A 57,671-nucleotide genomic window follows, 5' to 3' on the forward strand; every position below is an offset into this window, starting at 1 on the left:
GCCCGCCCGCGCGCCAGGCGTTGCCGCCGATGGCTCCGACGAGGACGAAGGTCCGCGCCAGGTTCGGCGCGGCCCCGGCGGCGCCATGCGCCCCGCAGCGGCTCCCAAGACCACCCACAAGCCCGGGCCGCAAAAGGAACGCGGCCGCCTGACGGTGGTCACCGCGCTCAATGACGATGTGCGCGAGCGCTCGATCGCCTCGTTCCGCCGCCGTACCCAGCGCCTGAAGGGCCACGCCTCCAACGAGCCGAAGGAAAAGCTGATCCGCGAGGTCACGATTCCGGAAGCCATCACCATCCAGGAACTCGCCAACCGCATGTCGGAACGCGCGGTCGACGTCATCCGCCTGCTGATGAAGCAGGGCGCGATGCACAAGATCACCGACGTGATCGATGCCGACACCGCACAACTGATCGCCGAGGAATTGGGCCATACCGTCAAGCGCGTCGCCGCGTCCGACGTGGAAGAGGGCCTGTTCGACATCGTCGACGACACCACCGATACCGAGCCGCGCTCGCCTGTCGTCACCGTGATGGGCCATGTCGACCACGGCAAGACGTCGCTGCTCGACGCGCTCCGCCACGCCAACGTAGTGTCGGGCGAAGCCGGCGGCATCACCCAGCATATCGGCGCCTATCAGGTGACCTCGCCGGAAAGCGGCAAGAAGATCACCTTCATCGACACGCCCGGCCACGCCGCGTTCACCGCGATGCGCGCGCGCGGCGCCAAGGTCACCGACATCGTGATCCTGGTGGTTGCGGCCGATGACGGCGTCATGCCGCAGACGATCGAGGCGATCAACCACGCCAAGGCGGCGAAGGTGCCGATGATCGTGGCGATCAACAAGATCGACAAGCCCGACGCCAAGCCGGAGCGCGTGCGCACCGAACTGCTGCAGCACGAGGTTCAGGTCGAATCGTTCGGCGGTGAAGTCGTCGACGTCGAGGTCTCCGCCAAGAACAAGACCAATCTCGACAAGCTGCTCGAAATGATCGCGCTGCAGGCCGAACTGCTCGACCTCAAGACCAATTCGGAACGGCCCGCCGAAGGCACCGTGATCGAAGCCAAGCTCGATCGCGGCCGCGGCCCGGTCGCCACCGTGCTGGTCCAGCGCGGCACGCTTCGGGTCGGCGACATCATCGTGGCCGGCGCCGAGATGGGCCGCGTCCGCGCGCTGATCTCGGACCAGGGCGAGAACATCGACGAGGCCGGACCTTCGGTGCCGGTCGAGGTGCTCGGCTTCAACGGCCCGCCGGAAGCCGGCGACCGCCTTGCCGTCGTCGAGAACGAAGCCCGCGCCCGCCAGGTCACGAGCTACCGTGCCCACCAGAAGCGCGAGAACGCCGCAGCGTCGATTTCCGGCATGCGCGGCTCGCTCGAGCAGATGATGTCGCAGCTCAAGACCGCGGGCCGCAAGGAATTCCCGCTGATCGTGAAGGCCGACGTGCAGGGCTCGCTCGAAGCGATCTTGGGATCGCTGGAAAAGCTCGGTACCGAGGAAGTTGCCGCGCGCATCCTGCATGCGGGCGTCGGCGGCATCTCCGAATCCGACGTCACGCTGGCGGAAGGCTTCAATGCGGCGATCATCGGCTTCTCGGTGCGAGCCAACAAGGAAGCCGCCGCGGCCGCCAAGCGCAACGGCATCGAGATCCGCTACTACAACATCATTTACGATCTCGTCGACGACATCAAAAAGGCGATGTCCGGCCTGCTCGCGCCGACGCTGCGCGAAACCATGCTGGGCAATGCCCAGATCCTGGAAGTGTTCAACATTTCCAAGGTCGGCAAGGTGGCCGGCTGCCGCGTCACCGACGGCACCGTGGAGCGTGGCGCCAATGTTCGCCTGATCCGCGACAACGTCGTGGTGCACGAGGGCAAGCTGTCGACGCTGAAGCGCTTCAAGGACGAAGTGAAGGAAGTGCAATCCGGCCAGGAATGCGGCATGGCGTTCGAGAATTACGGCGACATGCGTGTCGGCGACATTATCGAATGTTATCGCGTGGAGACGATCCAGCGCTCTCTGTAAGTCCAAATCTTGCGAAGAGCTTCGGATTTTATTGACTGAGAATGTGGCGTCATGGCCGGACTTGTTCCGGGCATCCACGTCCTGATCCTGATTTAACAAGCAAGACGTGATGCCCGCGAGACGCGCGGGCTTGACGGCTATGAGAGACTCTAATGCCCCGTCACCACAACAAGGGTTCCGCTCCCGGCGGCTCGCAGCGACAATTGCGCGTCGGCGAGACCGTGCGCCATGCCCTCGCCGACATTCTGTCGCAGGGTAACGTTCACGACCCCGACCTCGAAGGCCACATCATCACCGTTCCCGAGGTGAGGATGTCACCCGACCTGAAGCTTGCGACGATTTACGTAATGCCGCTCGGCGGTCGCGACACCGACATCGTGCTCGCGGCGCTCGATCGCAACAAGAAATTCCTGCGCGGCGAGATCGCTCATCGCGTTAACTTAAAATTTTCCCCTGACCTCCGCTTTCGCGTCGACGAACGATTCGACGAAGCGGAACGGATCGAGAAATTACTGAGAACCCCTGCGGTGCAACGCGACCTCGCACCCGATTCGGACGACAAGTGATGACGATGCCCTCCGCCAACCGCGCGATCGCGCAGCAAGCTGCCGATTCGCACGCCGGTGAAGAAAAAAAATTTTCAGGTGAGCCGCGCGACGAGCGCCGCGCTGACGACGACGAACGTCGCGCCGGCGATGGCGAGCGCCGCACCAATAACGATCCGCGCCAGAAGCAGCCGCACCAGAACAATCAGCCCCGACGCGACAAGCGCGACGTCCATGGCTGGGTCATTCTCGACAAGCCGATCGGCATGACCTCGACGCATGCGGTCGCGGTTCTCAAGCGCCTGTTCCAGGCCAAGCGCGCCGGCCATGCCGGCACGCTCGATCCGCTGGCCTCGGGCGGCCTGCCGATCGCGCTCGGCGAAGCCACCAAGACTGTTCCCTTCGTAATGGACGGCCGCAAGCGCTACCGCTTTACGGTCGCCTGGGGCGAGGAGCGCGATACCGACGATACCGAGGGGCGGGTTGTCAGGACCTCCGACCTCCGGCCGTCGGCGGAGGCGATCCGGGCCCTGCTGCCGCAGTTCACCGGCCTGATCGAGCAGATCCCGCCGCAATATTCGGCGATCAAGGTCCAGGGCGAGCGGGCTTACGATCTGGCGCGGGACGGCGAAACTGTCGAATTAAAGCCCCGGCCGGTCGAGATTCACGAATTAACCCTTGTGGAACATGGCGATAACGGCCAGTCCGTGTTCGAGGCCGAGTGCGGCAAAGGTACCTATGTAAGGGCATTGGCCCGCGATATCGGCCGGATTCTGGGCTGTTTCGGCCATATCTGCGCGTTGCGGCGGACCTTGGTCGGCCCATTCCGCGAGACGGACATGATTCCGCTGGAAGAGTTGGAGGCTTTATGCAATAGAGCCGCGTCTGGCGAGGGAAGCCTCGCCGACGCGCTTTTGCCCGTTGAGACCGCGCTGGACGACATCCCGGCACTGGCCGTCACACGGGCTGATGCGGCAAGGCTCCACCGGGGCCAGGCCGTTTTGTTGCGCGGACGGGATGCGCCCAATAGTAGCGGCACAGTCTATGTCACGGTGGCAGGCCGGCTTCTGGCCCTCGCCGAAATTGGCAATGGCGAACTCATCCCCAAGCGCGTGTTCAACCTGACCGGGCTGACTGCCAGCCCCGGTCGCAGCAATGAGAGAGTTTGACGATGTCGATTACCGCCGAACGCAAAGCGGAAGTCATCAAGACGAATGCCACCAAAGCCGGCGACACCGGCTCGCCCGAGGTTCAGGTTGCGATCCTGTCGGAACGCATCAACAATCTCACGGGCCACTTCAAGACCCACGTGAAGGACAATCATTCACGCCGCGGCCTCCTGAAGCTCGTGTCGACGCGACGCTCCCTTCTCGACTACATCAAGAAGAAGGACGAGGCGCGTTACAAGGCGTTGCTCGAAAAGCATAACATTCGTCGTTGATTTGAGAGTACGCGCGCGCAACTTGCGCGCGTTTTCGCATGATTTCCCGAAGAAAACGGACTCCGATTGTTGGAGACGATCATGCGCAAGGAGCATCGTCCGATGAGGATCATGCTCGACAAACGTCCAGCAGCAATCCGGCCGCTGGGCAGGGCAAGGTGCCCGTGACTGCCGAGAGGATGGACGCCATCCGAAAGATGAAGACCATGGCAGGATCGCCAGATGCTGATCTCGCAAAAGCGACCAGCATCTCGCCGTCTTGCGCATGGTCTTTGTGTTTTTGGGCTCCGAGCTCTCGGGAACCCATGAAAGAAGACCACTATGTTCAATAAGCATTCCGTCGAGATCGACTGGGGTGGACGTCCCCTCAAGCTGGAAACCGGCAAGATCGCCCGTCAGGCCGACGGCGCCGTTGTCGCCACCTATGGCGAGACCGTCGTGCTCGCCACCGTCGTCGCCGCGAAAGCGCCGCGTGAAGGCGTCGACTTCCTGCCGCTGACCGTCGACTACCAGGAAAAGACCTATGCCGCGGGCCGCATTCCCGGCGGCTATTTCAAGCGCGAGGGCCGTCCGACCGAAAAGGAGACGCTGGTCTCCCGCCTGATCGACCGCCCGATCCGTCCGCTGTTCGCCGACGGCTGGCGCAATGAAACCCAGGTCATCGTCACCGTGCTCTCGCACGACATGGAAAACGATCCCGACGTGCTGTCGATGGTCGCCGCCTCCGCGGCGCTGACGCTGTCGGGCGCCCCGTTCAAGGGACCGATCGGCGCCGCACGCGTCGCCTTCAGCAACGACGAATACATTCTCAACCCGACGCTCGACGAGATGACCGACACGCAGCTCGAGCTCGTCGTCGCCGGCACGACCGACGCGGTGCTGATGGTCGAATCCGAAGCCAAGGAGCTTTCGGAAGAGATCATGCTCGGCGCGGTCATGTTCGGCCATCGCCACTTCCAGCCGGTGATCAAGGCGATCATCGAACTGGCCGAGAAGGCCGCCAAGGATCCGCGCGAGGTCACCACCATCGACAACAGCGCGATCGAGAAGGAAATGCTCGGCCTGATCGAGCAGGAGCTGCGCACGGCCTATGCTATTCCGATCAAGCAGGATCGCTATGCCGCCGTCGGCAAGGCCAAGGAAAAGGTGATCGCGCACTACTTCCCGGAAGGGCAGGAGCCGAAATACGACAAGCTGCGCATCGCCGGCGTGTTCAAGGAGCTCGAAGCCAAGATCGTTCGCTGGAACATCCTCGACACCGGCAAGCGCATCGACGGCCGCGACGTCAAGACGGTGCGCAACATCGTCGCCGAAGTCGGCGTCTTGCCCCGCGCTCACGGTTCGGCGCTGTTCACCCGCGGTGAGACCCAGGCGATGGTCGTGACCACGCTCGGCACCGGCGAAGACGAGCAGTATATCGACGCGCTGTCGGGAACGTACAAAGAGACGTTCCTGCTGCACTACAACTTCCCGCCCTACTCGGTCGGTGAAACCGGACGCCTCGGCGGCACCAAGCGCCGCGAAGTCGGCCACGGCAAGCTCGCCTGGCGCGCGATCCACCCGGTCCTGCCGCCGCACCACGAATTCCCCTACACGGTGCGCGTGGTCTCCGAGATCACCGAATCCAACGGCTCGTCGTCGATGGCCTCGGTGTGCGGCGCCTCGCTGGCGCTGATGGATGCGGGCGTTCCGTTGAAGCGGCCGACCGCGGGTATCGCGATGGGCCTCATCCTCGAAGGTTCGCGCTTTGCGGTGCTGTCCGACATTCTCGGCGACGAGGATCATCTCGGCGACATGGACTTCAAGGTGGCCGGCACCGACCAGGGCATCACCTCGCTGCAGATGGACATCAAGATCGAGGGCATCACCGAGGAGATCATGAAGGTCGCCCTCGGCCAGGCCAGGGAAGGACGCATCCACATCCTCGGCGAAATGGCCAAGGCGCTCACCAACGCCCGCGCCGAGCTCGGCGAATACGCGCCGCGCATCGAGACCTTCAAGATCGCGACCGACAAGATCCGTGAAGTGATCGGCACCGGCGGCAAGGTGATCCGCGAGATCGTCGAGAAGACCGGCGCCAAGGTCAACATCGAGGACGACGGCACCGTGAAGGTCGCCTCCAACGACGGCGAGGCGATGAAGGCCGCGATCAAGTGGATCAAGTCGATCGCCTCCGATCCGGAGATCGGCCAGATCTACGAAGGCACCGTGGTCAAGGTGATGGAGTTCGGCGCGTTCGTGAACTTCTTCGGCGCCAAGGACGGCCTCGTCCACATCAGCCAGCTCGCTTCGGCGCGCGTGCAGAAGACCTCCGACGTCGTCAAGGAAGGCGACAAGGTCAAGGTCAAGCTGCTCGGCTTCGACGACCGTGGCAAGACCCGGCTGTCGATGAAGGTAGTCGACCAGACAACCGGCGAGGACCTCGAGGCCAAGCAGAAGGCGGAAGCGCCGCAGCGCGAAGCCGCCGGCGAGTAAGGCATCGCTGGAATGTGAACAAAGGGCGGCCGAAAGGCCGCCCTTTTTTGTTATCTGCCTGCGCGGTATACTGGGAGTATTGAGGCACCTGTGCAATTCCGCCGCAGGATCGTAAGAACAAAAAAACGGAACCCGATCCCTGCGGTCGCCCGTAGCTTGTCGCGCGCAGCGCGCCTAGCGGCGTCCCGTTACAGATACCTACCTGTTCATTCACAGATAAGGAGAAAACCAATGTTATCCATGTCCCGGCGCCATTTGATGCTGGCTGCAACCGGACTAGCCGCCGCGGCAGCGGCGCCGCGTATCGTCTTTGCGCAGGCCGCGGCACCAGCCCCGGCGCCCGCCGCCGCAACCGGCCCCTTCACGCTGCCGCCGCTGACCTATCCGACCAATGCATTCGAACCGCATATCGACGCCAAGACGATGGAAATCCATCACGACCGTCATCACGCGGCCTATGTCGCCAACATGAACAACGCCGCCAAGACCAATCCGCAACTGGGAACGGCGAAGATCGAGAACGTCCTCGGCAATCTGAATGCGCTGGACGACAGCATCAAGTTCACTGTCCGCAACAATCTCGGCGGCCATGCCAACCACACCATGTTCTGGCAGATCATGGGTCCGAACGGTGGCAAGCCGGAAGGCGAGGTGCTGGCCGCGATCGATCGCGATCTCGGCGGCCTGGAAAAATTCCAGAACGATTTTAACGCCGCCGGCGGACGCCAGTTCGGTTCGGGCTGGGTGTTCGTGACCGTCACCAAGGACGGCAAGCTCGCGATCGAGACCCGCCCGAACCAGGACAGTCCGATCATGGACGGCAAGCGCGCGCTGATGGGCAACGATGTCTGGGAGCACGCCTATTATCTGAACTACCAGAACCGCCGCGCCGATTATCTCAAGGCGTGGTGGAATACGGTGAACTGGGCCAAGATCGCCGAACGTTATGCCGCAGCGAAGGCCGGTACGCTCGGCGTGTAAGCGCATCGTATCTGAGCGACTTATGTGAAAAGGGCGGCCTCTCGGCCGCCCTTTTTTGTTTTTCCAGATCGCTTTCGTAATGATCAGGCGATGTCGAACCGATCGAGGTTCATCACCTTGGTCCACGCCGCCACGAAGTCTTTTGCGAACTTCGCCTTCGCGTCCGCGGAGGCGTAGACTTCCGCAAACGCGCGGAGCTGCGCGTGCGAGCCGAAGATCAGGTCGATGCGGGTGCCGGTCCACTTGACCGCATTGGTCTTGCGGTCGCGGCCTTCATAGGTGCCATCAGAGCCGGCGGGCTGCCATTGCGTGCTCATGTCGAGCAGGTTGACGAAGAAGTCGTTCGTCAGCGTGCCCGGCTTTTTGGTGAACACGCCGTGCTTGGAGTTGCCGGCGTTGGCGCCGAGAACGCGCAGACCGCCGACCAGAACCGTCAGCTCCGGACCCGTCAACCGCAGCAACTGCGCCCGGTCCACCAACGCCCCCTCGGGCGACATGAACTGATGCTTCTTGCTGTTGACGTAGTTGCGGAAGCCGTCGGCACGCGGCTCGAGCGGCGCAAAGGACTCGACGTCGGTCTGATCCTGCGATGCGTCCGCGCGACCCGGCGTGAACGGCACCTTCACGTCAACGCCGGCGTCCTTGGCGGCTTTTTCCACCGCCGCAACACCGCCGAGAACGATCAGGTCGGCCAGCGAAACCTTCTTGCCGAACTCCTTCTGGATCGCTTCGAGCTTTCCGAGCACGGTCTTGAGCTCGGCCGGCTGGTTGACCTCCCAGTCCTTCTGCGGGCTGAGGCGGATGCGCGCGCCGTTGGCGCCGCCGCGCTTGTCGGAGCCGCGGAACGTCGACGCCGACGCCCATGCCGCCGAGACGAGCTGGGGCACCGACAGGCCGGAGCCGAGAATCTTCGTCTTCAGCGCAGCGATGTCCTGCTCGCCGATGACGGGATGATCCACCGCCGGGATCGGGTCCTGCCAGATCAGCGTTTCCTTCGGCACCAGCGGGCCGAGGTAACGCGCGATCGGACCCATGTCGCGGTGCGTGAGCTTGAACCAGGCCCGCGCGAACGCGTCGGCGAACTGCTCCGGATGCTCGTAGAAGCGCCGCGAGATCTTCTCATAGGCCGGGTCGAAGCGCAGCGACAGGTCGGTGGTCAGCATGGTCGGCACATGCTTCTTCGACTTGTCGTAGGCGTCCGGGATCGAGGCTTCGCCGCCTTTCGCCTTCCACTGCTGCGCGCCGGCCGGGCTCTTCGTCAGCTCCCATTCGTTTTCGAACAGGTTCTTGAAGAACAGATTGCTCCACTTGGTCGGCGTCTGCGTCCAGGTGACTTCCGGTCCGCCGGTGATCGTGTCGGCGCCGATACCGGTGCCATACTTGCTCTTCCAGCCAAGACCCTGGTCTTCGAGCGCACCGCTTTCCGGATCCGCTCCCACCAGCGACGGATCGCCGGCGCCGTGGGTCTTGCCGAAGGAGTGGCCGCCGGCGATCAGGGCGACGGTTTCTTCGTCGTTCATCGCCATGCGGAAGAAGGTTTCGCGGATATCCTTGGCCGCTGCGAGCGGGTCCGGCTTGCCGTTCGGCCCTTCCGGATTGACGTAGATCAGGCCCATCTGCACGGCGCCGAGCGGCTCCGCGAGCTGGCGCTCGCCGCTATAGCGTTCGTCGCCGAGCCAGGTGCCTTCAGGCCCCCAGAACAGCTCCTCGGGCTCCCAGACATCGGCGCGGCCGCCGGCGAAGCCGAAGGTCTTGAAGCCCATAGATTCCAGCGCGACGTTGCCCGCGAGAACCATCAGGTCGGCCCAGGAAATCTTCTGGCCGTACTTCTGCTTGATCGGCCACAGCAGCCGGCGCGCCTTGTCGAGGTTGGCGTTATCAGGCCAGCTGTTCAGCGGCGCAAACCGCTGCTGACCGGCGCCGGCGCCGCCGCGGCCGTCGGTGATACGGTAGGTGCCCGCGCTGTGCCAGGCCATGCGGATCATCAGCCCGCCATAGTGACCGAAGTCGGCCGGCCACCATTCCTGCGAGTCCGTCATCAAGGCAGTGAGGTCCTTGACCACGGCGTTGAGGTCGAGCGTCTTGAACTCCTTGGCGTAGTCGAACGCCTCACCCATCGGATCGGAGAGAGTGGAATTGCGGTGCAGGACCGATACGTCCAGCGCGTCCGGCCACCAGTCGCGGTTCGTGCGCGCGCGATTGCCGCCCGAGAACGGGCATTTGGTTTTGTCGTCCATGATTGTCTCCTGATGGTCCTTCCAGTCTGGAATTGGAAGCAATCTAAGCGCCGGCTTCCATCAGGTGAAGTTGATTTTAATGATCGATCTGATAAGATATTCTGATGATGCAGATGACGCTCAGACAACTTCGCTATTTCGATGCGCTGGCGCGTCACGGCCATTTCGGGCGCGCGGCCGAGGCGTGTTCGATCTCGCAGCCGGCGCTGTCGATGCAGATCAAGGAAATGGAAGAAGTGCTCGGCGGCGTGCTGCTGGAGCGCAGCGCCCGGCAGGTCACGCTGACGAAGTTCGGGGAAGAGATCGTCCAGCGCGTCCGCGATATCCTGCGCTCGGTCGATGAGCTCGGCGACTTCGCGCGGGCGTCGCGGGATCGGCTGGCGGGGCGGTTGCGCATCGGCATGATCCCGACGATCGCGCCCTATCTGTTGCCCAAGGTGATCGAGAACCTGGCGCGCATGCACCCCGAGCTCGACATTCACGTCCGCGAGACGCTGACGCCGAAACTGATCAAGGAGGTCGTGGAGGGACGGCTCGATACGGCGATCGTCGCCTTGCCGGTATCCGAGCCATCGCTGACCGAGGTCATCTGTTTCTCTGAGAATTTCCTGTTGGTGCGGCCGGGCGAGGACGAGGGAACGCCGGTGCCGAGCCATGAGACGCTGCGCGAAATGCGGCTGTTGCTGCTCGAAGAGGGACACTGCTTCCGCGACCAGGCGCTGTCGTTCTGCAACATGCAATCCTCACCGCCGCGGGAAGTGCTGGATGCAAGCTCGCTGTCGACGCTGGTGCAAATGGTCGGCGCCGGCATCGGCGTCACCCTGATCCCGGAAATGGCGGTCGGGGTGGAAACCCGCTCGGCGGCGGTCTCCGTCGCCCGTTTCAGGAATCCGCAGCCGTCGCGAACCATCGGCATGGTCTGGCGCAAGACGAGCCCGCTCGCCGGACAACTTCAGCAGATATCCGAAGTGGTTTGCCTCGCCGCCGACGCGTTACGCGCACAGCGCGAGGCGAAATCGCCGTCGCGGAAGCCGCCGAACGACCGTAGTTAGACCGCAGGCCGGAAAATGTCGGCACCCTTGTCTTCTTGGTAGGCGCGCACCTAGAGTACCTACCGGGAGGAAGAAAAATGAACCGAAGGCGCTTCCTGCACTGCTCGATTTCAGCGGCTGCGGCCCTCGCATTGCCGACTGCCTCACGCGCGCAGCAGTACCCTACGAAAATCATCCGCTTCCTCGTCGGATTCCCTCCGGGCGGCTCTGCCGATCTGACGATGCGCCAATTGGCCCATCGCCTCGATGCGGTATTGGGTGCCAAGCACCTCATCGAGAACCTTGCCGGCGCATCTTCGACACTCGCAGCCGTGCAGACGGTGCGCGCCGAACCGGATGGGCATACGCTTTTTCTCGGCTCGAATGTCTCCCAGGTGATTGCGCCATCGATGCTGAAGCTGTCGTACGATCCGCTGACGGCGCTTGCGCCGATTTCCCAGGTGACGACGAGTTCCAGTCTCGTCGCCGTATCAGCCGGCTATGGCGTGAAGAACTGGGCAGAATTTCTGGCAAAAGCAAAACGGGAGCGCGATGGAGTGTTCTACGGAACTTCCAACGTCGGCTTCCAGATACCCGCTGTCCAGATATCCAGGATCGCCGGGATCAAGCTGGTCAACGTCCCGTTCAAGGGTGGCGCCGAGACAGTTACTGCGGTCCTGGGTGGCAACATCCCGATGATCATCGGAACACCTCCGACAATCCTGCCGCATGTCAACTCAGGTGCACTTGTAGCGCTGTGCGCAACGAGCGCGGAGCGGTCTTCCGTGATGCCGGACATTCCAGGAGCCAACGAAGTCGGCCTCAAGGGGATGGATTCGGTTGGATGGTTTGGCGTCTTCGCACCCGTGAAGACACCTTTGTCCACCATCACCCAACTCCACGCGGCGATTCAATCCGTGATAGCCGACAAGTCGCTCCTGCAGGCACTTGGCAGGGAAGGTCTGGAGCCCAGGGGTTCCGCGAGCCCGGAGGCCTTTGCGAGCTTCCAGAAGAAGGAATACGAGGAAAGCACGGCGATTATACGCGAGGCCGGACTCGCGGCGAACTAGAGCTTTATCCTGAGCGCAAACGATCCCGTCTGATTCAGAAGCCCGGAAGGGCTGGTCTGCACGCCGTAGCGCAGGCTGAGATCCAGATTGTCCGTCCGCTGCGACGCCAGTCCGATGCCCGCCGAATAGAGCCAGGGCGACTGGCTGAATGCCGTGGTGACGAAGCTGTCGCCACCGGCCGCGAATGCCGCCGATATCTGCAGCCGATTGTTGAGCAGATTGTAACCGGCCGCGCCGTCGGCAGTAAGCCAAAGGCGGTCGGCGATCCGATACGTGCCCTTCACGCCTGCACTCAGCATCAGTTCGCGATAGAGCTGCGACGCGACATTGAGGTTCAATCCGCCCGCGCCGCTTTCGCTGTAGGCACGGCTAAGCACCTGCGCGTAGTCGAGCCGCAGCGAGGGCAGCAGCGAAAGTCTCTCGTGGACCGGAATGAGCTGCTTGACCGCAACCCCGGCATGACCGGTATAGCTGAGATAATCGGCGGCGGCTGTGCTGCCTACGAACGAGAGCGAGCGGTTGACGCGGTTCTGATTGATGCCGCCATCGAGCAGGAAATCGATTTCGGTGCCAGGCCTCAGTGCATAGGCGCCATAGAGCCCGAGTTGATAATTATCCAGCCCGAGCCGGTTGGGCACAGTCGGATCGCTGCCCGCGATGTTCTGATGCCCATACGAAAACAATCCGCCGAGCACCGCTCGCGACGACACCGGCATATCGACGCCGGCTATGAGGCCGCCGCCATTCGCACGATATCCCGGCGCGCCATCATTGCTACCCTGGCTGGCGCCGCCGCCGAGCGGCTTGAGCCAGACATTTCGCTCTGTCGCCGTTCCGCCCGTGCGCAGGCCGTAGGCGTCATCAAGCCGGCCGTAGACGCTTTGCTGAAGCCCGCGTTGCGCGGCGTAGGTCGCCTGCGACGCCGCGCCTGCGAGCACGGGCAAGGTCTGGCTGATGGCATTCGAGAGCGCCGGCGCATCCAGGTTATCGAGAATCGAAAACGTCGGCGCCATCGCGCCGGTCAACCCAAGCGGCGTCGACGCCATCTGGTCGAGCACAACAGCCGCACCTAGGCCCGCGCGGTTGTTCTGTCCTGCCAACACCTCGGCATAGGGCTGAACGAGAGAGATGTTGGCCCATCCTCCGGTCGGATTGCCGGAGAGATCGTAGGTGCTGACGAGCATTTGCGCACCCGACGCGTCGCCGGAGGCGGAGCCATAGAGGCTGGTGAGGTTGCCGCGCGACAGCGTGTTGAACAGCACCCGGCCCTCGGGGGTGATGGAGCTGAGCAGGGTGAAATTGCCGGCGTTACTTCCAGTGGGCGCCGCGCCGCTGCCCCAGAAGTATCCGTTCTGATAATCGCTCACCACGAAGCGACCTGGCGTCATGGTGCCGAACATCGAAGGGCTGGTGATGCGCCAGCGTCTGCCCGAGGTCCACGCCCATTTCGGCACCGAATTGGCCATCACGGGCTGCGGCGCCGGCGGCACGAAGGTCAGGGGATCATACGGGACCATGTAGGCCCAATGCGTGATCAAGAGGTTGTCGCCCGTGATCATCTGCATTTCCATCTGCGTCACGCCGTTGACGAGGCGCATCTGGCCGAGGCCTACGGTCACCACGCCGCCGCCGACCGGCGTGAACACCATGGTGATCTGTCCCGCGGTCGTGACAAAACCCTGGATCGTCGAATTCTCGGTATGCTGCGCCGGCCCGATCGCGAGTTGCGCGCTGCTGATACCGGTGAATGCGCCGTTGCTGGCCGTACCGAGCGACCACAGCGTCTGATCGCCGATCGGAATCGGATTGGAGAAGCCGGTTCTCGGCGCGGCATAGGCCAGGAGTTGCGGGACCGACACATCCAATGCGAATTGGACAGCGCCGTATCCCAGATCGCGGATTGCGCGAAGGCCGGTCCGCCCGCGCCCGCCATGATCAGGCCGGCCGCGCTTGTCAGCAAATGCAAGCAAATCCAGCGCGTCAGCAACGTCACTTCCTCCGTGAAAGCTGTACAAGGGGACCGCGCAGATGCCTTGCATGCAGGCATTGCGGACATGGCCGTTACGGCCGAAAGTGCACCGTGCGCAGCGGCATTGTCCTCCCATGTTCATGGGGGAACGGGTCGCCTCGAATCCAACCGTCGCAAGGGAAGCCCGGAAGCATCGCCATGCCGCAACCCATCATCCGTCCTGTCCGACCGGACGAATATGACGAAGTCGCCCGGGTCTGGATGAACAGTTGGGTATCGACGGGACTGGAAGATGCCAGCGATGCCGTGCTCGCGAGATTGCGTGCACGCATTGCGATGGGAGCCGAGAAGGGCTCAAGCCTTTACGTCGCCGACGACAACGGAAAATTGGCGGCGATGCTCACGCTGCATCTGCCCGACCGTTATCTCGATCAATTGTTCGTTGCGCCCGAATATCAGGGTGACGGTCTTGGACGCCAACTGCTTGCCTTCACACGGCAACAAATGCCTGACGAAATCTGGCTGCGCTGCGTGCGCGAGAATGAAAAAGCCTGGCGCTGGTACGAGCGCGAAGGTTTTGTGTTCGAGAAGGAGGAGGTCGAGCCGGCGATCGGCCGCGTTATGAAATATTATCGATGGCGGAAGGGCGACTGATCCGAGGAGCGCGAAGCATCTTCGTGTTGCACGTCGTCTTCGCACGCTGTAGTTTCAAAATTCCAACGCGCGTCTTCCGTTATCGAGCTCCTATGGTCAGAATATTCGTTGCCGCGACTTTGCTTGCATGCTTCGTCGTTTCAGCATCGGCACAAATCCCGTCGCCGCCGGGAGCGGCCACGCAAGCCGACACACCTGCTGTCAAGCCCGCCGCCAAGAAACCTGCACCGAAGAGCAAAGCCGCTGCCAAGCAGTCCGCGCCAGCCGAGAGCGGCCCATGCCAGATCGGTATCATCTCCGCGATCGGCGACAAGTTTGCCGTTCAGAAAGTCGGCCTTACCGTATTCGGGAACGAGCTGACGGAGGTACCCATTCATGCGTGGGGTCTTGACGATCTCGTTGTCGCTCGCGTTCGCGCGGCCACCTCCGGCGTCAACGTGCGAAAGATCGCCTATTCCAAGGGCGCGTTCGAGCCATATTACCATCCTCCAACGAGGCTATTCCGGAACGACGACGAAGAGCTGACCTCCGTCGTCAGACAGATTGCGGCAAGTTCGAATTGTGCTCGCTATTTCGTTTTCACGACCTACGCAGCACAGTTGCAGGGTACTAATCAGTCGCTCCCAGGCATTGGCGTGCTGCACCACGGCTCGGGACCCTTCAGCAACACGTCCCTGTTCGCCAATTTTGTGGTGAGGGTATTTGACGGCCAGAGTTTCGCCATCGCTAAAAGACCGTCGGCAGATCTGGGCGCCATCCTTGCGGGGAGCTTTGGACGCCTGGGACAAGACCCGCTCACCAAGCTTGAGGCCGAGGACTTCCCGGCATCGCCGGCGGACGCGGTCGCCAGTTCGACCCTGCGCGATCATACCCGTGCCTTACTTGCAGCCAGACTGGACAAGGCGGTCGCGGCTTATCTCAAGCAGGAGTGAGATCGCACCGACAGAACTCACCTTCGGCTAATCGGAAGAGGAGTTACAGAATGATAAAGCTCTACTGGTCGCCCCGCTCGCGCTCGATCTCCGCCCTCTGGCTGCTCGAAGAAAGCGGGCTGCCTTACGAGCGGGTGCTTACCGACATCACCACGGGCGCGCAGAAGACGCCGGAATATCTCGCGATCAATCCGATGGGCAAGGTGCCGGGGCTGAAGGACGGCGACGCCGCGCTCGGCGAAGCGGCGGCGATTTGCGCCTACATTGCCGACCGCTATCCGGAAACCAACCTCGCGCCGGCGGCAACCGATCCGCTGCGGGCGCGGTATCTGCAATGGCTGTTCTTTTCGCCTGCCTGCATCGAACCGGCGCTGATCCAGCTTTTCACCAAGCTCGAAGTGCCGCCGAGCACGGCGGCGTGGGGAAGCGCCGCGCAGACCCTCGACGTGCTCGATGCCGCGTTGCAGAAGGGGCCATGGATTCTCGGCGAAAAATTTTCGGCCGCCGACATCATGCTCGGCTCAGGCCTGAACTTCGCGGTGCGCCTGTTCAAGATGGTGCCGCCGCGGCCTTCGTTCGATGCCTATATCGACCGCTGCGTGGCGCGCCCGGCGTTTCAACGCGCGGAAAAGATCGCCGCGGGGTGAATCGTAGGGTGGGCAAAGCGGAGCGTGCCCACCATTTTGGAGGCGCGTTCGGGGATAGATGGTGGGCACGTCGCTAACGCTCCTTTGCCCACCCTACGAAAACTGTAAAACAACCCCATGCAAAGTAGAGTGGTTTCCCGCGCGGCTCATGTGACGACGCGAGGGTCCACGTCCTGTGAGTAATCGACACCGTCGATGCCAAAGCCGAACAGGCGAAGGAATTGGCTGCTGTATTCTGGAAGGTCTGCCAATTCGCCGAGCGTTTCCGTGGAAAGCAGCGGCCATCGTCGCAACACTTCCGCCTGAACTTCTGATGAAAGCTCCCAGTCGTCGACCCTGAGGCGCTGGGCCTCGTCAAGTTCGGCACCCGAGCCAAGGCTAGTTCGGAACAGGCGATCGATCTGCTCGATGCATCCTTCATGATTGCCGAGCTGCTTCATCACCTTGAACAGCACCGTCCCATAGAGCGGCACTACCGGAATGGCGGAGCTTGCCTGGGTGACGACGGCCTTCAGCGCCACCACGCGGGCCGCGTCCTGCCCGAGCCGGCCCCGGATCGCTTCCGCCTTGCGGTCGAGATCGACCTTGGCGCGACCCAGCGTGCCGTTCCAGTAGATCGGCCACGTCAGTTCGCTGCCGATATAGGTGTAGTTCAGCGTCCGGAAGCCCGGCGCCAGCACACCGGCATCCGCGAGCTGGTCGATCCAGCGCTTCCAGTCATCGCCGCCCATCACCGCTACCGTTGCGGTCGCTTCATCCTCGCTCGCCGGCGCAATGGTCGTCTCATAGACCTCGCCGGTTTCGGTATTGAGGGTCTTGATTTCGACGGGAGCGCCGAGCGGCTTGATCGCCGAGCGCCAGGTCTTGCCCGTGACCGGATCGGTCCGAACCGGAGCCGCCATGCTGTAGACCAGCATGTCGAGCTGTCCGAACTTTTCGCGCACATTGTCGATGAAGGTCTTCTTCAACTCGTCGGAGAAGGCGTCGCCCTCGAGCGTGAGGGGAGATCGTCCGACCTTCTCGGCCTCGATCTCGAATGCGCGGTTGTTGTACCAGCCGGCGCTGCCTGTTCGCGTTGCCGTGGGCTCGCGCTCCAGCGACACGCCGATGGTCTCGGCGCCGCCTGCGAAGGTCGCAACGATGCGGCTCGCGAGACCATAGCCCGTCGAACATCCCAGCACGGCGACGCGCTTGGGGAATTCCGGAACAGCCCCCTGGCGGAGAACATAGGCGATCTGCTCGCGGACATTCCTGGCGCAGCCGACAGGATGTGCCGTCGTGCAGATGAAGCCTCGCACGCGCGGTTCAATGATCATGCTTACCCCGTTTCGGATTGTAGCAGCGTCCCGCCCGCCGCCTGCCGATCTCTCGACGCAAGCGAGGAGGGCTAAAAACGAAATTACGCATCCATCCGCTTGAACACCAGCGTGGCGTTGGTGCCGCCGAAGCCGAAGGAGTTCGACAACACGGTGCCGAGCTTGGCGTTGTCGATGCGCTTGCGCACGATCGGCATGTCGGCAAACACCGGATCGAGCTCGGTGATGTGGGCGCTTTCGCAGACGAAGCCGTTGTTCATCATCAGCAGCGAATAGATCGCTTCCTGCACACCGGTGGCGCCGAGCGAATGACCGGTCAGCGCCTTGGTCGCCGAGATCGGCGGGCACTTGTCGCCGGTGCCGAACACTTTCCGGATCGCCTCGATTTCCGGGGGATCGCCGGCCGGCGTCGAGGTCGCGTGCGGATTGATGTAGTCGACCGGCGTCTTCACCGTCGACAGCGCCATGCGCATGCAGCGCTCGGCGCCTTCGCCCGACGGCGCGACCATGTCGTAGCCATCGGAGGTCGCGCCATAGCCGACGACCTCGGCGTAGATTTTCGCGCCGCGCGCCTTGGCGTGCTCGAGCTCTTCCAGCACGACGACGCCGGCGCCGCCGGCGATGACGAAGCCGTCACGGCTGACGTCGTAGGGACGCGAGGCGGTGGCCGGCGTATCGTTGTATTTCGAGGACATCGCGCCCATCGCGTCGAACAGGACCGACAGCGACCAGTCGAGCTCCTCGCAGCCGCCCGCGAAGATCACATCCTGCTTGCCGATCTGGATCGTCTCATAGGCATTGCCGATGCAATGGTTCGAGGTCGCGCAGGCCGACGAGATCGAATAGTTGACGCCCTTGATCTTGAACCAGGTCGCAAGCGTGGCAGACGCGGTCGACGACATCGCCTTCGGCACTGCAAACGGTCCGACCCGCTTCGGACCCTTGCTGCGGGTGATGTCGGCGGATTCGACAATGGTGCGCGCGGACGGCCCGCCCGAGCCCATGATGATGCCGGTGCGAACGTCGGACACTTCCGCCGGCGTCAGGCCGGAATCCTGGATAGCCTGCTCCATAGCGATGTGATTCCAGGCCGCGCCCTCGCCGAGGAAGCGCATTGCGCGCCGATCGATGACGTCAGCCGGATTGATGGTCGGTGCGCCCTGCACCTGCGAACGAAAACCCATCTCGGCGTACTTCTCCGCGCGCTTGATGCCGGATTTCGCGTCGTGAAGGCTCGCAAGCACTTCCTGGGTGTTGTTTCCGATGGACGAGACAATGCCCATCCCCGTAATGACAACCCGCTTCATGATCGCCTCGCCCTACCGTTTCGTTCGTCTGTGAAATATGTTCGTTGTGCAGTCGCGCCATTTTAGCCTGGCGCGGTGCCCTGCTTGAACAGCCCGACCTTCAGGTCCTTGGCGCGATAGATAATCTCGCCATCCATGGAAAGCCAGCCGTCGCCGACGCCGAGCACCAGCTTTGAACGCATCACGCGCTTCATGTCGATGTTGTACACAACCTTGCGGGCGTTCGGCAGCACCTGGCCGGAGAACTTCAATTCTCCGAGCCCCAGCGCGCGGCCGCGTCCCTCGCCGCCGATCCAGCCGAGGTAGAATCCGACCATCTGCCACATCGCGTCCAGGCCGAGACAGCCCGGCATGACCGGATCATTCTTGAAATGGCACCCGAAAAACCAGAGGTCCGGCGTCACATCGAGCTCGGCGCGGATCAGGCCCTTGCCGAATTCGCCGCCCTTGTCGGTAATCTCGGTGATGCGGTCGAACATCAGCATCGGCGGCAGCGGCAATTGGGCATTGCCCGGGCCGAACATCTCGCCGCGGCCACAGGCCAGTAGGTCCTCGTATTCATAACCGCTGCGGCGATCCAGCATCGTATTCAGCCTTTACCTTAGATGTCCCGATGGAGCGCTTTTTGAGCGAACCGGACCCGTTTTCCCGACGGAAACGTTTGTTCCCGCAATTTGGCGCTACTTAGGGTGCTATCGGCATTAGCCTCTGCCGAAATCGCATATGTGGTCCGCGCGCTCTGTAACATAGGCATTAGGGCCCGGGAAAGCACCGGAACGGGCTAAAACGCCGCGTTGGGCGCGCTTGTTCCGCCCTCACCTTGGGTCGGTTCTAGTTGCGAAAAACTTGCATCTACCTGATTTCCTTTTATATTGGGCAAGATTATTGCCCAAGTTAGCGCGTGTGGTATCCGAAGTGGACATGAACGACCAAGCCTCGCCCCTGAACGACGATGGTATCGATCCGGCCGCCCGTGCCGCCGGACATCAGCCGGCGTTGACCGGTTGTCCCTGGCACGACGTCAACGAAATGTTGCAGGCCGCGGGTCTCAGGCCCACCCGGCAGCGCATGGCTTTGGGCTGGCTGCTGTTCGGCAAGGGCGCCCGCCATCTGACGGCGGAAATGCTGTACGAGGAAGCGACGCTGGCCAAGGTCCCGGTCTCGCTCGCCACCGTCTACAACACGCTCAACCAGCTCACCGATGCCGGCCTGCTGCGCCAGGTCTCGGTCGACGGCACCAAGACCTATTTCGACACCAACGTCACCGCACACCACCACTTCTATCTCGAGAACAACCACGAGCTGGTCGACATTCCCGATCCGCATCTGGTGCTGTCGAAGATGCCCGACGTGCCCGAGGGTTACGAGATCGCTCGCATCGACATGGTCGTGCGGCTGCGCAAGAAGCGCTGACCTCCGCATAAGCTCGTAGGGTGGGCAAAGGCGCATTTGCGCCGTGCCCACGGTCTATCCGAAATCGCGAATAGAGATGGTGGGCACGCTTCGCTTTGCCCACCCTACGGCTCTGCGCAAGACGCGGGTGCGCGCCTCAATCCACCTTCTCATCGGCGTAAACGCCCCACAGGCGCTGCTGCTCGATCCAGCCGTCAAAGCCGTTGCCGATCACGCGGCACCAGCCATTGGTGCATTTCTTGACCTGGGCGACGACGCCGGCCTGCAGGCGGGCCGCAATCGCGCTGGTCCGATCGGGACGATCATAGAGCGATGCCAGCTCGTCCTTGGTTTTCATGGTCACCACCGCAGTGCGGCGGCCGGACAACAGCGAATGATAGACCCAGCCCTCGGATCCTTCGGAATCGCGCACGCGGCGCCAGTTCTCGAACTCGGCCGTGATTTCGACCGGCAGGCCCGAGCGGGTGTAGACCCAGGCGACATCATTGTCCTTGGTCGGACCGGCCCGCACATTCACATGATCGGACTTGAGGCTGACATAGCGCGGCACCGGCAGGCCGCTCGTGGTGGCGGCCGAATCCTTGGCCGAAAATCCTGTGCTGACGGAAGCGACAAGCCAGCACCCCACCAGCAACGCGACCGAACAGAAACGCCTCAACGCCATCAACCCGTCTCCTGCCGAGCCAACCACAACTCGAATTCCTCGAGTTGAAACCGCCCGCTACGCCCGAAAAACCCCAGACCCCTGTGCCCCGCTTTGGCCGCACCCGGCTTGCGACATCCGAGGGGTTCTTGTCTTGGCCCGGCCTTCTGATAGAGAGGACGGAACGCCTAGAACCAGAACACCTGGATTTTCCGCCGAGAATCCGAGGAAGTATTGGGAACCCAAGGGACTTGCCTCAGCAAACAGCCGGATACCGGGACCGCGTGGCCAACGCAGTGTCGAACAACCGGGTTAATGAGGCCTGAACGGCGCGCTGCAGCGCACTCCCTCATGAGAGCAGGACATGTCGGTTAAGAAAAAACCTCTCGTCGTCGTCACCCGCAAACTGCCGGACTCGATCGAGACGAGGATGCGCGAGCTGTTCGACGCGACGTTGAATCTCGACGACACGCCGATGACGCCGCAGCAGATTGCCGAAGCCAGCCGCACGGCCGACGTGCTTGTGCCGACGGTCACCGACATGATCGACGAGCAGATGCTCAAGCACCCCGACTGCAAGCTGCGCATGATCGCCAATTTCGGCAACGGCGTCGACAATATCGACGTCACGGCGGCGCATGCGCGCGGCATTACCGTGACCAACACGCCGAAAGTGCTGACCGAAGACACCGCCGACATGACCATGGCGCTGATTCTCGCCGTACCACGGCGGCTGATCGAAGGCGCAACCATTCTCCCGGACGGCAAGAGCTGGCCGGGCTGGTCGCCGACCTGGATGCTCGGCCATCGCATCGGCGGCAAGCGCTTGGGCATTATCGGCATGGGCCGCATCGGCCAGGCGGTCGCCCGTCGCGCGCGCGCCTTCGGCCTGCAGATCCACTATCACAACCGCCGTCCGGTGGCGCCTGTTATCGCCGAGGAGTTGGGGGCGACCTACTGGGAAAGCCTCGACCAGATGCTGGCGCGGATGGACATCATCTCGGTGAACTGTCCGCATACGCCGGCGACCTATCACCTGTTGTCGGCGCGGCGGCTCAAGCTGATCCGCAAGGACGCCTATATCGTCAACACTGCGCGCGGCGGGGTGATCGACGAGGACACCCTGATCAAGCTGCTGGAAGCCGGCGATGTCGGCGGCGCCGGCCTCGACGTCTACGAGCACGAGCCTGCGGTCAATCCAAAACTGGTGCGGCTCGCCAAGGCCGGCAAGGTGACGCTGCTGCCGCATATGGGCTCGGCCACCATCGAGGGCCGCGTCGAGATGGGCGAGAAGGTGATCATCAACATCAGGACCTTCCTCGACAACCACAAGCCGCCGGATCGCGTGCTACCCAGCATGCTGTGAGGGGGTTTGCGGTGAAGTGGAGGCATTCTGAAGTCGTTACCTGACAGGGCGATGTTGCTGAAAAGCACTGTAAATCTTGCCTCTCGGTTTCTGGCGAGCATCCTTTCGGAGATGCTGCCTCCAACGATAACGCTATCGCCGTCCCTGTTTCTTATCATCCATCCCGACAAGGTCGTGTTGAGTGACAATCTCAGCGAGCGCCGCATTGATCTGTCCCGGGATGAGGTGAGAACAATTTTGGACTCGGCCCGCCTGGCCAGGTCGTCCGGCCAAATCCGCGCGATCGACTTTGATGGTTTTACCATTGAGATCGACGATGGCCCTCCGAACCATTTTGATGATCTTACCATTGAGATCGACGGTCGCCCTCCGAGCCATCCGATGATCTTCGACTATCACCCGATCAGTTGGATCTGGAAGCCGAGCTTGGTAACGCTAGAGCCCACGACGGACTACATAGGAATCGACATCAAATGGGCATCAGGCCGAATTCGCGGCTTCATCGAGAATGCAAGGGTTGATCTCGCTTACACCGAACTCGCGAGAATAGACGCTAAATCTACAACAAGCGGACGCTCGCTATAACCGGGAAACCGAGACCCGATGCGAGCGAAGCAAGCGTGGCCCGGGTGGAGCGCAGCGAAAATCCGGGGAATCGTGCCGCGGATGCTAATCCCGGATCAGGCTGCGCTCCATCCGGGCTAAGGCATTACTTACTCTTCCGCCGCTCCCGCTTTCGCCAATCCGCGACAAAGGCCACGAACGCGGCGAGCGCCGGCGGAGGCTGGCGGCGGCTCGGATAATACAAAAACGGTCCCGGAAACGGCGCGCACCAATCGTCGAGCACGCTGACCAGCGCGCCGGACTTGATGCCGTAGCGCACGTAACCCTCGAACGTCATCCAGAAGCCTGTGCCGTCATGCACGGCACGCAACGCAAGGCCGAGATAGGTCGCGATCAGCTTGGCCGGCGGTGAGACCTTCACCACGCGCCCTGCTTTCTCGAATTCCCAATCCAGCATCGCGCCGCTGCCGAAGCGGGTGCGGATGCAGGCATGGTCGAGCAGATCCTTCGGCGCTTCCGGGCGGCCATGCCGCGCCACATATTCCTTTGACGCCACGACCGCGTAACGCTGCGGCGACCCCAGCGACACCGCGATCATGTCCTGCGCCAGATGTTCGCCATAGCGCACGCCGGCATCGAAGCCTTGAGCCACGATATCGACGAACGAACTTTCGCCGACGATCTCCAGATCGATTTTCGGATGCTTCTGAAGAAACGGCGCCACCATCGGTGCCAACACGAGATCGATCGCCGGCGGCGGCGCGTTGATGCGCAGGCGCCCCGAGGGCACGCCGCGCAAGCCGCGCACCTGATCGATCGCGTCGCCGACATCCGATATCGCAGGCGCGACGCGGGCCAGCAGCAGCTCGCCGGCTTCGGTGAGCGCAACGCTGCGCGTGGTGCGGTTCATCAGGCGCACGCCGAGCCGCTCTTCCATGTCGCGCAGCCGCTGGCTGAGGCTCGAGACGGAAACGCCCTGCTCGGTCGCGGCCCGGCGGAAATTCTGCGTGCGCGCGATGGCCACGAAAGCACTGAGGTCGCGGAGGTCGAAATCCTTCATTGTTCGATATACTGAACAAGCTATTCCAAATTGTCCAGCTTATCGGTTTTGTCCGGAGGATGCATATCAGCCTCGTCACGACGGCGCGAACGGCCGCCGGCAATTCGAGGAGAACCATCATGGAAAAGCGCAAACTCGGCTCTACCGGCCCTAACGTCTCCGCCATCGGCCTCGGCTGCATGGGCATGTCGGACTTCTACGGCCCGGCCGACCGCAACGAGAGCATCGCCACCATCCATGCCGCGCTCGATGCCGGCATCACCCTGCTCGACACCGGCGATTTCTACGGCATGGGCCACAATGAAATGCTGATCCGCGAAGCGCTCACCTCGCGCAACCGCGATAACCTGCAGATCAGCGTGAAGTTCGGCGCGTTGCGCGATCCCAACAAGGGCTTTCTCGGCTATGACAGCCGTCCGGCCGCGATCAGGAATTTCGTCGCCTATTCGCTGCAGCGGCTTGGCGTCGACACCATCGACATCTATCGGCCCGCGCGGCTCGATCCGGATGTGCCGATCGAGGAAACGGTCGGCGCGATGGCCGACATGATCAAAGCCGGTTGGATCAGGCATATCGGCCTTTCCGAGGTCGGCTCCGAAACTATTCGCCGGGCGCACGCCGTGCATCCGATTGTCGATCTGCAGATCGAGTATTCGCTGCTCGCACGCGGCATCGAGAGCGACATCCTGAAGACTTGCCGGGAACTCGGCATTGGCATCACCGCCTATGGCGTATTGGCGCGCGGCCTGATCAGCGGCCACTGGACCAAGGATCGTTCCGGCGCACAGGATTTCCGCAGCCTTAGCCCGCGCTTTCAGGGCTCGAATCTCGATGCGAACCTGATGCTGGCTGACTCGTTGCGGCGAATTGCCGACGACGTCGGCGCTTCGCCAGCCCAAGTCGCCATTGCCTGGGTCGCCGCGCAGGGCAGCGATATCGTGCCGCTGGTCGGCGCCCGTCGCCGCGATCGTCTCGCTGAGGCGCTCGGTGCACTCGATGTAAAGCTGACGCCGGCCCATCTGGCCACATTGACCGAAGCATTTCCACCCGACGTCGCCGCCGGCGCGCGCTATCCCGAAGCCCAGCTTGCGCATATGGACAGCGAGAAGCGATGAGCGGCTAGGCCGCGTGCCCGCTCAGATCGACGATAACGGGCGTATCGCCGTTGAGCGGGTTTTGCGGATCGCGCTGATAGCGCAGGGTTTCAAAGCGCATCGCGCGCGCGTCCACCATCACCAACCGGCCGACCAGGCTTTCGCCGAAGCCGACGATTTCGCGGATCGCCTCCAGCGCCATCATCGAGCCCAGCATGCCCGCCAGCGCGCCCATCACGCCGGCCTCCGCGCAGGCCGGCACGGTGCCGGGCGGCGGCGGTTCGGGAAACAGGCAGCGATAGGTCGGATTGAAACGGCCGTCGGCGTCCCGCTCATGCGCGCGGATCGTGGTCAGCGATCCGTCGAACTGACCCAGCGCCGCCGTGATCAGCGGCTTGCCGGCGAAGAAACAGGCATCGGAAATCAGATAGCGGGTTTCGAAATTGTCGGAACCGTCGAGCACCAGATCGTAGTCGTCGATCAGCGCCATCACGTTCCCCGCATTGAGACGCACCGCGTGCGGCTCGAACTGGACATGCGGATTGAGCGCGCGAACCGTCTCCGCGGCGCTGTCGACCTTGAGCCGGCCGATGTCAGGCGTGGTGTGGATGACCTGCCGCTGCAGATTGGAGAGCGAGACGATGTCGTCATCGACAGCGCCGAGCCGGCCGACACCGGCGGCGGCCAGATACATCAAGACAGGTGCGCCGAGCCCGCCGGCGCCGATCACCAGCACCGACGCCTGCTTCAGCGCGGCCTGCCCGGGGCCGCCGACGTCGCGCAGCACGATGTGGCGGGCATAGCGTTCGAGTTCGTCGGCCGTCAGCATGGTCGTACTATTTCCTTCTCCCGCACCTCGACTGTCAAACCAGAACGAGGAAAACCGGGATGCCCTGAACCGGGGTGCGGTTGTTGCCGACTAAGCAGATGTGCTTAATTGGCCGGACGTCAATGATCGCACTCTCCCTCTTCCGCCGGGATTTGTCATGAGATTGGTGCCTTCAGCAACATTGGTGATCGCGGCTTCGGTTTTTGTGGTCGCCGGGACCACCGCGCAGGCGCAGATGACGCCGCCTTCCACGGCCGGCACCAAGCCCAAGCCGGTCGCGACGGAGCCGATCCGCCCCGCGCTGCAGAAGCCGGAGGACACCGCCAAGGCGCTGGGACAGGCCGAGCGGCTGGCGCTGCAGTCGGACCTTGCCTGGGTCGGACAATATAACGGCGCCATCACCGGCGACGTCAGCGAGCGCATGGTCAATGCGATCAAGGAATTCCAGAAATCGCGCGGGGGCAAGCAGACCGGCGTGCTCAATCCGCAGGAGCGCGGTGCGCTCGCCGATACCGCGAGGAAAAAGCAGGAAAGCGTCGGCTGGAAGATCGCCACCGATCCCGGCACCGGCGTGCGGCTGGGAATTCCCACCAAGCTGGTGCCGGCGCAGGCCAGCGACGCCACCGGCACCAAATGGACCTCGCCGACCGGCACCATCCAGATTCAACTGGCGCGGCGCAAGGAGGCCAATCCGACCACCGCCAAGCTTGCCGAGCGCGAGAAGAAGGAACCGGGCCGCAACATCGATTACACCGTGGTCAAGCCCGACTTCTTCGTGCTGTCCGGCCTGCAGGGCCTGAAGAAGTTTTACATGCGCGGCACCTTCAAGGGAGACGAGGTTCGCATCCTCACCATCATGTACGACCAGGCGACCGAGAATACCGTGGAGCCGGTCGTGATCGCGATGTCGAGTGCGTTCAACGCGTTTCCGGCGGCGGCGCAAACCGCTGGGCCTCCGCCGCGCAAGACCGTCGAATACGGCACCGGTGTCGTCGTCGGTGACGACGGCGCGATCATCGCCGATCGCCAGATCACCGACGGTTGCCTTACGGTCGCAATCGCGGGCTTCGGCAATGCCGACCGCGTCGCCGAGAACAAGGAGCACGATCTCGCGCTGCTGCGCATCTATGGCGCACGCGGGCTGCAAGCGCTCAACCTCGCTAACGCCGCTACAAAAACGTCGCTCGATCTCACCGGCATTGCCGATCCGCAGAACCAGGGCGGCGGCGCTGCGGTCACCGGCGCCAAGGCTTCGGTAACCCAACTCGGCGGCGCCAGTGATGTCGCGCTGACGCCTGCCCCGGCACTCGGCTTTTCCGGCGCGCCGGCGCAGGATGGCGACGGCAGGTTTGCCGGCATCGCGCTGTTGAAACCGGTTCAGGTCGCGGGGACCACCAATGGCGTACCCGCGGCACAGGCGGTGCTGGTGACGAGCGATACGCTGCGCGATTTTCTGAAAGCCAATGGCGTTAGTGCGAGCGGCGGGACGACAGACGCCAAAGCGTCGGTCGTTCGTGTGATCTGCGTCAGGAAGTGAGCTGTCGTCACCTGCCTTGTGCGCAATTGCGCACTGGGGCAGGTGACCCAGTATTCAAGAGGCCGTGGTGATTGAGCCGAGAGGCCGCGGCGTACTGGATACCCGCCTTCGCGGGTATGACATCCTTTCGTGCGGCAAGAGCAAAGGTCTCAGCTCAATCCGAACCTCACGCCGGCACGCGCGAGCCCGCCGGCGATGCCAATCGGCGTTCCGTCCGCGCGCCAGCACGCTGCGCCCGACATCGTGCCGTCCGTGTGAAACTGGATCGCATTCATGCCGCCGGCAACCGTCGGCATCGGCTGCACCCTGTGACCCATCGCGACAAGTTTGGCGCGAACATGATCAGGCACCGCCAGTTCGACTTCGAGCGCATTGCCCTCGGTCCAGACCCGCGGCGCTTCGACCGCCTCCTGCAGGCTCATGCCGTGGTCGATCAGGTTGATCAGTGCCTGCATCGCACTTGGGAAGATCCGCTTTCCGCCGGGTAGGCCGAGCGCGTAAACGAGCTTGCCGTCGCGCAACGCCATGACAGGCGACATCGAGGTCGTCACGCGTTTGCCCGGCGCCAGCGACAGCGCATGGCCGGGGCGAGGATCGTAAAGGTTCATGTAGTTGTTCGGAATGGCGCCGAGCCCGGGAATCAGAATCTTGGCGCCGAACAGATTGTTGATGGTCTGCGTGGTCGCGACCACATTGCCGAACGCATCCGCCGCGGTCATGTGGGTGGTGTCGGCGCTTTCGAGCTGCGCGATACCGGCGCCCCACGCTTGCGCGCGGTTCGGATCGATCGCCCGGCGGCGTTCGTCGGCATAGGCCTTCGAGGTCAGCCGCTCGACCGGCACGTTGATGAATTCAGGATCGCCGCTGGCGGCAGCGCGGTCGGCGAAGGCGATCTTGAGCACCTCGGCAAGATAGTGGATGGTGTCAGCAGAGCCGAAGCCGAGCTTTGCAATATCATAGCCTTCGAGAATGTTGAGCATCTGCGCGATGTGCACGCCGGAGGCCGCGGGCGGCGGCGGCCCGAGAATTTGCCAGCCGCGATAATCGGCGCGGATCGGCTGGCGCTCGACGGTCTTGTAGCCCGTCAGGTCCTCGCGGGCGATGAAGCCGCCGTTCTTCTTCATGTAATCGACAAGGATATCGCCGAGCGGCCCGTGATACAGCGCCGCCTCGCCGTGCTGCGAGATGTAGCGCAGCGTCTCCGCATATTCCGACTGCACCACGCGCTCGCCAACTTTCAGCGGCATCCCGTTAGGCAAATAGATCGCCGAGATCCCCTTGTCCTTCAACATTTCCGCGGCACTGTCGGTGATGCATTCGTGCAAATATGGCGTCGCCGCATAGCCGCGTGCGGCATATTTGATGGCGGGCTGCATGACGTCGGCAAGGCCCATGGTGCCGAACCGCTGCAGCGTCTCGCACCAGGCTTTCAGCGAGCCCGGCACCGCGACGGCCTTCGGGCCGTTCAGATTCTCCTCGCCGACGGTATCGAACACATCATGCGCCGAACCGGGCTTCAAGGTGTAGGTATCGGGCCTCACCGCCAGCGGCACCGTGCTCTGGCCGTCGATGAAGCGGTGGCTGCCGTCGGCGAGCCTGACATGGGCCATGCCGCCGCCGATGATGCCGACCATCATCGGCTCGACCACCGTCAGCGCGAACAGGGTCGCGATCGCGGCATCGATGGCATTGCCGCCCGCCGCCAGCATTTCCGCGCCGGCGCTCGAGGCCAGCGGGTGATTGCTGACCACCATGCCGCGGCTGCCGGCCGCAGGCTGCTTCTGGCACTGAAAAGTGGTGGCTGCGCGATCCCGCCAATGACCCGTCATGCTGTTTTCCCGTTTCTTGTTGTGGTTTCACTGGGCATAAAATGCACCACGCGGCAGTATTTGCCCGGATGACCACCATTCCAGAATCGGGCATCATTGCAAGCTGACTGATTCGGACTACCGCGATCCCCTGACCTTTGGATCGGGCTGGGCACGTCTGAGAGAGCGCGTAACTTGGCGTCGCAGAATGCGGCGCAGCTCGTGTGCCGGAACCCAAATGCCAGAAAGCCATCCAGAGGACGTGAAATGCAGACGATCGTATTGGCCACCCAGAAGGGTGGCGCGGGGAAAAGCACGCTCGCCATCAGCCTTGCCCTTGCCGCCATCCGGGCCGGGCACAATGTCCGCCTGATCGAGACGGATACACAGGGCACCCTTTCGAACTGGAAGCGCCGCCGCCCCTATGCCGCGCCGATCGTCGAGCCGATCTACGCCGCCAGGGAGGTCGAACAGCGCCTGCAATCGCTCGGCCGCGAGGGCGTGACGGTAACGATCGTCGATACCGCGGGCGGGATCACTGCCGCGACCAATTCAGCGATCCGTTATGCCGACTTCTGCCTTATTCCGGCGCGCCCAAGCATCGCCGACATCGAGGCGACGGCTGCGACGCTCAGTGTCGTCAGGGCCTGGCGCAAGCCGTTCGCCTACGTCCTGAACCAGACGCCGATCCGGAGCGCGGCGCGCCTCGCCGGCGCGGAGAACCTGCTGGGCGATGAGGCCGCGCTCGACGCCGCCGATATTGTCGCCAGACCCGTCATCGTAATGCGCAACGATCACCAGGACGCGCTGATCGCCGGCCTGGCGGTCTGCGAACATGCACCAGGCGGCAAATCCGCCGAGGAAATCCGCGCTCTCTGGCAGTGGGTCGACGCGAGGCTGGGCAATGCGTCGACCGCCCGTGACGCGCCGATCGTCAAGGAGCTGGTGGAAACGCCCAAGATTCTTCCTGCAATGGCCGCGCTCCCGTCCGTCGCAAACGACAGCGCTCGCTTCCTGAGAGTCCTGGCTCGGACGTGATACCCCCTGCCGCCGCCAAAGTTCGGCGAGCCAAGGCGAAAGCAATCCAGCCACCAGCCCCGCTGGATTGCTTCGCTTTGCTATCGATGCCGACGCAGCCAGTTTTCCCGCGACACGCGCCATTTTTCGGCGAGCGTCTGGCCGTCGTGATGGGCAAGCTCGACATAGCCGATGAACTCGGCGCCGGTCTTCTGCTTGACCCGGCGTGACGCCGCGTTGGTGGCCGCATTGCAGGCGTAGAAGCTCTCGATCCCGAGCGTGCGGAAGGCAAAATCGTTTACCGCCGAGACGGCTTCGCTCATCAAGCCCTGATTCCAATAGCGCTCGGCGAGCCAGAAACCCCGGTTGCCCTTCACATTGTCCGACCTCGGACGAAAGCGGATATTCCCGACCGCCTCGCCATCGCCGCCGCGCAGCACCAGCATCCAATTATAGATCTCTTCCCCTGCGGCGACCCTTTCCAGTTCCCGCGTAACGAAGGTCACCGCGCCGTCTTCCGGATACGGCCAGGGAACGACCTGCGCGAGATGCTGGATGATGTTCCAGTTGTTGAAATGGCGCTGGATCGCCGGCGCATCCGACATCGCGAGCGGCCGCAGGATCAAGCGCTTGGTTTCGAGCGTCGGAGTGACGGTCATTTCTGACATTTCGGGCACCAGAAAGTGGAGCGGCCATTCTGCACGAAACGCCGCACAATGCCGCCGCAGTTCTTCGTCTGACACTTCTCGCCCTCGCGGTCATAGACCTGGAACGAGTGCTGGAAGTAGCCGAGCTCGCCCGAGGTCAGGCGATGATCGCTGATCGAGGAGCCGCCGGCCTTGATCGCCTGATTCAGCACCGAATGAATCGCATTCACCAGCCGCACGGCGTGATCGGTCGGTTCGCCCCCGGCAACGCCCTTGCGTTGTCCGGCTTTCGTCGCCAGCGTCGCAGCCAATCGGCGCGGTGACAGATGCGACCGGTACAGCGCTTCGCAGACATAGATATTGCCGAGGCCGGCGACCACGCGCTGGTCGAGCAGCGCGGCCTTCAGGCTGGTCTTCTTGTTGGCGCAGGATGCCGCCAGCATCGCAGCGTCGAATTCGTTGCCGAGCGGCTCCGGTCCGAGATCCTTCAACAGCGGTTCGTCCTCCAGCGCGTTGCGGGCGATGATCTTCATGTAGCCGAAGCGGCGCGGATCGTTGAACACGATAGCGGCACCCGATGACATGTGGAACACCACGTGATCATGTGCGCGGTCCTCGCTGCGCGGATGGTGGAATTGGCCGGGCGCGCTGTCGTTGACGCCGTCCAGCACCCGGAACGAGCCGGACATGCCCAGATGCATCAGCAGGACATCACCGGAGCCGAGATCCGCCATCAGGTATTTGGCGCGGCGGCCGAGGCCGGTCACGGTCTGGCCCTCCAGCCGCGCGATAAAATCTTTTTGAAAGGGAAAGCGGAGATCCTTCCGGCGGGCTTCCGCCTTGAGGATTTTCGACCCCTCCATGGCGGGCTGAAGGCCGCGGCGGACGGTCTCAACTTCAGGCAATTCGGGCATACAGGCATTCACCTTATGGAGGTGACGTGATAGCGCCATTGCGGCCGGCGCGCTATGGTTGGCCTATGGAGTAAAGTTGATGGATCGGCCGGATCAAACCACCCATTTTGGCTTCAGGGACGTGCCCTTGGGGGACAAGCAGACGCTGGTGAACGACGTTTTTCACAGCGTGGCACGGCGTTACGACCTGATGAACGATCTGATGTCGGCGGGCCTGCACCGGGTCTGGAAAGACATCATGATTATGGCGCTCAACCCGCCGAAGAACGACGCGCCGTTTGCGCTGCTCGATGTCGCCGGCGGCACCGGCGATATCGCCTTCCGCGCGGCCGATGCGGCAGGCCTGGGCTTCCACGCCACCGTCTGCGACATCAACACCGACATGCTCGAGGTCGGCCGCAACCGCGCGCTGGCGCGCCACCTCGACCATCAGATTTCCTTTGTCGAGGGCAATGCCGAGACACTGGCGTTTCCCGATCGCGCCTTCGACGCCTACACCATCGCCTTCGGCATCCGCAACGTACCGCGGATCGATGCGGCGCTGCGCGAGGCCTATCGCGTGCTGCGGCCGGGCAGCCGATTCCTGTGCCTGGAATTCTCCACCGTCGACGTTCCCGGGCTCGATTGGTTGTACGACCAGTTCTCGTTCAAGGTGATCCCGCCGCTCGGCCGCGCCGTAACGGGCGACGCGGAGTCTTATCAATATCTCGTCGAATCGATCCGGAAATTTCCCCGGCCCAATCAATTTGCCGAGATGATCCGCGCCGCCGGCTTTGCCCGGGTGAAGTGGGAAAGCCTCTCCGGCGGCATCGTGGCTTTGCATTCGGGCTGGCGTTTGTGATTTCTGCAGCGCCCCACATCGCGCGGCTCGTCCGTGCCGCCTACGTGTTCGCGCGCGAAGGCGTGTTCGGCGTGGTCGATCCGAGCCTGGTGCCGCCGCCCGGGCAACTCGCGCTGCGCCTGGCGCGGCTGATCGAGCGGCCCGGCGTCAAAGTCGGTCCGCGGCTGTCGCGTGCGCTGACGCGGCTCGGCCCCGCCTATCTCAAGCTCGGACAGTTTCTGGCGACGCGCCCCGACGTGGTCGGCGTCGCGATGGCGCGCGATCTGGAAAGCCTGCAGGACCGGCTGCCGCCGTTTGCGCAAACCGAAGCCGAGGCGGTGATCGCCGCATCGCTGGAACGCCCTGTGGCGCAGGCATTTATCAGCCTCGGACCCCCGGTCGCCGCCGCCTCGATCGCCCAGGTGCATCGCGGCGAAGTGGAGCGCGACGGCGTGCGCCAGCCGGTCGCCGTAAAAGTTCTCCGTCCCAATGTCGCCTCGCGTTTCCGCCGCGATCTCGCTGACTTCTTCTTCGTCGCGCACAATGCGGAGGCGCATTCGGCTGAAGCACGGCGGCTGCGGCTGATCGAAGTCATCAACACGATGTCGCGCTCGGTCGCGATGGAGATGGATCTGCGGCTGGAGGCAGCCGCGCTGTCCGAGATGGCGGAGAACACGCGCGACGATCCGGATTTCCGCGTGCCTGTCGTCGACTGGGACCGCACCACCCACAACGTGCTGACGATGGAGTGGATCGACGGCATTGCGCTCAACGATCACGCGCGCCTTGAAGCCGCGCAGGTCGATCTGCCCGACCTCGGCCGCAAGGTGATCCAGAGTTTCCTGCGCCACGCGCTTCGCGACGGCTTCTTTCATGCCGACATGCATCCCGGCAACCTGTTTCTCGACAATGCCGGCCGGCTGGTTGCGGTCGATTTCGGCATCATGGGCCGGCTCGGGATGAAGGAGCGGCGCTTCCTTGCCGAAATCCTGCTCGGCTTCATCACGCGCGACTATCGTCGCGTCGCGGAAGTGCATTTCGAAGCCGGTTACGTGCCGGGCCATCACTCGGTGGAGAATTTCGCGCAGGCCATCCGCGCCATCGGCGAGCCGATCCACAATCGCACCGCCGAAGAAATCTCGATGGCGAAGCTGCTGACGCTTCTGCTCGAAGTCACCGGCCTGTTCGACATGCAGACCCGGCCCGAACTGATCCTGCTGCAAAAGACCATGGTGGTGGTCGAAGGGGTCGCGCGCGGCTTCGATCCCAAACTCGATATCTGGAAGGTCGCCGATCCCGTGGTGCGCGAATGGATCGAGCGCAATCTCGGTCCGCTCGGCCGGGTTCAGGGCGCGCTATCAGGCGCCGGCGAACTCGGCCGCGTCATGACGGGGCTGCCCGCAATCGCCTCGCGGGCGGTTGCCGTGCTCGAGAACATGGAGAAGATGACCCGCGAGGGCATGACGCTGTCGCCGGAGACGATCGCCGCCCTGGGCCGCGCCGAGGGCCGCAAGAGCCGCTGGCGGACGGTGGCACTCTGGATCATCGCCGCGACCTTTATCGGGATCTTGATCGCCATACGGCAGCTTTGATTGCAATGCTAGCACAATGTGCTAGCATTGACTGCATATCTCCGCTGGAGGCCCGCCGATGGCCAGCCTGACCATTCGAAAACTCGACGAGCACGTCAAAACCTATCTGCGGCTTCGATCGGCAACGAACGGCCGCTCCGTCGAAGAGGAGGTTCGGGTCATCCTGGGAGAACTCATCCAGGGGCGCCCCGAACTACCAGGCGCCTCCATCTCCTCCGCCGAAGCTCCCGCACAGGCCCCGCGCCCAGTCAGCACCTCTAGCGCGCGGAATGTCACCCTGATCATCGGCGGCGGCATCGCCGCCTTTAAATCGCTGGAGCTGATCCGGCGGCTGAAGGAGCGGCACATCGACGTTCGCTGCGTGCTGACGAAAGCGGCCCAGCAATTCGTCACGCCGCTTTCGGCGAGCGCGTTGTCGCATGAGCGTGTCTATACCGACCTGTTCGACCCCGGCAGCGAATTCGACGCCGGTCACATCCGCCTGGCGCGCGAATGCGATTTGATCATCGTGGCTCCGGCGACCGCGGACCTGATGGCGAAGATGGCGCAGGGCCACGCCGACGATCTCGCCAGCGCAATCCTCCTGGCGGCCGACCGGCCGATCCTGCTGGCGCCCGCGATGAATCCGCTAATGTGGAACAATGCCGCCACTCGCCGCAACGTGCTGCAGCTCCGCCGCGACGGCGTCCAGATGATCGGCCCCAATGCCGGCGAGATGGCTGAATCCAATGAGGCCGGCGTCGGGCGGATGTCGGAGGCCGTCGAGATCGCGGCCGCCGCCGTCGACATCCTGCGCCCGCCGCAACCGCGCCCGCTCGCCGGCAAGCGCGTGCTGATCACCGCAGGCCCGACGCATGAGCCGATCGATCCCGTGCGCTATATCGCCAACCGCTCCTCCGGCAAGCAGGGGTTTGCCATTGCCGTCGCAGCGCAAGCGGCCGGCGCCGACGTCACGCTGGTCTCCGGTCCGGTGGATTTGCACGATCCCGCCGGCGTCACCGTGATCCGAGTGGAATCGGCGCGCGACATGCTGCATCGGGTGCAGGCCGCATTGCCGGCCGACATCGCGATCTTCGCAGCTGCCGTCGCCGACTGGCGCGTCGCCAATGAGGGCGAGCAGAAACTGAAGAAAACCTCCGCCGGCATGCCGCCGCTTCAGCTGGTCGAAAACCCCGACATTCTCGCGACGATCTCGAAGCTCACGGACAAGCGGCCGCCGCTGGTGATCGGCTTCGCCGCCGAGACCGAGCATCTGATCGACAACGCCAAGGCCAAGATCGCGCGCAAGGGCTGCGACTGGATCGTCGCCAACGACGTTTCGCCCGCAACCGGCGTAATGGGCGGCGACCGCAACACCGTCCATCTGCTGACGCGCGACGGCGACGATATCGGTGTCGAGTCCTGGCCTGTCATGACCAAGGAACAAGTTGCCACCGAACTGGTGGCGAAGATTGCGAAAAGCGTGGAGAAGAATTCGTGAGCGCAACGGTGAAGGTCGACATCCGCCAATTGCCGCACGGCGATGGTCTCGCCCTTCCGGCCTATCAGAGCGCCGATGCCGCGGGGCTCGACCTGCTCGCGGCGGTGCCGGCGGATGCGCCGCTGATTCTTTCGCCCGGGAAATTCGCGATGGTGCCGACCGCGCTGACGATCGCGCTGCCCTCAGGCTATGAGGCGCAGGTGCGGCCACGTTCCGGGCTTGCCGCCAAGCATGGCGTCACGGTGCTGAATTCACCTGGTACTGTGGATGCGGATTATCGCGGCGAGATCAACGTGCTTCTGATCAACCATGGCGACGCGCCGTTTCCGATCAAGCGCGGCGAGCGCATCGCACAGATGGTGATCGCGCCGGTGGTGCAGGCGGAACTGGTTCCGGTGGCGTCGCTCTCGACGACCGATCGCGGCAGTGGCGGTTTCGGGTCGACCGGGCGATGATTTGCGTCGATAAACACGGCTGAAATTGGTGATCCTCTGATTTCTACACAGGCCGGATTCACGTTCACGGTCTGGACTCTTACCCCCTGAGTCGCGTTTGGGGGATACTCTCAGTTGATTCGTGCACGGCGGGGGTAGCGCCGGGCCTGCAGTCGTGCGTTTTTGGGGCAAATAATGTCGGGCGTAGTCGCGGCGATGCGTCGAACCCTGCTGTCGTGCACCTCACTGGCGCGCCACGGCACGATCGCGCTTGCCATCGCTCTCCCCGCGTTGTCTAAACCCGCGTTCGCCGCCGATTTGACTATCACACAGGCAATTTCCGCCTTGTTCGACCTCAATCACCAGGAATTCGCGGCGCTGACAACGGCGCTGTCGCTGCTCGGTTTCACCGTGGTGGCGGCAATCCTCTTGATGCGCACGCGCATCCGGGCCACCCGAACGGAACTCAGCCTGCGCTCCGACATCGCCGACCTGCAGGTGCAGGCTGACCGGCTGCGTGCGCTTCTGTTCGCCGAGCCCCAGGTTCTCATCTCCTGGGCGGCGGGCGACAACCGGCCGCAGATCAGTGGCGATACCTCGCTTCTGGTCTCGCAGGACGCGCTGACGAACTCGCCACAACGTATCCTCGCCTTCGGAACCTGGCTGCCGCCGGAACCCGCGCTGCAGATGGACCATGCGGTCGACTTGCTGTGCGAAGCCGGCGAAGGTTTTCTGCTCAACCTCTCCCCCTCGAACGGCCGCGCCATCGAAGCGATGGGCCGCGCCATCGGCGGGCAAGCCATTGTGCGGATTCGCGAACTCGGCGGCCTGCGTCGCGACTTGGCCGAAGCCAATCTCCGCTACAGAGCGCTGCTGGAGGAGACCGATCTGTTGCGCGACTTCGCCGCCGCGGCGCCCTGGCCGATCTGGGCCAAGAGCACCGAGGGCAATCTGCGTTACGCCAATACGGCCTATGTCCGCGCCACCGAGGGTGCAAGCCTTGCAGACGCGATCCACCGCAACCTCGAACTGCTGGAGAACGACCAGCGCGTCGAGATGGGCAAGGTGCTGAACGACAATTCCAGCTTCAGCGCGCGGCTGCCGATCGTGGTCGGCGGCGAGCGGCGCATCTATGACGTTCAGGCACTCAGGCTCGGTGGCGGCAGCGCCGGCATCGCCATCGACGCCAGCGAGGCGACCGCGTTGCGCGACGCCATGGAGCGGATGGCGGAAGCGCATCGCCGTACCCTCGACCAGTTGTCGTCAGGCGTTGCCGTGTTCGACGGCCAGCGGCGGCTGGCCTTCTACAACGAATCCTACCGGCGGCTGTGGGGGCTCGATCAAGCCTTCCTCGATTCCAACCCCGACGATTCCAGCGTGCTCGACCGCTTGCGCGCGACGCGCAAACTGCCCGAACAGCCCGACTTCCGCGCCTGGAAGGCCAAGCTGCACGAAGCCTATCGCGCCGTCGAGCCGGCGACCTACAGCTGGTTCCTGCCCGACGGCCGGGCGCTGAGCGTCGTCACCACGCCGAACCTCGAAGGCGGCGTCACCTATCTGTTCGACAATGTCACCGAAAGCCTCGACCTTGCACGCCGCTACGACCGGCTGACGCGGGTCCAGCATGAAACGCTCGACAATCTTGCCGAGGCGGTCGCGGTGTTCGGCAGCAACGGCCGCGTCGAGCTGTTCAATCCCGCTTTCGCCAGGATGTGGAAGCTGTCGGCGGAATCGCTGAAGGAGCAGCCCCACATCGAGACCGTGGAAGCCTGGTGCAAGCCGCTGTTCGACGACGCGCTGACCTGGCGGGCGCTGCGTGAGGCGATCACGGGAATCGAGAACCGGGCACAGGTGGCGCTGAAGCTCGAGCGCAAGGACGGCAGCGTGCTGGATTGCATGACCATGCCGCTGCCGGACGGCGCAACGCTGCTGACCTTCCAGGACATCACCGACACAGAAAACGTCGAGCGGGCGCTGCGCGAACGCAACGAGGCGCTGGAAGCCGCCGACCAGATGAAGGTCGATTTCGTCCACCACGTGTCCTATGAGCTGCGCGCGCCGCTGACCACCATCATCGGCTTCGCGCATTTCCTCAGCGATCCCTCGACCGGCCCGCTGACGCCGAAGCAGGCCGAATATCTCGACTACGTCACCAAATCGACCAACGCCCTGCTGGCGCTCACCAACAACATTCTCGATCTCGCCACCATCGATGCCGGCGCCATGAAGCTCGAGCTCGGCCCGGTCAATATCGAAAAGGCGATCCAGGCTGCCGCCGAAGGCATTCAGGACCGGCTGGCGACCGACCGCATCGAACTCAAGGTCGATATCGATCCCAATATCGGCAACTTCACCGGCGACGAGCGGCGCGTGGTGCAGGTGCTCTATAACCTGCTCGCCAACGCCGTCGGATTCTCGCCGCACGATGCTGCTGTTATCATCAGCGCGCGGCGAACCGAGCATCGCGTGATCTTCACCGTCAGCGACTCCGGCCCCGGCATTCCGGCCGATGTGAAGGACAAGGTGTTCGACTGGTTCGAGAGCCACTCGCACGGTTCGCGGCACCGCGGCGCCGGGCTCGGCCTGTCGCTGGTGCGTTCCTTCGTCGAACTGCATGGCGGCAAGGTGCGCGTCGATTCGGTGGTCGGCAAGGGCACGACGGTCACCTGCGACTTCCCGGTCGACCAGAACGCGCACCGCAACGCCGCCGAATGACCGCCCCGACCACATTCACGGCGGCGCTGGCAAACGAAGCCGCGACGGCGTATCTGATGGCCGACCTTGCGCTGCTGGTCGGCCCGGGCGACGTCATCACGCTGTCGGGCGATCTCGGCGCGGGGAAGACGGCCGCCGCACGCGCCATGATCCGCTATCTCGCCGACGATCCCGCGCTGGAAGTGCCAAGCCCGACATTCACGCTGGCGCAGAACTACGACGTGCCGTTTCCGATCGTGCACGCCGATCTCTACCGCATCAACGATGCGAGCGAACTGGAGGAAATCGGATTGTCGCCATTGCCCGAGGGCACGCTGGCGCTGATCGAATGGCCGGAGCGCGCCCCGGATGCGCTGCCCGAAGACCGCATCGACATCGCCTTCAGCCATCGTCCGGCGCTCGGCTCCGCCGCGCGCGCCGCCGAGATCACCGGCCATGGCAAGGCGGCGGCGCAGGTGGCGCGGCTGAAGGCTTTGCGAATATTTCTCGAAGACGCCGGCGTTCTGAATGCCGCGCGCGCGCGCATGCCCGGCGACGCCTCGACGCGTTCCTACGCACGTCTGATCGACAAGGACGGCACGTCGATCCTGATGAATTCGCCGCGCCGCCCGGACGGCCCGGCGATCTATGGCGGGAAATCCTACAGCGCGGCCGTTCATCTCGCCGAGGACGTCAAGCCGTTCGTCGCGATCGACAACGGCCTGCGCGCGCACGGCTTCTCGGCGCCCGCGATCCGCCATGCCGATCTCGATTCCGGCTTCCTGATCACCGAGGATTTCGGCAGCGCCGGCATCATCGAAGGCGATCCGCCACGGCCGATCACCGAGCGCTATGAAACTGCGACCGACATGTTGGCGGAGTTGCACCGCAAACCGCTGCCCGAAGCGACACCGCTGGCACCGCAGGTTTCCTACGACATTCCGCGCTACGATATCGACGCGTGGCTGGTCGAGATCGGCTTGATGCTCGAATGGTATCTGCCGGATCGCGGTGCTGAGGTGAGCCAGGAACAGCGCGAGCAGTTCGTCGCGATGTGGCGAGCGCTGCTGGAAAAGCCGGCGGCCGCGCCGCGCACCTGGGTGATGCGCGACTTTCATTCGCCCAACATCATCTGGCTCGGCGAACGCACCGGGATCTTGCGCGTCGGCATCATCGACTTCCAGGACGCGGTGCTGGGTCCCGCCGCCTACGATCTGGTGTCGCTGCTGCAGGACGCCCGGCTCGACATTCCGGAACAACTCGAGCTGTCGCTCCTGACCCGCTACATCAAGGCGCGGCGCGCGACGGACAGCCAGTTCGATCCGGCGAGCTTTGCCGAGCTTTACGCCATCATGTCAGCGCAGCGGAATACGCGCCTGCTCGGCACCTTCGCCCGCCTCAATCGGCGCGACGGCAAGCCGCAATATCTGCGCCACCAGCCGCGGATCTGGACCTACCTGAACCGCTCGCTGGCGCATCCGGCATTGGCGGCGTTTCGCGAATGGTATGCCGCCAACGTGCCGCCGCCTCTCGCCTGATTTACCTCCTGTTAGCCAACCCGCCTTTAATCTGGAAGCTGCCATGCCGTGCAGACATGGCGTAAGCCGATTTTGAAACGGGAAGACAGCAATGGCGGGAGCGGAACGGCGCCGGGGAGATCGAGTCGTATTCGAGCGCGGCTTTGCGGCGCACATGATGGGAATCGACGGCACCTGGCGACGCGATTGCGTGATGGAAGACGTCTCCGAGACCGGCGCCAAGCTGACGGTCGAAGGTTCGGTCGAGGGCCTGCACCTGAAGGAATTCTTCCTGCTGCTGTCGTCCACCGGACTGGCCTATCGGCGCTGCGAACTGGCTTGGGTCAATGGCGACCAGATCGGCGTCAATTTCCTGAAGCAGGGCGACAAGAAAAAGAAGGCGGCCAAGCGCGGCACCGAGGACGCCGAAGCCTGAGTTTGGATCGCGCCGGCGGCCGTCGTACGGTCGTCATATCCGGCCACTAAGGCCTCATGGTTGCTGGTTCAAGCTACTCGCCGTGGTATGATCCGCGGCGCAATTTGATGGTTCGAGAAACTCCAGAAATGTCCGTTACGCCCACCAAAGCCATGGTCCTTGCCGCCGGTCTCGGCCTGCGCATGCGCCCCTTGACCGACCACATGCCAAAGCCGCTGGTGAGCGTTGCCGGCCAGCCATTGCTCGATCACGTGCTGGACAAGCTCGCTGGTGCCGGTGTCGCCGAGGCCGTGGTCAACGTGCATTACCTGCCCGACCAGATCATCCAGCACACGGCAAGTCGCAAGCGGCCCCGCATCATCATTTCCGACGAACGCGACCAGGTGCTCGGCACCGGCGGCGCGGTGGTGAAGGCGCTGCCGCTGCTCGGCACGGAGCCGTTCTTCCACCTCAACGCCGACACGATGTGGATCGACGGCGTGCGACCCAACCTGGAGCGACTCGCCGAAACCTTCGATCCTGATCGCATGGACATCCTGCTGTTGATGGCGCCGACCACCAGCAGCATCGGCTATGGCGGCCGCGGCGACTATGCCATGCTGCCGGACGGCGCGCTGCGCAAGCGGCGCGAGCATCAGGTGGTGCCGTTCGTCTATGCCGGCGCGGCGATCATGTCGCCGTCGCTGTTTGCCGATGCGCCCAAAGGCGAGTTTTCACTAACCAAAATGTTCGACCGCGCCAACGAGCAGGAGCGGCTGTTCGGCCTGCGGCTCGACGGCGTCTGGATGCATGTCGGAACCCCCGACGCGGTACAGGCCGCGGAAGAGGCGTTTCTGGAAAGCGTGGCGTAGCCGCATTCCGTGGTTTCGTAGGGTGGGCAAAGGCGCATTTGCGCCGTGCCCACCATCCATCCCAAATCCCGATGGAAATGGTGGGCACGCTGCGCTTTGCCCACCCTACGCACCGGCTCCGCCGCGCTCAGACAAAAAATCCCGAAAACAACCCCATGCAAAGTAGAGTGGGGCCCGGACTGCTTTGGCAGTGAGTAGCGGGGACGCCGCCCTCGCCCGCATGACCTCTCCCTCATCGCTCCCTATATTGGCGACTGACCCCGAATCAGGCAGCCCATGCGCGTTTTCAGCGTTCCCGTCTCCGTACCTCTCCTGCGCACCGTCATCGCGGCGCTGGTCGACGGCCGGCTGGTTGAGGGATTCGAGGCGCGCAAGGATCCGCTCAACCTCGCGCGCGCGACGCTCTATCTGCCGACCCGGCGTGCCCTGCGGCTGGCGCGCGAAATCTTTCTCGATGAGCTGAAGACCGATGCCGCGATCCTGCCGCGCATCGTGGCGCTCGGCGATATCGACGAGGACGAACTGGCGTTTTCCGAAGGCTCCGAGCAATTCAGCGGCGTGGCGCCGCTCGACATTCCGCCACGACTCGGCGAGCTGGAACGACGGCTGACGCTGGCGCATCTGGTGGCGGCATGGGCGAAGAGCCCGGTGTCGGCGCCGCTCGTGGTCGGCGGCCCGGCCTCGACGCTGGCGCTGGCCGGCGATCTGGCGCGGCTGATGGATGACATGGTGACGCGCGTCGTTGCCTGGGAAGCGCTGGATAAACTGGTGCCCGACCAGTTCGACAAATACTGGCAGCACTCGCTGGAATTCCTGCGCATCGCGCGCCAGGCGTGGCCGGAGCATTTGAGGGAAATCGGCCGGATCGAACCGGCCGAACGGCGCGATCGCCTGATCGAGGCAGAAGCTGGGCGCCTGACCGCGCATCACGAGGGACCGGTAGTTGCGGCAGGCTCGACCGGTTCGATGCCGGCCACCGCAAAGTTCCTCAACGCCGTCGCCCGCCTGAAGCAGGGCGCGGTGGTGCTGCCGGGGCTCGACACTGATCTGGACGAAGAAGCCTGGCAGACGATCGGCGGCATCAGGGACGCGCAGGGCAAGTTCACCACGCAGCCCTCCTCGAACCATCCGCAATTCGCGATGCAGGGATTGCTGGACCGCTTCGGCATCAGGCGTAGCGACGTTGAAATCCTCGGCACGCCAGCACCGCATGGCCGCGAAGTCCTGATGTCGGAGACGATGCGGCCCTCCACGGCGACCGAGCAATGGCATGACCGCCTGGCGCAGCCGGATGTTGCCGCGAAGATCGCCGTCGGCATGACGAAACTCGCGGTGGTCGAAGCGCCCAGCTCGGAGATGGAGGCGCTGGCGATTGCGGTGGCGATGCGCGAGGCGCGGCATCTCGACAAATCGGCGGCGCTGGTGACGCCGGATCGCGCGCTGGCGCGGCGGGTGATGGCGGCGCTGCGGCGCTGGAATCTCGAATTCGACGATTCCGGTGGCGACGCGCTGATGGATACGCCGAGCGGCATTTTTGCCCGCCTCGCCGCGGAAGCCGCTGCCAGGGGATTGGAGCCGCCGACGCTGCTGGCACTGCTGAAGCATCCGTTGTTTCGGCTCGGCGGTGCGTCCGGCGCGTTCAGGCATGTCATCGAGGTGCTCGAACTGGCACTGCTGCGCGGTACCCGACCGCAAGCGGGAACGAGCGGCCTTGCGCGCGACTTCGACCGCTTCCGCGTCGAACTCGGAAAACTCCGGCGCAAGGAGACGTCTTCGCTTCATGCCGCCGAGCCGCGCGCAAAATTGAAGGATGGTGAACTCGACCAAGCGCAGGCACTGATCGCATCGTTGCAGAAAGCGCTGGCGCCGCTGGAAGTCATGGGCTCGTCAAAGCCGTACGATTTCGCCGAGCTGGCGGTGCGCCATCGCGAGATCCTGATTGCGCTGTCGTCAGATCATAACGGCGTCGCCGTCGCCTTCGAGGAAGCGCAGGGCTCGGCACTATCGGCGGCGTTCGACGACCTGCTCGCCGAGGAGAAGCCGAGCGGCCTGATGGTCCAGCTCGGCGATTACCCCGAAGTGTTCCAGACCGCCTATGCCGACCGCATGGTGCGGCGGCCGGAATCCGCGAACGCGCAGTTGCAGATCTACGGCCAGCTCGAAGCGCGCCTCACCGAGTCCGACCGCGTCATCCTCGGCGGGCTGGTCGAAGGCGTGTGGCCGCCGGCGCCGCGGGTCGATCCGTGGCTCAGCCGGCCGATGCGCCACGAGCTTGGCCTCGACCTGCCGGAGCGGCGCATCGGCCTCTCCGCGCACGACTTCGCGCAATTGTTGGGAACGGATGATGTGATCCTGACCCATTCGGCCAAGGTCGGCGGCGCGCCGGCGGTCGCCTCGCGCTTCCTGCACCGGCTGGAAGCGGTGGCGGGCGAGGCGCGCTGGGACGAGGCCAAAAGCGCCGGCGAAAATTACGTGCGCTTCGCCGCCGAGCTGGATCAACCCGACGCGATCGAACCGATCGCGCAACCCGCGCCGAAACCGCCGGTCGAGACGCGGCCGACAAAACTGTCGGTCACGGCGATCGAGGACTGGCTGCGTGATCCCTATACGATCTACGCGAAACATATTCTGCGGCTCGATCCGCTCGACCCCGTCGACATGCCGCTGTCGGCGGCCGATCGAGGCTCGGCGATCCATGACGCGCTCAGCGAGTTCACGCAGAAATTTGCCGACGCCCTGCCCGCGCAGCCCGCGCTGGTGCTGCGCGGCATCGGCGAGAAATTCTTCGCACCATTGATGGAGCGTCCCGAGGCGCGGGCGCTGTGGTGGCCGCGGTTTCAGCGCATCGCCAACTGGTTTGCGGATTGGGAAGAGGCGCGGCGCAACGAGATCGAGAAAATCGCCGCCGAGATCAAGGGCGAGATCAAGATCCCGCTCGACAACGAACGCATCTTCACGCTGTCGGCGCGCGCCGACCGGATCGAGCAGCGCCATGACGGCAGCTTTGCGATCCTCGATTACAAGACCGGCCAGCCGCCGACCGGCAAGCAGGTGCGGATGGGCTTGTCCCCGCAACTGACACTGGAGGCGGCGATCCTGCGCGAGGGTGGCTTTGAGAACATCCACGCCGGCTCCTCCGTCGGCGAACTCGTCTATGTCCGCCTCAGCGGCAATAATCCGCCCGGCGAGCAGCGCTCGCTGGAACTGAAGATCAGAAGCAACGATACGCCGCAGCCGCCGGACAAGGCGGCCGACTACGCCCGCGAGCAGCTTGAAGCGCTGATCCGCAAATTCGAGAACGTGGAAACCGCCTACACCTCGCTGAACCTGTCGATGTGGTCGAACCGCTACGGCGCCTATGACGATCTCGCCCGCATCAAGGAATGGTCGGCGGCCGGCGGACTGGGGATCGAGGAATGGTGAAGGCTGCCCGTATCATTCCTCCCAAAGTGCGCGACACGCAGGCACGCGCGTCCGATCCGACGGCGTCCTCGTTCGTCTCGGCCAATGCCGGATCTGGCAAGACGCATGTGCTGGTGCAGCGCGTGATCCGGCTGCTGCTCAGCGACGTGCCGCCGGAGAAAATCCTCTGCATCACGTTTACAAAAGCCGCCGCCGCCAACATGGCCGAGCGCGTGTTCACCACGCTGGGGCATTGGGTGACGCTCGACGACGACGCGCTGGATGCGGCGATCCGCGAGGCAGGCATCGCCCATCCCGGCGCACGCCTGCGCAAATCGGCGCGCAAACTGTTCGCCTGCGCGCTGGAGACGCCGGGCGGACTGAAGGTACAGACCATCCACGCGCTGTGCACACGGCTGCTGCAGCAGTTCCCGTTCGAGGCCAACGTGCCGGCGCGCTTCGCCGTGCTCGACGACCGCGACCAGAACGAGATGATGGAACGCGCCAATCTCGCGGTTTTCCTCGAAGCGTCACGCAATCCCGACAGCGCCACCGGGCGTGCGCTGATGACGGCGATGGCGAGCGCCGCCGACGTCACCTTCAAGGACGTCGTGCGCGAGGCCTGTCTCAGCCGCGATCATTTCATGGCCTGGACGGACGCCGCCGGCAGCGCGCATGCGGCGGCAGCGCAGATTTCGGCCGCGCTCGGTGTTGATCCCGACGATCGCATCGAGGATGTCGAGCGTGAGATATTGGATGGGCCGAACCTGCCGCGGTCGCTCTGGCCGGAAATCGCGTCTGCCCTGGATAACGGAAGCAAAACCGATCAAGGCCAGGCAGCACAGCTTCGCGCCGCGTTGATGTTTTCCGGCGCGGCCCAGGTGGAGGAGTATCTCTGCGTATTCCTCACCGACTCCGATCGCACGCCGCGCAAATCGGTGGTGACGAAGAATTTTGCGCGGGACAATCCCGCCGTTGGACGTCTGTTCGAAGCTGAAGCCCGTCGCCTCGGCCCGCTGATCGAACGCCGCCGCGCGGTGGTGGCGCGCGACCGCACCGAGGCCCTGCTCTATATCGCGACCGCGGCGGCGGCGAACTATCGCCGCGAGAAGCAGGAGCGCGGCCTGCTCGACTATGACGACCTGATCGACAAGACGCTGGCCATGCTCGATCGCGTCTCCTCCGGCTGGGTGCATTACAAGCTCGACCGCGGCGTCGATCACGTGCTGATCGACGAAGCGCAGGATACGAGCCCGCGGCAATGGGACATCGTCGCCCACATCATCTCCGAATTCACTTCCGGAGCGGGCGCGCGCGACGGCGTGGTGCGGACGGTGTTCGCAGTCGGCGACGAGAAGCAATCGATCTTTTCATTCCAGGGCGCGGCCCCGCGCGAATTCGACCTGCGCCGCCGCGCGCTGCAGCGGAAGTTCGAGGGTGCCGGGCTGAAGTTCGATCCGGTGTCGTTTACCTATTCGTTCCGTTCGGGGCCGGCGATCCTGCATGCGGTCGATCAGGTCTTTCGCGAGCAGGATATTTTTCGCAGCATTCACGCGGTCGATATCGGCAATCCGATTCATCACGCGCTCTCCGACGCAGGGCCCAGCCAGATCGATCTCTGGGAACTCGCGGAGGCCGACGACCGGCAGGATATCGAGGGCTGGCGCGCGCCGTTCGACGGCGTCGCCGCGACCAGCCCCGAAGTGAAGCTGGCCCGGCGCATTCAGGCCGAGATCAAGACGCTGGTGGCGAGCCGCGCGACGACCGGCAGCAAAGGCGACCGCCGGCCGCTGCGCTATGGCGACGTGCTGGTGCTGGTGCGCCGGCGCGGCAACGCATTCGACGCGGTGATCCAGGCGCTCAAGCACGCCGGCATCCCGGTCGCCGGCGCCGACCGCCTCAAGCTGACCGAGCACATCGCGATCATCGACCTGATGAACCTCGCCGACGCACTGCTGCTGCCGCAGGACGATCTGGCGCTGGCGGTAGCACTGAAGAGTCCGCTGTTCGGGCTCGACGACGACGATCTGTTCAAGATTGCCTTCGATCGCAAAGGCTCCTCCCTGCGCGCCGCATTGACCGCGCGTGCGCCAACGGACGCCCGGTTGAGGGATGCGCTGTGGCGGCTCGATCAGTGCGAACGCCGCTTTGCCAGTGAAACGCCGTTTGCGTTCTATGCCTGGCTGCTCGGCGGCGACGGCGGCCGCGCGCGAATCCTGCGTCGGCTCGGACACGAGGCGAACGACGCGTTGGACGAGTTTCTGGAGCTGGCGCTGAACTACGAGCGCAAGGCGCCGGCTTCGCTGCAAGGCTTCATGGCCTGGCTGCGCACGGCGGATCTCGAGGTGAAACGCGACATGGAAATTTCGCGCGACGAGGTCCGCGTCATGACGGTGCATGGCGCCAAGGGCCTGGAAGCTGCCGTCGTGTTCCTGGTGGATACCACGACCTCGCCCTCGGATACGCAGCGGCTGAAGCTGATCAATCTGCCGGTCGGCAATGCCGATCCGCATGCGCCCGGTGTCGTGGTATGGGCCGGACGCAAGGCCGAGGATCCGCCAGCCGTCGTCGCGGCCCGCGCGACGATGATCGGCGATACCGAGGATGAATACCGCCGCCTGCTCTATGTCGCGATGACGCGTGCGGCGGACCGGCTTGTCGTCGGCGGCTGCATGCCCGGCAACATGAAGAGCGTGCGGCCGCTGTCCTGGTACGATCTGATCACCAAGGGGCTCGACGGTTCCGGATTGCAGCTTCAGGAGATCGAAACGGCCGCAGGCCGGGTGAAGCGCTATGTGCGCGCGGAGGAGACTGCGCCATCGGCCGCTCCGGCTGCCGCGCCGTCCTCGGCGGCGCCTATCGTTCTGCCGAGCTGGCTGCTGACGCCGGCACAGCCCGAAATCTCGCCGGAGAGTCTGCTGCGCCCCTCCGACCCCGCAGACAGCGGGCATCAGCCGGTGCGGACGGTCGAATCGCTCGCCCAGCGCGCCCGCGCCCTGCAGCGCGGTACGCTGGTGCACCGTCTCCTGCAGTCGCTGCCTGAAATCGCCGCCGAGCGCCGCCGCGAGGCCGCGCTGGCCCATCTGGCCCGCAATGCCAACGGCTGGGCCGCCGAGGAGCGGCAGCAACTCGCCGAAAGCACGCTGGCCCTGATCGGGGATCCGCGCTTTGCGCCCGTGTTCGCCCCTGGCAGCCGGGCCGAGGTCTCGATCGTAGGGCGGCTCGAGCGGCCGGGCGGACGTCCGGCCCTGGTGTCCGGACAGCTCGACCGCCTTGTGGTCACAGACAGCGAGGTCCTGATCGTCGATTTCAAGACCAACCACACCCCGCCGAGCCGGCCCGAGGCGGCTCCGCGGGGCTATGTCCGCCAGCTCGCGCTGTACCGGGCAGTGCTCGGCAAGCTTTATCCCCAGCTGCCGGTCCGGGCCGCGCTGCTCTGGACCGAAACCTCTGAATTAATGGAGATTTCGGCCCCCGCGCTGGAGGCCGAGCTGGCATCCATCATCTCGGCGTGACCCGAGCTTGACCCGGCAGGATCGCGTTCATAGGTTTGCCACATCATCCCAGGGCGCGATTCTTGACCGCGCCCCTTCATTTCTAACCGAACGAGGTAATTCCGATGGCCGTTGGCAAGGTTTCTGACGCCGATTTCGAAGCCGAAGTGCTCAAGGCGACCGGGCCGGTGGTCGTCGACTTCTGGGCCGAATGGTGCGGCCCCTGTCGCATGATCGCGCCTGCACTCGACGAGATTTCCGGCGCCATGGGCGACAAGGTCAAGATCGTGAAGCTGAACGTCGACGAGAGCCCGAAGACGGCCTCGAAGTACGGTGTGATGTCGATCCCGACCCTGATGATCTTCAAGGGTGGCGAGATGGCTTCCCGCCAGGTCGGCGCCGCGCCGAAGGCCAAGCTGCAGCAGTGGATCACCGCGGCGGTCTGATCGGCTTTCGATTTATCGATTGTGACGGCCGGCGAATAGCCGGCCGTTTTGTTTTGCAGCCAATGATCTCGTAACCCGGGTGGAGCGTAGCGTAACCCGGGGCTCTCTGTTCGCGGCACGATCCTCCTGGATTGCGCTTCGCTCCATCCGGGCTACGGGATTATCGAACCCATCCTGTCGCCAGCGCGGATGCAAATTCAGCATCGCCATTGCGGCGAGCCAATGCCGCCATGGCATCGCTATCGTAAGGCACATGACGGAAGGTGACGCGCCAGCTTCCCGATGCCAGCTCGAGAACCGCGTAGCGGGCGTCGGGCGTGCCCGCCTCTATCCGGTGCGGAAACGGCACGTTGTAGGAAAAGCCGGGACTACCGATGCTTCCGGGATTGACCACGAGGCGTCCATCGCCGAGCCGCACCGCGCGTGCGATGTGAGTATGTGCGCACAGAATCAGCGACTGCGAGATTCCCTTCGCTTCTTTCTCGATGGCCTCCAACGGAGACATTCCGACCGAGCCGTCAGGCGTCACCGTTTCAAGCCAGTAAACATTGTCGTCGACAGGTGTGGCGTGGCAGAGAAACACTTGCTCGCGAAAGACCCGCGTTGACGGCACCTTGCGCAACCAGTCGAGATGCTCGATGCCGAGTTGCGCATAAGCGGGCCGTTCCCACGATCCCATCTTCTCGACGGGGCGGTCGATCAGCCAGCGATCATGATTGCCGAGTACGTGAACGGCATCGAGTGCCATCAGCGCATCCATGGTACGCCGTGCGTCGAGCGGGCCGCTCGCCATGTCGCCGAGATTGACGATCTCCTCGATGCCCTGCGCGCGGATGTCGGTGAGGACCGCTTCCAGCGCGAGATAATTTCCATGGACGTCGGCAATCGCGGCAAAACGCATTTGGAATTCCAGGTGTCGGATAAGGTCTCGTCGTAAAGATCTTGCAAGAACGATGCTACGGCCTCTACCTCATTTGGGTGAAACCAGCCTGCAACATTATCCCTACTTCCTATTGCGGAACCAGGGTTCCGACTCGCGGCCTTCAGACACGTTGGTTAGTCTTTGCAAACACCGGGGCTGGCGAATTCCATAAACAATCAATTATTATTTCCCGGGCGGCCGCTGGAAGCAATTCCAGCGGTCATTTAATTTCTAACCCGGCGGCGTGCCGTTAATCGCGAGCACGTGGCCAGCGAGATAGAGCGAGCCGGCAATCAAAATCCGCGGCGGCACTTCATAGGCGAGACGCGACAGCGCGTGCAGCGCGGCTTCGACGCTGGCGGCATTTTCCACGCGCATGCCGAGCGCGCGCGCCGCGTCCGCCAGCCGGTCCGACGGCATCGCATTGTCGCGGCCGGGAATCGGCACCGCCACGATGTGGCGCGTGAGACCTGCGAAATTGGCGAGGAACGCGCCGGCATCCTTGTTCGCCATCATGCCCGCGATCACCACCAGCGGCCGCGACACCCGCTCTTCGAGATCGCCGAGCGCGGCTGCGGCGACACGGCCGCCTTCCGCATTGTGTCCGCCGTCGAGCCAGATCTCGCAGCCCTTCGGCCCCTGATCGACCAGCGCGCCGGCTACCAGCCGCTGCATCCGCGCCGGCCATTCGGCGCCAACGATGCCGGCCTCGAAGGCGCGCATGCCGATCTTGAACGTCTCGATCGCGCGCAAGGTCGCAATGGCAAGACCGGCATTGTCGAACTGATGCCGTCCGAACAGCTTTGGCGCCGCAAGATCCATCAGGCCGCGCTCGTCCTGATAGACCAGCCGTCCGCGCTCGACACCGACATGCCATTGCTGTCCCGCCGCATGCAGCGGCGCGCCCATGCGCTTTCCCTGTGCCTCGATCACCGACATCGCCTCCGCCGCCTGCTCGGCGCAGATCAGCGGCGCGCCGCGCTTGATGATGGCGGCCTTCTCGCCGGCGATCGCAGTCAGCGAGTTACCGAGATATTCGGTATGATCCATGCTGACAGGCGTGATGACGGTGGCGACCGGGCGATCGATGACGTTGGTGGCGTCCAACCTTCCACCGAGACCGGTTTCCAGCAGTACGACATCGGCGTCATGCTCCGCGAACAGGCAAAACGCCGCCGCGGTCTCCATCTCGAAAATCGTGACCGGCTCGCCTGCGTTGACCTGTTCGCAATGCTCCAGCACCCGGCGCAGCTCGGCATCATCGGCCAGCCGTCCGCCGCCGCCCTCGCCGATGCGATAGCATTCGTTGATCCGCACGAGATAGGGCGAGGTGTAGACGTGGACGCGCAGCCCCGCGGCTTCGAGGATCGCGCGCAGATAGGCGATGGTGGACCCCTTGCCATTGGTGCCGGCGACATGGATCACCGGCGGCAACGTCCGCTCGGGATGATCGAGCCGCGCCAGCAGGCGGTGCATGCGATCGAGGCTGAGATCGATGCGCTTCGGATGCAAGGCAGACAGCCGCGCGATCAATTCACCGAGCGGCTGGGGTTTTGCGGCCGGCAGGTTCACGCGTGGGGCGCGGCCGGCACGGCTTCCGGCGTCGAGACGATCTGGGCGGGGTCCGTGACCTGCGGCGAAGGCTTGGAGGCCGTTTCGAGCGGCGGCGATTTGGTGAGGATCCGGCAGAGCCTCGCCAGCGTCGGACGCATCTCGTGACGATGCACGACCATGTCGACCATGCCGTGGTCGAGCAGATATTCGGCGCGCTGGAATCCTTCCGGCAGCTTCTCGCGGATGGTCTGCTCGATCACGCGCGCACCGGCGAAGCCGATCAGCGCGCCCGGCTCAGCAATATGGACGTCGCCCAGCATGGCATAGGACGCGGTGACGCCGCCGGTGGTCGGATTGGTCAGCACCACGATGTAGGGCAGCTTCGCTTCGCGCAGCATCTGCACACCGACGGTGGTGCGCGGCATCTGCATCAGCGACAGGATGCCTTCCTGCATCCGCGCGCCGCCGGAAGCGGCAAACATGATGAAGGGCGCCTTCTTTTCGAGCGCGAGTTCGAGCCCGCGCACGATCGCTTCGCCCGCGGCCATGCCGAGCGAGCCGCCCATGAAATCGAAATCCTGCACCGCGATGACGACGCCGGCGCCTTCCAGCTTGCCGAAGCCGACCTTGATAGCGTCGTTCAGCCCGGTCTTGGCGCGGGCGTCCTTGATGCGGTCGACATATTTGCGCTCATCGCGAAACTTCAGCGGATCGGCCGTCACTTCGGGCAGCGCGATGTCGTACCAGGTCTCGTTGTCGAAGATCGACTTCAGCCGCGCCACCGCGCCCATGCGCATATGGTAGTTCGAGCCGGGGATGACGAACTGGTTGGCCTCGACGTCCTTGTAGAACACGAGCTGCCCGGAATCCGGGCACTTGATCCACAAATTCTCCGGCGTTTCGCGCCGCAGGATGTTGCGGATCTTTGGCCGGACGACATTGGTGAGCCAATTCATGGTTCGCTCCGAAATGCGGTTGAACGCATCGACTGGAATATATGGCGGCCCGACTCAAAGCAGGCAAGCCGCCGTTGACGCCTATTTCCACGCAATTGTGGCTTATTCCGCAGCCTGCTTCGCGCCCCGGACGCCCTGCGCCAGCGACGCCACCAGATCGGCCACCGCGGCCACCGTCTTGCTGGTCGCCTGTCCCTGGATGTCGAGGCTGTCGCGCAACGCATCGACCAGGGCGGTGCCGACCACGGCGCCATTGGCCTTCTCGGCAATCGCGCGCGCCGCTTGCGGGGTACGGATGCCAAAGCCGACGCAGACCGGAAGTTTGGTGTGGCGCTTGATCCGGGCGACCGCATCGCCGACGGCCTTCGAATCGGCCGCCGCAGCGCCGGTGATGCCGGTGATCGAGACGTAGTAGACGAAGCCGGAGGTATTCGCGAGCACCGCAGGCAGACGCTTGTCGTCGGTCGTGGGTGTCGCGAGGCGGATGAAGTTGAGCCCGGCCTTCAGCGCAGGGATGCAGAGCTCGTCGTCCTCTTCCGGCGGCAGGTCGACGATGATGAGGCCATCGACGCCCGCAGCCTTGGCATCGGTGAGAAACTTGTCGACCCCATAGATGTAGATCGGATTGTAATAGCCCATCAGGACCAGCGGCGTGGCGTCGTCCTCCTTGCGGAAGCCGCGCACCATCTCGAGCGTCTTCCGTAACGTCATACCGCCCTTGAGCGCGCGCAGGCCCGCGGCCTGGATCGACGGACCGTCCGCCATCGGATCGGTGAAGGGCATGCCGATCTCGATGATGTCGGCACCCGCCTTGGGCAGCGCCTTGATGATGTCGAGCGAGGTCTTCGGATCGGGATCGCCGGCCATCAGGAAGGTGACGAAAGCCGAGCGGCCTTGTTTTGCGAGTTCGGCAAAGCGTGCGTCGATACGGGTAGTCACTGCTTCTTGCCTTTCAATATCTCCGTGATCTGCGGAATGTCCTTGTCGCCACGGCCGGAAAGATTGACCACCATCAGATGGTCCTTCGGCCGTTTCGGCGCGAGCTCGGTCACCTTGGCGATCGCGTGCGCCGACTCCAGCGCGGGCGGAATGCCTTCCAGCCGCGACAGCAGCATGAAGGCGGCAAGCGCTTCGTCGTCGGTCGCCGACAGATAGGTGACGCGGCCGGTTTCGTGCAGCCAGGAATGCTCCGGGCCGATGCCGGGATAGTCGAGGCCGGCCGAGATCGAATGCGCGTCCTGGATCTGGCCGTCATCGTCCATCAGCAGATAGGTGCGGTTGCCGTGCAGCACGCCGGCCCGGCCGCCGGCGATCGAGGCGGCATGGAGTTGCGTCAGCCCGTGGCCCGCCGCTTCGACGCCAAAAATTTCGACCGAGGGATCGTCGAGGAAGGGATGAAACAGGCCCATCGCGTTGGAGCCGCCGCCGATGCAGGCGACCAGCGAATCCGGTAACCGGCCTTCGGCCTCCTGCATCTGCTTGCGTGTTTCGTCGCCGATCACCGACTGGAAGTCGCGCACCATCATCGGATAGGGATGCGGCCCCGCCACCGTGCCGATACAGTAGAAGGTGTTGTGCACGTTGGTGACCCAGTCGCGCAGCGCCTCGTTCATGGCGTCCTTCAGCGTGCGCGTGCCCGACTGCACCGGCACCACCTTGGCACCCAGCATCTCCATGCGGAACACGTTCGGCGCCTGACGGGCGACGTCCACCGCGCCCATATAGACCACGCATTCCAGGCCAAAGCGCGCGCACAGCGTCGCGGTGGCAACGCCATGCTGGCCGGCGCCGGTCTCGGCGATGATGCGCTTCTTGCCCATGCGCCGCGCGACCATGATCTGGCCGAGCACGTTGTTGACCTTGTGCGAGCCAGTGTGGTTCAGCTCTTCGCGCTTCAGATAAATTTTTGCGCCGCCGAGATGCTCCGTGAGCCGCTCGGCAAAATAGAGCGGCGACGGCCGGCCGACATAGTCCTTGAGATAGCCGTTCATCTCGGTCTGAAATGACGGATCGGCCTTGGCCGCCGCATAGGCCTTTTCCAGGTCGAGGATCAGCGGCATCAGCGTTTCCGCGACAAAGCGGCCGCCGAAATTACCGAAGTGCCCGCGCTCGTCGGGGCCGGTGCGGAATGAATTGGGCAGGCTTGAATTCATCGGACCATCAGTTCTTCGCTGGCGCGCGCGGCGCGAATGAAATTGCGGATCAGCTCGGGATCCTTGACGCCGGGCGAACTTTCGACGCCGGAGGAGACATCGACGCCGCCGGCGCGGGTGACGCGAATGGCCTCCGCCACATTGTCGGCGGTAAGACCGCCCGAGACCATGAACGGCAGTTGAAGATCGAGCTTTTCCAGAACGTGCCAATCGAACACCGCGCCCAGCCCGCCGGGCCGGGTGGCGCCCTTCGGCGCGCGGGCGTCGAACAGGATGCGATCGGCGACGCTGGCGTAACCCGGCAATGCGGCGAGATCGGCCGAGGTTTCAACCGCGATCACCTTCATGACAGGCAGCGAAAACTTCGCCTTGATGTCGCGCACCCGCGCGATGGTTTCCTTGCCGTGCAGTTGCAGGAGATCCGGCCGCAGCGTCTCGACGATGTTTTCCAGCGTCGCGTCGTCGGCATCCACCGTCAGCGCCACCTTGGCGGCGCGGCCCCTGGCCTGCTTGCCGAGCTCGCGCGCGGTCTCGAGGCTGAGATGGCGCGGCGACGGGGAGAAGAACACGAAACCCACCATGTCGGCGCCCGCCGAAAGCGCTACATCGAGCGTCTCGCGCGTGGACAGGCCGCAAATTTTGACGAGCAGGGACATGGTCTCTCGGGCGCATAATTCGAGCCCCGTAACCGGCTGGAACCGGGGCTGACGGGGCGGGTTCTACAACGTCGCGCCCTGCTTGTCTCGCCCGGCGGCCCCATAGAAGCCGTACTGGGAGGGCGCCGGAAGCCGCTGCTGATCGGCCCGGGACACCGCCGCGGCGGCCCGCAAATCGGCCGTTTCCGCCCGGGCACGACGGGCATCGGCCTCATGGTGACGCGCCGCGCGGCGCCAATGGCGCTGGCGGAACCAGGTCGCCATGCCGCCTGCCGCCACCCCCAGAATGGCGACGGCAATGATCACAACAAACAGCGGCATGCTCACCGCGATCGCCGGATCGGTCGCATTGAAGGGATCGAACGACACCGTCACGAAATGGCGGTTGGCGACCGCAAAGACGATGAAGATCAGGCCCAGCGGAATGACGACCAGCGCCGTGAAGAACTTTCGCATGACCATCTCTCGGTGTGATGGAGAAAGGCGGGTGCGAGCCCCGCAACACGGCTACACCTAGTCAAAGTCCGGAAAAATCTTACGCGCCGGCCTCGGGCGAGCTGTCGTCGCGGTTCAGCCGCTCGCGCATTTCCTTGCCGGTTTTGAAGAAGGGTACGCTCTTCTGATCGACCGGCACATGCGCGCCGGTGCGTGGATTGCGGCCTGCACGCGCCGGGCGATGCTTGACCGAAAAAGCGCCGAAACCGCGCAGTTCGACACGGTCGCCGCGTGCCAGGGCAGCTACGATCTCATCGAGGATCGCGTTCACAATGTTCTCCACATCCCGCTGGTAGAGGTGCGGGTTGTGCTCGGCGATGCGCTGAACAAGTTCGGATTTGATCATCGAAGTTGGGATCCGGGATCGTGCGGATATCCATTTCCGTGAAAATACCTTGAACTGTCAAGACGCTAAATCACTTTTGGGCAACGCGAAATGACAGGACGAGCGCCCCGGAAGGGGTTTGTGACGGCACCCGCAGTGCGGGAACAGTAGATCCGAAGCAGCCGGTGCGATTTAGTTGGAGGCAGCTGGGCGCCACAACGCCAGCATGCCGTCAAGCGCGAACTGGTCGGCCGCCTGTGCAACGCCGGCCTGCTCGATCTGGCGCGCGATGGAACTCAAGCCGAGCGCATCGAACGCGATGGAAGCTGCCGCGCGCAGGAAAGTCAGGTCGCCGAACTGCGGGGTGAGCTTGAAGTCGCGCACCGGCAGGTCGCTTTTGATCTTCTTTTCGGCCACCAGCCAGGCAATCGCTGATTTTTCATCGCCGAGCTGATCGACCAGCTTCAATTCGACCGCCTGGCGGCCGGTGAAGACGCGGCCGTCAGCGACCTTTTCGATCAGCGCCTCATCCATGCCGCGCCGATCCTTCACCAGGCCGCGGAACCAGGCATAGGAATCCTTCACCAGCGCATCGAGCGCGGCGCGCGCCTCTGGACTGGTCGGCTCATAACCGTTGGGCGCAGCCTTCAATGGCGAGGATTTCACCTCCTCGACCTTGACGCCCACGGTCTTCAGAAGCTCTGTAAAGTTCGGAAACTGGAACAGCACGCCGATCGAACCGACCAGTGAACTCTGGCGGGCGACGATATGATCGGCGGCGAGCGCCGTGATGTAACCGCCCGACGCGGCCAATCCCTCGACCACGACGACCAGCGGCTTCTTGGCCTTCAGCCGCACCAGCGAGTCGTACAGCTGCTCCGAGCCGGCCGTGGTGCCGCCCGGCGAGTTGATATGCACGATGACGGCGACGTGGCTCGATTTCTCCAGCCGCTCCAGCGCCTCGACACGCTGCTGGTCGCTGCGGATCAGTCCCTCGATATTGACGCGCGCGATCGATCCCGACGCGGTCAGCGCAGCCGGCCCGCTCCTGGTCGCGAGCACGCCGACGATGACGATCGCGACAATCGCAACCAGACTGGCCACGACGCGCCAGAAAGTCAGCTTCCGGCGGATCCTGCGGCGATCGACGATCACGTCCGAATCGAGCGACATCGAATTTCTCCTGAAACCATCCGCGCGTTTTGCATCCGCAGCGTGACCTAAGCCTTACCTGATTACATCAATTGCGGTGCAATATGAAGAAAACAAGACCCCTTACTTCTTCCCTTCTCCCCTTGTGGGAGAAGGTGGATCGACGGTGCGAAGCGGCGGCGAGCCGGATGAGGGGTCTGTCTCCGCGAAGAGAACCCCTCATCCGCCTTCGCTTCGCGAAGGCACCTTCTCCCACAAGGGGAGAAGGATGATACCGCCTCCTGAACAAAAAAGGCCCCGGTCGAAACCGGGGCCTGATGTCGCAGATCGATAAGCGAAAGCTTACTTCTCGCGGTTCTTCAGCGCGGTGCCGAGGATGTCGCCCAGCGTCGCGCCCGAATCGGAGGAGCCGTACTGCGCGATGGCTTCCTTCTCTTCGGCCACTTCCAGCGCCTTGATCGAGACCTGCACCTTGCGGGCCTTCTTGTCGAACTGGATCACGCGGGCATCGACCTTCTCGCCGACGGCGAAGCGTTCGGCGCGCTGATCGTTGCGATCACGGGCGAGTTCCGAGCGCTTGATGAAGGTGGTGAAGTCGGTGCCCGAGATCTTCACCTCGATGCCGGCTTCCTTCACTTCGAGTACTTCGCAGGTCACGACCGCGCCCTTCTTGACGTCGCCAGGTTCTGCGAAGGGGTCGCCTTCGAGCTGCTTGACGCCGAGCGAGATGCGCTCCTTTTCGACATCGACGTCGAGCACCACGGCCTTG

Annotated in this window: 49 protein-coding genes (1 of these 49 running past the window's edge); 28 read left to right on the top strand and 21 right to left on the bottom strand. The window is 63.9% G+C overall.

The window, feature by feature from the left end; translation table 11 throughout:
• The 6 genes from infB to CQ12_RS22350 form a co-directional block, all read left to right on the top strand.
• Nucleotides 1–2,026: translation initiation factor IF-2 (infB, locus tag CQ12_RS22320; RefSeq protein ID WP_057837458.1), on the top strand; the 2,026-nt coding region annotated here is incomplete at its 5' end.
• Nucleotides 2,027–2,178: 152 nt separating this feature from the next.
• Nucleotides 2,179–2,592 carry a 30S ribosome-binding factor RbfA gene (gene rbfA / locus CQ12_RS22325; protein WP_057837459.1) on the top strand — a complete coding sequence of 138 codons (414 nt, stop codon included), beginning with the start codon at nucleotides 2,179–2,181 and terminating at the stop codon, nucleotides 2,590–2,592.
• Nucleotides 2,592–3,740, top strand: a complete 1,149-nt coding sequence (truB, locus tag CQ12_RS22330) for a tRNA pseudouridine(55) synthase TruB (RefSeq protein WP_157088403.1) — start codon at nucleotides 2,592–2,594, stop codon at nucleotides 3,738–3,740. The genes rbfA and truB overlap by 1 nt, the downstream gene beginning before the upstream one ends.
• A 2-nt stretch (nucleotides 3,741–3,742) precedes the next feature.
• On the top strand, nucleotides 3,743–4,012 hold the full coding sequence (gene rpsO, locus CQ12_RS22335; RefSeq protein WP_028347859.1) for a 30S ribosomal protein S15: 270 nt from the start codon (nucleotides 3,743–3,745) through the stop codon (nucleotides 4,010–4,012).
• A gap of 321 nt (nucleotides 4,013–4,333) precedes the next feature.
• Nucleotides 4,334–6,487 (top strand): polyribonucleotide nucleotidyltransferase, encoded by a 2,154-nt coding sequence (gene pnp / locus CQ12_RS22345; RefSeq protein WP_057837461.1) that lies wholly within the window; start codon nucleotides 4,334–4,336, stop codon nucleotides 6,485–6,487.
• 231 nt (nucleotides 6,488–6,718) lie between these two features.
• Nucleotides 6,719–7,468, top strand: a complete 750-nt coding sequence (locus CQ12_RS22350; RefSeq protein WP_057837462.1) for a superoxide dismutase — start codon at nucleotides 6,719–6,721, stop codon at nucleotides 7,466–7,468.
• 83 nt (nucleotides 7,469–7,551) lie between these two features.
• Here CQ12_RS22350 and katG read toward each other — a convergent pair whose 3' ends face one another.
• Entirely contained in the window at nucleotides 7,552–9,705 is a 2,154-nt protein-coding gene (gene katG / locus CQ12_RS22355; protein ID WP_057837463.1) for a catalase/peroxidase HPI, read from the bottom strand.
• A gap of 104 nt (nucleotides 9,706–9,809) precedes the next feature.
• Here katG and CQ12_RS22360 point away from each other — a divergent pair, with 104 nt between their 5' ends.
• Nucleotides 9,810–10,757, top strand: coding sequence for a LysR substrate-binding domain-containing protein (locus CQ12_RS22360; protein WP_057837464.1), 948 nt, complete (start codon nucleotides 9,810–9,812; stop codon nucleotides 10,755–10,757).
• 230 nt (nucleotides 10,758–10,987) lie between these two features.
• The gene (locus tag CQ12_RS22365; RefSeq protein WP_198164227.1) at nucleotides 10,988–11,806 is read left to right on the top strand and encodes a Bug family tripartite tricarboxylate transporter substrate binding protein; all 819 of its coding nucleotides are present in this window, start codon (nucleotides 10,988–10,990) and stop codon (nucleotides 11,804–11,806) included.
• Here CQ12_RS22365 and CQ12_RS22370 read toward each other — a convergent pair.
• Nucleotides 11,803–13,665 (bottom strand): autotransporter outer membrane beta-barrel domain-containing protein, encoded by a 1,863-nt coding sequence (locus tag CQ12_RS22370; RefSeq protein ID WP_245310084.1) that lies wholly within the window; start codon nucleotides 13,663–13,665, stop codon nucleotides 11,803–11,805. The two genes, CQ12_RS22365 and CQ12_RS22370, sit on opposite strands and share 4 nt — an antisense overlap.
• Before the next feature lie 308 nt (nucleotides 13,666–13,973).
• Here CQ12_RS22370 and CQ12_RS22375 point away from each other — a divergent pair, with 308 nt between their 5' ends.
• From CQ12_RS22375 to CQ12_RS22385, 3 genes are all read left to right on the top strand, one after another.
• A complete protein-coding gene (locus CQ12_RS22375) occupies nucleotides 13,974–14,429 on the top strand; it encodes a GNAT family N-acetyltransferase (protein WP_057837466.1) in 456 nt (151 codons plus the stop codon).
• Between the two features lie 92 nt (nucleotides 14,430–14,521).
• Complete coding sequence (locus tag CQ12_RS22380; protein ID WP_057837467.1) at nucleotides 14,522–15,361, top strand: hypothetical protein; 840 nt, start codon at nucleotides 14,522–14,524, stop codon at nucleotides 15,359–15,361.
• Nucleotides 15,362–15,411: 50 nt separating this feature from the next.
• Complete coding sequence (locus tag CQ12_RS22385; RefSeq protein ID WP_057837468.1) at nucleotides 15,412–16,008, top strand: glutathione S-transferase family protein; 597 nt, start codon at nucleotides 15,412–15,414, stop codon at nucleotides 16,006–16,008.
• 146 nt (nucleotides 16,009–16,154) lie between these two features.
• Here the strand turns inward: CQ12_RS22385 and fabV are convergent, their stop codons facing one another.
• The 3 genes from fabV to fabA form a co-directional block, all read right to left on the bottom strand.
• On the bottom strand, nucleotides 16,155–17,324 hold the full coding sequence (gene fabV, locus CQ12_RS22390; protein WP_057837469.1) for an enoyl-ACP reductase FabV: 1,170 nt from the start codon (nucleotides 17,322–17,324) through the stop codon (nucleotides 16,155–16,157).
• A gap of 83 nt (nucleotides 17,325–17,407) precedes the next feature.
• Nucleotides 17,408–18,631, bottom strand: coding sequence for a beta-ketoacyl-ACP synthase I (gene fabB, locus CQ12_RS22395; protein WP_057837470.1), 1,224 nt, complete (start codon nucleotides 18,629–18,631; stop codon nucleotides 17,408–17,410).
• Between the two features lie 62 nt (nucleotides 18,632–18,693).
• Nucleotides 18,694–19,215: a 3-hydroxyacyl-[acyl-carrier-protein] dehydratase FabA gene (fabA, locus tag CQ12_RS22400; protein WP_057837471.1), complete on the bottom strand. Its 522-nt coding sequence runs from the start codon at nucleotides 19,213–19,215 to the stop codon at nucleotides 18,694–18,696.
• A gap of 337 nt (nucleotides 19,216–19,552) precedes the next feature.
• Here fabA and irrA point away from each other — a divergent pair, with 337 nt between their 5' ends.
• Nucleotides 19,553–20,044, top strand: coding sequence for an iron response transcriptional regulator IrrA (gene irrA, locus CQ12_RS22405; protein ID WP_057837472.1), 492 nt, complete (start codon nucleotides 19,553–19,555; stop codon nucleotides 20,042–20,044).
• A 136-nt stretch (nucleotides 20,045–20,180) separates the two neighbouring features.
• Here irrA and CQ12_RS22410 read toward each other — a convergent pair whose 3' ends face one another.
• The gene (locus tag CQ12_RS22410) at nucleotides 20,181–20,708 is read right to left on the bottom strand and encodes an SH3 domain-containing protein (protein ID WP_057837473.1); all 528 of its coding nucleotides are present in this window, start codon (nucleotides 20,706–20,708) and stop codon (nucleotides 20,181–20,183) included.
• Nucleotides 20,709–21,051: 343 nt separating this feature from the next.
• On the opposite strand from CQ12_RS22410, the gene CQ12_RS22415 reads away from it, so the two are divergent.
• Nucleotides 21,052–22,053: a 2-hydroxyacid dehydrogenase gene (locus tag CQ12_RS22415; protein ID WP_057837474.1), complete on the top strand. Its 1,002-nt coding sequence runs from the start codon at nucleotides 21,052–21,054 to the stop codon at nucleotides 22,051–22,053.
• 51 nt (nucleotides 22,054–22,104) lie between these two features.
• Nucleotides 22,105–22,638, top strand: a complete 534-nt coding sequence (locus CQ12_RS22420) for a hypothetical protein (RefSeq protein WP_057837475.1) — start codon at nucleotides 22,105–22,107, stop codon at nucleotides 22,636–22,638.
• Between the two features lie 124 nt (nucleotides 22,639–22,762).
• Here the strand turns inward: CQ12_RS22420 and CQ12_RS22425 are convergent, their stop codons facing one another.
• Nucleotides 22,763–23,677 (bottom strand): LysR family transcriptional regulator, encoded by a 915-nt coding sequence (locus tag CQ12_RS22425; protein WP_057837476.1) that lies wholly within the window; start codon nucleotides 23,675–23,677, stop codon nucleotides 22,763–22,765.
• Nucleotides 23,678–23,796: 119 nt separating this feature from the next.
• On the opposite strand from CQ12_RS22425, the gene CQ12_RS22430 reads away from it, so the two are divergent.
• Nucleotides 23,797–24,792, top strand: a complete 996-nt coding sequence (locus CQ12_RS22430; RefSeq protein WP_057837510.1) for an aldo/keto reductase — start codon at nucleotides 23,797–23,799, stop codon at nucleotides 24,790–24,792.
• Nucleotides 24,793–24,796: 4 nt separating this feature from the next.
• On the opposite strand, the gene CQ12_RS22435 is transcribed toward CQ12_RS22430, so the two are convergent.
• Nucleotides 24,797–25,600, bottom strand: coding sequence for a HesA/MoeB/ThiF family protein (locus CQ12_RS22435; RefSeq protein WP_057837477.1), 804 nt, complete (start codon nucleotides 25,598–25,600; stop codon nucleotides 24,797–24,799).
• Nucleotides 25,601–25,757: 157 nt separating this feature from the next.
• Here CQ12_RS22435 and CQ12_RS22440 point away from each other — a divergent pair, with 157 nt between their 5' ends.
• Nucleotides 25,758–27,137: a serine protease gene (locus CQ12_RS22440; protein ID WP_057837478.1), complete on the top strand. Its 1,380-nt coding sequence runs from the start codon at nucleotides 25,758–25,760 to the stop codon at nucleotides 27,135–27,137.
• 149 nt (nucleotides 27,138–27,286) lie between these two features.
• Here the strand turns inward: CQ12_RS22440 and ggt are convergent, their stop codons facing one another.
• A complete protein-coding gene (gene ggt, locus CQ12_RS22445) occupies nucleotides 27,287–28,966 on the bottom strand; it encodes a gamma-glutamyltransferase (RefSeq protein ID WP_057837479.1) in 1,680 nt (559 codons plus the stop codon).
• Between the two features lie 246 nt (nucleotides 28,967–29,212).
• Here ggt and CQ12_RS22450 point away from each other — a divergent pair, with 246 nt between their 5' ends.
• Nucleotides 29,213–29,983 carry a ParA family protein gene (locus CQ12_RS22450; protein ID WP_057837480.1) on the top strand — a complete coding sequence of 257 codons (771 nt, stop codon included), beginning with the start codon at nucleotides 29,213–29,215 and terminating at the stop codon, nucleotides 29,981–29,983.
• A gap of 80 nt (nucleotides 29,984–30,063) precedes the next feature.
• Here the strand turns inward: CQ12_RS22450 and CQ12_RS22455 are convergent, their stop codons facing one another.
• Together CQ12_RS22455 and mutM are read right to left on the bottom strand one after the other, a co-directional pair.
• A complete protein-coding gene (locus tag CQ12_RS22455; protein WP_057837481.1) occupies nucleotides 30,064–30,621 on the bottom strand; it encodes a GNAT family N-acetyltransferase in 558 nt (185 codons plus the stop codon).
• The gene (gene mutM, locus CQ12_RS22460; RefSeq protein ID WP_057837482.1) at nucleotides 30,618–31,523 is read right to left on the bottom strand and encodes a bifunctional DNA-formamidopyrimidine glycosylase/DNA-(apurinic or apyrimidinic site) lyase; all 906 of its coding nucleotides are present in this window, start codon (nucleotides 31,521–31,523) and stop codon (nucleotides 30,618–30,620) included. The genes CQ12_RS22455 and mutM overlap by 4 nt, the downstream gene beginning before the upstream one ends.
• Before the next feature lie 79 nt (nucleotides 31,524–31,602).
• On the opposite strand from mutM, the gene ubiE reads away from it, so the two are divergent.
• The 11 genes from ubiE to trxA all read left to right on the top strand — a co-directional run bounded on the left by ubiE (nucleotide 31,603) and on the right by trxA (nucleotide 48,689).
• Entirely contained in the window at nucleotides 31,603–32,364 is a 762-nt protein-coding gene (gene ubiE / locus CQ12_RS22465) for a bifunctional demethylmenaquinone methyltransferase/2-methoxy-6-polyprenyl-1,4-benzoquinol methylase UbiE (protein ID WP_057837511.1), read from the top strand.
• Nucleotides 32,361–33,935: a 2-polyprenylphenol 6-hydroxylase gene (gene ubiB / locus CQ12_RS22470; protein ID WP_057837483.1), complete on the top strand. Its 1,575-nt coding sequence runs from the start codon at nucleotides 32,361–32,363 to the stop codon at nucleotides 33,933–33,935. Before ubiE ends, ubiB begins: the two co-directional genes overlap by 4 nt.
• A 58-nt stretch (nucleotides 33,936–33,993) precedes the next feature.
• Nucleotides 33,994–35,415, top strand: a complete 1,422-nt coding sequence (coaBC, locus tag CQ12_RS22475; protein ID WP_057837484.1) for a bifunctional phosphopantothenoylcysteine decarboxylase/phosphopantothenate--cysteine ligase CoaBC — start codon at nucleotides 33,994–33,996, stop codon at nucleotides 35,413–35,415.
• Nucleotides 35,412–35,870 (top strand): dUTP diphosphatase, encoded by a 459-nt coding sequence (gene dut / locus CQ12_RS22480; protein ID WP_057837485.1) that lies wholly within the window; start codon nucleotides 35,412–35,414, stop codon nucleotides 35,868–35,870. Before coaBC ends, dut begins: the two co-directional genes overlap by 4 nt.
• Before the next feature lie 174 nt (nucleotides 35,871–36,044).
• Nucleotides 36,045–38,564 (top strand): PAS domain-containing sensor histidine kinase, encoded by a 2,520-nt coding sequence (locus tag CQ12_RS22485; protein ID WP_057837486.1) that lies wholly within the window; start codon nucleotides 36,045–36,047, stop codon nucleotides 38,562–38,564.
• Complete coding sequence (gene tsaE, locus CQ12_RS22490) at nucleotides 38,561–40,081, top strand: tRNA (adenosine(37)-N6)-threonylcarbamoyltransferase complex ATPase subunit type 1 TsaE (RefSeq protein WP_057837487.1); 1,521 nt, start codon at nucleotides 38,561–38,563, stop codon at nucleotides 40,079–40,081. Before CQ12_RS22485 ends, tsaE begins: the two co-directional genes overlap by 4 nt.
• A 91-nt stretch (nucleotides 40,082–40,172) precedes the next feature.
• The gene (locus CQ12_RS22495; protein WP_057837488.1) at nucleotides 40,173–40,496 is read left to right on the top strand and encodes a PilZ domain-containing protein; all 324 of its coding nucleotides are present in this window, start codon (nucleotides 40,173–40,175) and stop codon (nucleotides 40,494–40,496) included.
• 128 nt (nucleotides 40,497–40,624) lie between these two features.
• Nucleotides 40,625–41,347 carry a nucleotidyltransferase family protein gene (locus CQ12_RS22500; protein ID WP_057837489.1) on the top strand — a complete coding sequence of 241 codons (723 nt, stop codon included), beginning with the start codon at nucleotides 40,625–40,627 and terminating at the stop codon, nucleotides 41,345–41,347.
• A 276-nt stretch (nucleotides 41,348–41,623) separates the two neighbouring features.
• Nucleotides 41,624–44,770: a double-strand break repair protein AddB gene (addB, locus tag CQ12_RS22505; protein ID WP_057837490.1), complete on the top strand. Its 3,147-nt coding sequence runs from the start codon at nucleotides 41,624–41,626 to the stop codon at nucleotides 44,768–44,770.
• Nucleotides 44,764–48,264 carry a double-strand break repair helicase AddA gene (gene addA, locus CQ12_RS22510; protein WP_057837491.1) on the top strand — a complete coding sequence of 1,167 codons (3,501 nt, stop codon included), beginning with the start codon at nucleotides 44,764–44,766 and terminating at the stop codon, nucleotides 48,262–48,264. Before addB ends, addA begins: the two co-directional genes overlap by 7 nt.
• A 104-nt stretch (nucleotides 48,265–48,368) precedes the next feature.
• Nucleotides 48,369–48,689 (top strand): thioredoxin, encoded by a 321-nt coding sequence (gene trxA / locus CQ12_RS22515; protein WP_016847387.1) that lies wholly within the window; start codon nucleotides 48,369–48,371, stop codon nucleotides 48,687–48,689.
• A gap of 160 nt (nucleotides 48,690–48,849) precedes the next feature.
• Here trxA and CQ12_RS22520 read toward each other — a convergent pair whose 3' ends face one another.
• The 10 genes from CQ12_RS22520 to rpsA all read right to left on the bottom strand — a co-directional run.
• Nucleotides 48,850–49,590, bottom strand: coding sequence for a metallophosphoesterase family protein (locus CQ12_RS22520; protein ID WP_057837492.1), 741 nt, complete (start codon nucleotides 49,588–49,590; stop codon nucleotides 48,850–48,852).
• Between the two features lie 252 nt (nucleotides 49,591–49,842).
• On the bottom strand, nucleotides 49,843–51,183 hold the full coding sequence (locus CQ12_RS22525; protein WP_057837493.1) for a bifunctional folylpolyglutamate synthase/dihydrofolate synthase: 1,341 nt from the start codon (nucleotides 51,181–51,183) through the stop codon (nucleotides 49,843–49,845).
• The gene (gene accD / locus CQ12_RS22530) at nucleotides 51,180–52,121 is read right to left on the bottom strand and encodes an acetyl-CoA carboxylase, carboxyltransferase subunit beta (protein ID WP_057837494.1); all 942 of its coding nucleotides are present in this window, start codon (nucleotides 52,119–52,121) and stop codon (nucleotides 51,180–51,182) included. Before accD ends, CQ12_RS22525 begins: the two co-directional genes overlap by 4 nt.
• A 102-nt stretch (nucleotides 52,122–52,223) precedes the next feature.
• Nucleotides 52,224–53,060 carry a tryptophan synthase subunit alpha gene (gene trpA, locus CQ12_RS22535; protein WP_057837495.1) on the bottom strand — a complete coding sequence of 279 codons (837 nt, stop codon included), beginning with the start codon at nucleotides 53,058–53,060 and terminating at the stop codon, nucleotides 52,224–52,226.
• The gene (trpB, locus tag CQ12_RS22540) at nucleotides 53,057–54,274 is read right to left on the bottom strand and encodes a tryptophan synthase subunit beta (RefSeq protein WP_057837496.1); all 1,218 of its coding nucleotides are present in this window, start codon (nucleotides 54,272–54,274) and stop codon (nucleotides 53,057–53,059) included. Before trpB ends, trpA begins: the two co-directional genes overlap by 4 nt.
• A complete protein-coding gene (locus tag CQ12_RS22545) occupies nucleotides 54,271–54,930 on the bottom strand; it encodes a phosphoribosylanthranilate isomerase (protein ID WP_057837497.1) in 660 nt (219 codons plus the stop codon). The genes trpB and CQ12_RS22545 overlap by 4 nt, the downstream gene beginning before the upstream one ends.
• 63 nt (nucleotides 54,931–54,993) lie before the next feature.
• A complete protein-coding gene (locus tag CQ12_RS22550) occupies nucleotides 54,994–55,386 on the bottom strand; it encodes a LapA family protein (RefSeq protein WP_057837512.1) in 393 nt (130 codons plus the stop codon).
• Nucleotides 55,387–55,465: 79 nt separating this feature from the next.
• A complete protein-coding gene (locus tag CQ12_RS22555; RefSeq protein WP_057837498.1) occupies nucleotides 55,466–55,771 on the bottom strand; it encodes an integration host factor subunit beta in 306 nt (101 codons plus the stop codon).
• A 171-nt stretch (nucleotides 55,772–55,942) separates the two neighbouring features.
• Nucleotides 55,943–56,923 (bottom strand): signal peptide peptidase SppA, encoded by a 981-nt coding sequence (gene sppA / locus CQ12_RS22560; protein ID WP_057837499.1) that lies wholly within the window; start codon nucleotides 56,921–56,923, stop codon nucleotides 55,943–55,945.
• Between the two features lie 321 nt (nucleotides 56,924–57,244).
• Nucleotides 57,245–57,671: the 3' end of a 30S ribosomal protein S1 gene (gene rpsA, locus CQ12_RS22565; RefSeq protein WP_057837500.1), read on the bottom strand. 1,274 nt of this gene lie beyond the right edge of the window; only the last 427 of its 1,701 coding nucleotides appear in the window; its start codon lies beyond the right edge, outside the window; it ends in the stop codon at nucleotides 57,245–57,247.

Origin of the sequence: Bradyrhizobium jicamae (genome assembly GCF_001440395.1) — a bacterium.
GTDB classification, from domain to species: Bacteria; Pseudomonadota; Alphaproteobacteria; order Rhizobiales; family Xanthobacteraceae; genus Bradyrhizobium; species Bradyrhizobium jicamae.

Bases quoted from the DNA above. Each gene is read 5' to 3' on its own strand.
- rbfA (WP_057837459.1), top strand. From the start codon at position 2,179: ATGCCCCGTCACCACAACAAGGGTTCCGCTCCCGGCGGCTCGCAGCGA.
- truB (WP_157088403.1), top strand. From the start codon at position 2,592: ATGACGATGCCCTCCGCCAACCGCGCGATCGCGCAGCAAGCTGCCGAT.
- rpsO (WP_028347859.1), top strand. From the start codon at position 3,743: ATGTCGATTACCGCCGAACGCAAAGCGGAAGTCATCAAGACGAATGCC.
- pnp (WP_057837461.1), top strand. From the start codon at position 4,334: ATGTTCAATAAGCATTCCGTCGAGATCGACTGGGGTGGACGTCCCCTC.
- CQ12_RS22350 (WP_057837462.1), top strand. From the start codon at position 6,719: ATGTTATCCATGTCCCGGCGCCATTTGATGCTGGCTGCAACCGGACTA.
- katG (WP_057837463.1), bottom strand. From the start codon at position 9,705: ATGGACGACAAAACCAAATGCCCGTTCTCGGGCGGCAATCGCGCGCGC.
- CQ12_RS22360 (WP_057837464.1), top strand. From the start codon at position 9,810: ATGATGCAGATGACGCTCAGACAACTTCGCTATTTCGATGCGCTGGCG.
- CQ12_RS22375 (WP_057837466.1), top strand. From the start codon at position 13,974: ATGCCGCAACCCATCATCCGTCCTGTCCGACCGGACGAATATGACGAA.
- CQ12_RS22380 (WP_057837467.1), top strand. From the start codon at position 14,522: ATGGTCAGAATATTCGTTGCCGCGACTTTGCTTGCATGCTTCGTCGTT.
- CQ12_RS22385 (WP_057837468.1), top strand. From the start codon at position 15,412: ATGATAAAGCTCTACTGGTCGCCCCGCTCGCGCTCGATCTCCGCCCTC.
- fabV (WP_057837469.1), bottom strand. From the start codon at position 17,324: ATGATCATTGAACCGCGCGTGCGAGGCTTCATCTGCACGACGGCACAT.
- fabB (WP_057837470.1), bottom strand. From the start codon at position 18,631: ATGAAGCGGGTTGTCATTACGGGGATGGGCATTGTCTCGTCCATCGGA.
- fabA (WP_057837471.1), bottom strand. From the start codon at position 19,215: ATGCTGGATCGCCGCAGCGGTTATGAATACGAGGACCTACTGGCCTGT.
- irrA (WP_057837472.1), top strand. From the start codon at position 19,553: ATGAACGACCAAGCCTCGCCCCTGAACGACGATGGTATCGATCCGGCC.
- CQ12_RS22410 (WP_057837473.1), bottom strand. From the start codon at position 20,708: ATGGCGTTGAGGCGTTTCTGTTCGGTCGCGTTGCTGGTGGGGTGCTGG.
- CQ12_RS22415 (WP_057837474.1), top strand. From the start codon at position 21,052: ATGTCGGTTAAGAAAAAACCTCTCGTCGTCGTCACCCGCAAACTGCCG.
- CQ12_RS22420 (WP_057837475.1), top strand. From the start codon at position 22,105: ATGTTGCTGAAAAGCACTGTAAATCTTGCCTCTCGGTTTCTGGCGAGC.
- CQ12_RS22425 (WP_057837476.1), bottom strand. From the start codon at position 23,677: ATGAAGGATTTCGACCTCCGCGACCTCAGTGCTTTCGTGGCCATCGCG.
- CQ12_RS22430 (WP_057837510.1), top strand. From the start codon at position 23,797: ATGGAAAAGCGCAAACTCGGCTCTACCGGCCCTAACGTCTCCGCCATC.
- CQ12_RS22435 (WP_057837477.1), bottom strand. From the start codon at position 25,600: ATGCTGACGGCCGACGAACTCGAACGCTATGCCCGCCACATCGTGCTG.
- CQ12_RS22440 (WP_057837478.1), top strand. From the start codon at position 25,758: ATGAGATTGGTGCCTTCAGCAACATTGGTGATCGCGGCTTCGGTTTTT.
- ggt (WP_057837479.1), bottom strand. From the start codon at position 28,966: ATGACGGGTCATTGGCGGGATCGCGCAGCCACCACTTTTCAGTGCCAG.
- CQ12_RS22450 (WP_057837480.1), top strand. From the start codon at position 29,213: ATGCAGACGATCGTATTGGCCACCCAGAAGGGTGGCGCGGGGAAAAGC.
- CQ12_RS22455 (WP_057837481.1), bottom strand. From the start codon at position 30,621: ATGACCGTCACTCCGACGCTCGAAACCAAGCGCTTGATCCTGCGGCCG.
- mutM (WP_057837482.1), bottom strand. From the start codon at position 31,523: ATGCCCGAATTGCCTGAAGTTGAGACCGTCCGCCGCGGCCTTCAGCCC.
- ubiE (WP_057837511.1), top strand. From the start codon at position 31,603: ATGGATCGGCCGGATCAAACCACCCATTTTGGCTTCAGGGACGTGCCC.
- coaBC (WP_057837484.1), top strand. From the start codon at position 33,994: ATGGCCAGCCTGACCATTCGAAAACTCGACGAGCACGTCAAAACCTAT.
- CQ12_RS22485 (WP_057837486.1), top strand. From the start codon at position 36,045: ATGTCGGGCGTAGTCGCGGCGATGCGTCGAACCCTGCTGTCGTGCACC.
- tsaE (WP_057837487.1), top strand. From the start codon at position 38,561: ATGACCGCCCCGACCACATTCACGGCGGCGCTGGCAAACGAAGCCGCG.
- CQ12_RS22495 (WP_057837488.1), top strand. From the start codon at position 40,173: ATGGCGGGAGCGGAACGGCGCCGGGGAGATCGAGTCGTATTCGAGCGC.
- CQ12_RS22500 (WP_057837489.1), top strand. From the start codon at position 40,625: ATGTCCGTTACGCCCACCAAAGCCATGGTCCTTGCCGCCGGTCTCGGC.
- addB (WP_057837490.1), top strand. From the start codon at position 41,624: ATGCGCGTTTTCAGCGTTCCCGTCTCCGTACCTCTCCTGCGCACCGTC.
- addA (WP_057837491.1), top strand. From the start codon at position 44,764: ATGGTGAAGGCTGCCCGTATCATTCCTCCCAAAGTGCGCGACACGCAG.
- trxA (WP_016847387.1), top strand. From the start codon at position 48,369: ATGGCCGTTGGCAAGGTTTCTGACGCCGATTTCGAAGCCGAAGTGCTC.
- CQ12_RS22520 (WP_057837492.1), bottom strand. From the start codon at position 49,590: ATGCGTTTTGCCGCGATTGCCGACGTCCATGGAAATTATCTCGCGCTG.
- accD (WP_057837494.1), bottom strand. From the start codon at position 52,121: ATGAATTGGCTCACCAATGTCGTCCGGCCAAAGATCCGCAACATCCTG.
- trpB (WP_057837496.1), bottom strand. From the start codon at position 54,274: ATGAATTCAAGCCTGCCCAATTCATTCCGCACCGGCCCCGACGAGCGC.
- CQ12_RS22545 (WP_057837497.1), bottom strand. From the start codon at position 54,930: ATGTCCCTGCTCGTCAAAATTTGCGGCCTGTCCACGCGCGAGACGCTC.
- CQ12_RS22550 (WP_057837512.1), bottom strand. From the start codon at position 55,386: ATGCGAAAGTTCTTCACGGCGCTGGTCGTCATTCCGCTGGGCCTGATC.
- CQ12_RS22555 (WP_057837498.1), bottom strand. From the start codon at position 55,771: ATGATCAAATCCGAACTTGTTCAGCGCATCGCCGAGCACAACCCGCAC.
- sppA (WP_057837499.1), bottom strand. From the start codon at position 56,923: ATGTCGCTCGATTCGGACGTGATCGTCGATCGCCGCAGGATCCGCCGG.